Here is a 57671-nt window from a genome sequence, read left to right as displayed (position 1 = left end):
TTGGTGGCTACTCTGTCTTCGAAGCAGTCGGTAGCACAGGTGGCATAGATGGCCTTAAAGCCATTGCACCTGAAAACCCTATCGAATTCTCAACTGCTTTGGCATTGGTTGTTGGCTCCTTCGTTTCAGCAGGTACATTGACTGCCGATTTTGTCCGCTTTGGTAAAAAGCCAATGGGCGCAGTAATGGTCACCATGACGGCTTTCTTTATCGGTAATTCACTGATGTTTATCTTCGGTGCCGCTGGCGCTGCTGCAACAGGCCAATCAGACATTTCAGAAGTGATGATTGCTCAAGGGTTGCTGATCCCCGCCGTTATTGTGCTTGGCCTAAATATTTGGACCACCAACGATAATGCGCTTTACGCATCGGGCCTTGGGTTCTCAAACGTAACGGGCTTACCGAGTAAGTATCTTTCAATGGCTAACGGCCTAGTTGGTACTCTGTGCGCACTTTGGCTTTACAATAACTTTATTGGTTGGTTAACTTTCTTGTCGGCGGCTATTCCTCCTATTGGCGGGATTATCATTGCAGATTTCTTGAAAAGCCGTCATCGTTACAATGACTTTGCAAATACCGAATTCAAAGCAGTTAACTGGGCCGCAATTTTAGGTGTTGTTATTGGTGTCGCTGCTGGCCATTTCTTGCCAGGCGTAGTACCAATCAACGCGGTACTCGGTGGCGCTATCAGTTACCTTGTTCTCAACCCGGCGCTAAATCGTGAAACTAAAGCTTGTGCAAGCAACGCGTAAGGAAAACGAAGATGCAATCCTCAAATATGCTAATAAAAAACGTCACCATCAAAGGCAAGGAAGGCCTGCATCAGATTCTGATTAACGACGGTAATTTCCACTCAATCAAGCCAATGGATGAGCAGATTGACTTTACTGGCCCAGTCCTTGACGGTGAAGGTGGTATGGCTATTGCGCCGTTCTGTGAGCCTCATATCCATCTAGATACAACCCAAACAGCGGGTGAACCTAGCTGGAACATCTCAGGTACCTTGTTCGAGGGTATTGAGCGCTGGGCTGAACGTAAGTCTATGCTTTCTATCCAGGATGTAAAAACGCGTGCCAAACAGACACTAAAATGGCAAATTGCCAATGGTGTACAGCATGTACGTACTCATGTTGATGTATCAGATCCAACGCTTATCGCACTTAAAGCCATGTTGGAAGTGCGTGAAGAAATGAAAGAATGGGTTGATATTCAAATCGTAGCTTTTCCACAAGAAGGCATTTTGTCCTACCCAAACGGTAAGGAACTATTGGAAGAAGCGGTCAAACTGGGTGCCGATGTTATCGGCGCAATACCGCACTTCGAATTTACCCGTGAGTACGGCGTAGAGTCGCTACATTATGTGTTTGAGCTGGCACGTAAGTACGACCGTCTGATTGATGTTCACTGTGATGAAATCGATGATGAACAATCACGCTTTGTGGAAACCCTTGCCGCATTGGCCCATAAATTCAAAATGGGTGAGAAGGTAACTGCTAGCCACACCACGGCTATGCACTCTTACAACGGTGCTTATGCGTCACGACTGTTCCGCCTGTTGAAAATGTCAGGTATCAACTTTGTCGCAAACCCACTGGTAAACATTCACTTGCAGGGCCGCTTTGATGACTACCCGAAACGTCGCGGTGTGACCCGAGTAAAAGAAATGCTGGCATCAGATATTAACGTCTGCTTTGGTCATGATGATGTTTTTGACCCATGGTATCCACTGGGTACAGCTAACATGATGCAGGTCCTCCATATGGGGCTACACGTTTGCCAAGTCATGGGTTACGACCAAATAAACCAATCTCTGGATTTGATTAGCGCCAACTCTGCCACAACGCTGAATATCCAAAAACGCTACGGTATCGAATTGGGCAATCCGGGGAACTTACTTATCCTTCCTGCCGAAAATGGCTTTGATGCCGTGCGCCGTCAGGTACCTGTTCGTTACTCAGTCAGAGCAGGTAAAGTGATTGCTGAAACACAGCCAGCTATTACCCATATCGAATTAGCTGAAGGTAAAGAGTCTGTCTCATTCCGTCGCTAAGTTTCTAAGCCGCTAAAAGATTTCAGCCACCCTACTGGGTGGCTGATTTGTTTTAGGGTAAATGACTTGTTTTCACCTACTGATAACGTCGTCTAAAATACACAAGCCCTAGCAAGCAGGCTAACCCCAAAATATGTACCGTTCCCCCACCACCCGACGATTCCAGTGCACAGTTATTGGGGCTGATCCCTTCAACATTCGGATTGCAGTCTTTATTAACCTCGTCGTCTTTGCTAGAGCCGTCGGAGTCGGCATCGCCAATAAAGTCGGGGGTTGATACCGGCGTATCAGGTATGGTACCGACAGTTTGTGCTATCCAATCATAATATGTACCGACCCGCGCATAAAAACCCGGCCTTAGGTATGCCCCGCACAGCGGGCTGCCCAGAGGCCCTCCGCTCACCACACCAATTTGCACCCAACGGCCATCGGCACCTTTTGCCAATAACGGGCCTCCGCTATCTCCTTTACACGCGTCCGGTCCGTAACCTTGGGAATTACCATCTTGGTCAAATACAAGATCAGGCGGCAAAGCACAAACCTTAGTCTGGTTGGCAGGGCTGTCTAAGATATAATGAGTGTCGTTGCCTAGCTCTAATCGGTTAAAGCACTCTGTTGTTGGTAAAAAAGAAAGCTTAGCGGCCATCAACGTCTCAGCAATATCAGTTCCGTCTTTATTAGTCGAGCCCCAACCTGATACCAGTACATTTTCAGGTCTTATCGTATCATCCCATTGCTCATCAAGTAGATTCTGAATTTCGCTGGCCGTATCACTCGTTGCCAGCGTTACCGGTGAAATTGCATCACTTGGAAAACGCCCTTTTATCCGAAGCAATGCGATATCATTATCCAGCGCGAGACTAAGCACTTCTATCGAGGTTGAACCATCGCTTTCGATGGTGACTTTCACCTCTGGATCTGGCGAATATTTCGGGTAGACAACAACATGAGTTACCGGATAAAGATGAGCGAGTTCGGTGACCTCGGTGGTGAGACTGCCGACCATTACGGCCAACTGATTAGGAGGCACGACACCGTATTTGCCACTAGCCTGTGGCTGCACGACACAGTGTGCAGCGGTTAATACCCAATTTTCGTTAACAACGCTGCCACCGCAAAAATGAGAAGTATCCTGGGTCGTATTTCTCACCGAAGCCATCCATGAGTAATCCTCACTTGGCTTAACCGGTTTTCCACCGACAACATAACTTGATATATCAGATGCAAAACATCCCCCTGCGACAAACAAAGGAAGCAAAGCTAGTCCTTTAAACCATTGCTTTTTCATTTCAATCAACTCGTGATGTAATTTTATGCTTCTGATAACGCTAACAAAACTAATTCCACAACGTTGATATCAATCATCTCTTTTGCGATGCGTGTAAAGAAACTAATCCGTCATAATGCAACAGCAACATAATAATTTTAGCGATGTTAAAATATTAAAAGCGAGACCGGCTCGCTTTTAATATCACCACTAATAACACAGTAACGTATTCGGCCTACAGACCAATGCTTGAGCAATTTACGCGTTCTATATCAAAATCAGCATAAGTATCACCTAACAGCTCAGCTGCTAGTTTTGGATAAAAACCATTGTCATATGCTGCTTTGACTTCAGCCATATCAATGGTATATAGCTTGATCCCTAGCTTACTGACTTCATCAGGCACACAAACCGTATCACTTCCAGCCCCAAAGCAGACATCACCGCTTGTATCAATGACACCACAACCCGTATCTTCAATATTGATACCAAGTGAACCCAATTTATTGTCCAGATCATCTTCTGAACCCGCCGGAAACTCGTCTGGCAATGTAATCGGGTATTCGTTTTCAATACTATCAATACTGGTGTAACCTTCCGCTCCCCCAACGTCAGCACCTGTAACCGCAAAAACTTCCGCATTTCCCGACACGGTATTGACCACATCGTCATCATCACACCCAATAAGTGCAAAAGCTGAAAGTAAAAAAAGTACCTTCTTCATATATATTCCTATTTTTTCTCAATAACTGCTTGTTTAGGCACTTTAATATTAGTCACAAGCCAATATCACCTATACATTTTCGTTTCATTTTTTTTACATGAATTTTGAATAAGGCTGTTTTTTGAACGTAAGTAAATGAGAGTATTGTGATCTTGATCTTGATTCCTTTCCTTCTCAGAATTAGATGGCATAATAAACAGAATAGTTACCTGTATGGTAGCTAACACCATTACACTTCCTTGGAATATTCCTATGAGCATTGAATCGATCGTTAAAGAGCGCTCTGGCGCTAAATGTGAACTGTGTAGTTCAGAAGACAACCTGAGCGTTTATGAAGTACCTGCGTCTCCTGATCAAACAGCGGGTAGCTGTGTGATGGTATGTGGCACTTGCCGTACAGAAATCGAAGACGCTGAAACCCTGGACCAAAACCACTGGCGTTGTTTAAACGACAGCATGTGGAGCCAAGAGCCCGCTGTTCAGGTAATGGCTTACCGTTTACTGAAGCGCCTTTCTTCAGAGACTTGGGCACAGGATTTGCTCGATATGCTGTACATGGAAGAAGACATGATCGAATGGGCAGAGAAAGGTATCGCACTTGCTGAGCTTGATGCGATTAAAACTGTTGACGTGAACGGTACCGCTCTACAGGCCGGTGACAATGTAACAATCATCAAAGACCTGCCAGTAAAAGGCTCAAACCTTGTGATCAAGCAAGGTACAGCTGTACGTGGTATCCGCCTGACTGACAACCCTTTACATGTTTCAGGTAAAGCGGCGGGCACCAATATGGTTATTATTGCTGCATATTGTAAAAAAATGTAATTAAACTGGCAGCCACGCTGTGGCTGCCAGTTCATTCCTCTGCTGTATTTTCTTCATCCATCACCTCATTTTATTCCTAACATGTTTGCCCTATAGGAAAAAACATGTTTAGATTAGCCACATATTCAGGCATATAAGCCGAAAAGCAGTTTTTTAAAGGCCAATATTTCTCTTTAGGCCAACAAGTAAAATTTTGTTCGTTAGTCGGGGAGCGCCGAGCGCTGAGACCACGTAGTGGGACCCGTTGAACCTGATCCATTTAATAATGGCGTAGGGAACTAGCTGCACTGCCCCTTTTCGCACCCTTTCAGGTACGATGGCATTAGCTACCTTACGTCTTTGATAGAGGTAACTATGTCAATTCCATCAAATACCCCAATTACTCTTACCATTGCTGGTTCAGATAGCGGCGGCGGTGCTGGCATCCAAGCCGACATTAAAGCTATCTCTGCAACTGGCGGCTATGCCTGTTCGGTAATCACAGCCTTAACGGCACAAAATACCCAAGGTGTCACTGGCATTCTTGGTATTGATCCTAGTTTTGTCGAACAACAACTGGATACTGTATTTTCAGATCTTGACGTTAAAGCCGTTAAAATTGGTATGCTGAGCGATGCCAATATCATCCGCATGGTGGCAAAAAAGCTGCGTCAATACCAACCTAAGTTTTTGGTTATTGACCCAGTAATGGTGGCGACTAGTGGTGACCTGCTGCTTGAGCAAGACGCCATCTCAACACTCAAATCAGAGCTACTTCCCCTTGCAGAAGTGATTACACCAAACCTCCCTGAAGCAGCAGCTCTTATTGGCTCTGCGCTTCCGGAAACCGAGCAGCAAATGTCTGACATGATTTCAGCACTGCGAGCTATCGGTGCCCGCTCAACCCTTCTCAAAGGTGGCCACCTAGAAAAAGATGACTTCAGTACCGATTTACTCATCCTCGAAAATGACGTTATTCGCATGAGCACACCACGAATAGCAACCCGAAATACCCACGGTACTGGGTGTACACTCTCGGCGGCTACGGCTTCCTTCCTTGCCCAAAAATACCCGCTAGAAGACGCAGTTCGACATGCCAAGAGCTATATCACTAAGGCTATCAAGCATGCAGATGAGCTACAAATTGGTTCAGGACACGGACCGGTAAACCATTTCTTTGCAGGCCATTTCAAACCTGAATAAGCATGGAAGCTAAACAAATAATGAATAACACTCTCGCCACTGACAAAGCAGTAGGGATGACAGTCAATGTTGAGCGGCTAACGCTTCGCTATAACGATGCAGAGCACCCACTGTTCAAACAGCTCGATGTTACGCTACCAGCAGGAAAATGGACCTGCCTGCTTGGTAAAAGTGGCTGTGGTAAAACCACCCTGCTTCGCCACCTTGCTGGTTTACTAGAAGATAATGTGACTTGGAATGGCAGTATCACTACCAGCAATACATTGCCACTTGATGGTAATCTTGCCTACATGGCACAGCAAGACCTGCTCTTGCCTTGGCTAAATGTCATCGACAATGTGTGCTTAAGTACACGCTTTGGTTCGTCAAAAAAAACCGATAAACAAAAGGCGGCGACACTACTCGAGGCAGTCGGCCTCGCGGATAAGTTAGATGCTATGCCTAACCAACTGTCCGGGGGGATGCGTCAGCGTGTGGCTCTTGCTCGTACATTGATGCAAGACAAACCCTTGGTGCTAATGGATGAGCCTTTCTCAGCATTAGACGCAGTTACGCGCCATAAATTACAGTCATTATCTGCAACCCTGCTTGCAGATAAGACAGTCTTATTAATCACCCATGATCCCCAAGAGGCGCTTCGTCTTGGTCATCACATTTATATGATGACAGGTATTCCAGCATCAATTAAACCATTACCCGTTCCACTGAATACTCCACCTCGGCAATTCGATGGTGAGCTCGCAGCTCTCCAGCAAGGGATCATCAATGAACTGGAGAGTGATTATGTCTGATCAATCCATCTCGTCCAAGTTGCAGAACCCCTTACTGGAGCAACAAGCCGCGAGTCAAAAAGCGAGTAAAGGCATTCAGTCTCTTGTCGCGCAGCAAATATCACGCTTCATTATTAGCGTTGCGATCATCATGGGGTTATGGCAAACCAGCGTCGTCATTTTTGAGCTTCCCGCTTTTATCCTGCCGGGCCCTGTTGCCGTCTTCACCAAGCTCATCGAGCGTGCTGATGTTCTTTGGCACCATACGTTAGTTACAGGGACCGAAGTACTTTTTGGTCTTCTTTTGGGTCTAGCGATGGGATTATTTTTCGCCCTACAAATGCTTGTCTTCGAGCCTTTAAGACGCTGGCTATTACCGATATTGATCACCAGCCAAGCAATACCCGTTTTTGCCATTGCTCCTATTTTGATGCTTTGGCTAGGTTATGGCATAGCATCCAAAATTGTCATGGCCGCCCTGATCATCTTTTTTCCCGTCACCACATGTTGTTATGACGGCCTTCGTCACACACCTAAGGGCTACCTTGACTTGGCTACCACCATGGGGGCAACGCCTTGGCAACAGCTATGGCATGTTCGCCTGCCTGCCGCCTTACCCGCTTTAGCATCGGGAATACGCGTTGCTGTCGTTGTCGCACCTATCGGTGCGGTAATAGGTGAGTGGGTAGGATCTAGTGAAGGACTGGGATATTTGATGCTACAAGCCAATGCTCGAATGTTTGTTGATGAGATGTTCGCGGCTTTGTTTATCTTGGCATTTTTCTCAATCAGCCTGTACTTCATGACCGACCTTTTATTAAAAAAAGCCATTCCATGGCAAAACCAATAGTTAGCACCTACAAAAACGGAATGCTTTCTTCGTTCACCAACAAGGAAATAGAATGAAATCCAATTTGTTTAAAGCGGGTAAACCGCAACTTATTGCTGCTGCAGCGTTAATGATCGCATCTTTTAGCGCTTCTGCTGAAGAGAAAGTGACTCTAATGCTGGACTGGTTCGTTAACCCAAATCATGGCCCGATTATTCTTGCAAAAGAGAAAGGCTGGTTTGCTGAGCAAGGGCTGGAAGTGCAAATTCAAGAGCCCGCGGACCCAAGCGTCCCGGACAAGTTAGTTGCAGCTGGTCGTATCGATCTTGCTGTTTCATACCAAAGTACACTGATTTCCAGTATTGCGGCTGATCTACCTCTCGTCCGTTCAGCAACCTTAATTTCAGGTCCATTGAACTCATTGATTGTTCTAGATAAGTCAGGCATTAAATCAATGGCTGATCTGAAAGGAAAGAATATAGGAGTTGCTATTGGCGGGAATGAAGACGCGACTATCGGTACGATGCTGCGCTCTGAAGGCGTTGATATGAACAGCGTAAAGATTATCAACGTCGGCTGGGCGCTATCTTCTTCGCTGGCCTCTGGAAAAGTGGACGCCATTTGGGGTGGACTACGTAACTTTGAACTTAACCAACTGGCTATCGAAGGCTATGACGCAACAGCTTTCTACCCAGAAGAACATGGCGTGCCTCCTTATGATGAGCTTATTTTTGTTGCCAACAAGCATAATTACAACCCAGAAACCATTAACAAGTTCAACACTGCAATCGAAAAAGCCACGGTCTACCTAATCAACCACCCAGAGCGAGCGTGGGAAGAGTTCGCTGCCTACTCACCAGATACGTTAAATAACGAACTAAACCGCCGAGCTTGGGAAGATACATTAACCCGCTTTGCCCTACGCCCTGGTGCCGTAGAGCTAAAACGCTATGACGAATATGCTGAGTTTATGAAGCAGTATGACATCATTAAAACGCTGCCAAAAGCCCAAGACTACGTGCTGACATTTTAAGCATTACCTATTTAAGCTTTAAGGAAACATCATGAACTATCAAGATCTGATCAGCTACTGCCAGCAAGACTGGAATGATTATACCGAGCATGATTTCGTTAACCAATTGGCGATGTCATCGCTAAACAAGCATGCTTATTTGCACTACCTCAAGCAAGATTTTCTGTTCCTAAAACACTATGCCCGCGCTTATGCTTTAGCTATTTTTAAATCTACAACCCTTGAAGAAATGCGCGAGCCCTTGCCAAGCCTTACCGCACTTCTAGAAACTGAGATGTCACACCATGTTGAGTATTGCTCTACATGGGGGTTGACCGAAGCGGATATGGAGGGAGAGCCTGAGGATTTCGGTACTGTCAGCTATACACGCTATGTATTGGATACAGGGATGGCCGGTGACCGTACCGACTTATTCGTTGCACTGGCACCTTGTGCGATAGGTTATGCCGTAATAGGCAAGCGTCTTGCGAACTGGCAACAAACAGTCCTAGAAGGCAACCCATACCGAAGCTGGGTTGAGTTGTATAGTGGTGAGGATTACCAAAACAGCGTTGACGAAACTATTCGTCGGTTAAACAAGATGCTTAAAGAAGTCCCACTTCACAGCCAACGTGGGCAACGTTTGTGTGAAATATTCAAAACGGCTACTCGTATGGAGGTTGCCTTCTGGCAGCAAGGCATGAATGCCGCAAAATAAATAATATAATGATAAGCCCTGCTGTAGGCAGGGCTTGCACACCATTATTCAACGGTTATATTAAAAGCTTAAGCCAACAAATGGTCCTTAAAGCCTAGTTCGATTAACTGTTCAAAGGCTTGCCAGACCTCATCTGGGATTTCCTGCTCTACAGAATATCCATAGCTCGGGTAAACTTTTATCCGCTGTAAATCACCCAACATGACATTAATTATATCGCTGTACGACAATGCCTCGTTTGGGTATTCATCAAAATCAATATTCGGAGAAGATACTGCTACCTTTTTGCCCGGCCAGTTCTGCTGAAAAGTTGCATAGGCGCGTCTTTCCATAAATGGCTTTTGGACAAGAATCAGACTTTCTGGGTTTAAGCCCTTCATTTCAAGCAATTCACGAGTAAACTGAATATTCTCACCGGTATTTGTCGATTGAGGCTCAAGCAAGATCGCTTGCTCTGGTACACCCATATCCAACGCCAATTCAGCAAATGCTTCGGCTTCAGAACCTTTATACATGCCTCGCGTTAACTCACCTTCGCCGCCAGAAAATACGATGTATGGAGCGAAACCATCAAGAAACAATCTTGCCGCATGTTCTGCCACTCGAATATCGTTACTACACAACACAAAGATACAATCACTAGGGACGAGAGTGTGGTTTAAGTGATGATAGTTCCACACTGTTGTTGCTAAAGCATGCACACTTGATGGCATTCCAATACTCCTTATTGCTAAAAGGCGAAAAGCTGCCTGATAAACAAGCAGCAAGTAAGGATATCATGAAGAGGTTGGATGACTATTGAGTGACAATCAACGTTGCGAATCCATTGAGTTAGCGTAGCCACCACTCAGGAATAAGGGTACAGCTCTTATCACCCAGCATCAGCCATCCTTGATCAGCTTCGATCGTTAATTGAAGGTTCATTGAACGTTCAACCATAGACTCGAGTTCTGCGAGGGTCTCATCATTGAAGAAAACCACTGAGATATTGCCGTATTGGCTAATTTTTGCTTGATGCTGTTTCCACCACACAGGAGCAGCGTTATCACCGTATGCAACAATGATAACTTTATCCGACTTATGAGCGGCTTTCTTCAGTCGCTTCTCGTCGGGCAACCCCAGGTCAATCCAAAGCTCGATATCATCAGTCAGGCTTTTCTTCCATAATGCTGGCTCGTCCGCCTCACAGAGTCCTTTCGTATACTGCAAATCCTCATCAGCATTGAAGCCCCATGCAACCAGGCGAAGCATCAGGCGTTGCAGCGTTTCTGATGGATGGCACGCCAGTGTATGTTGTTTATCGATGTACACATGACGGTCAAGATCCGCAACGTTAAACTGAGCTTTGTAGATAGTGGCTTTAAGTGCCATAAGAATATCCTGGGAAAATATAAAAATAATACAAAATGATATGCGCAGTGTAGATTGAACAAAGAGAAGGTTCAATTTCAATTAACTAGCAAGCGCTAAAAAAACAATTTATAGGTAATTAAAAGATAAAATATAACAATTAATGAACATTTTTACGTTCTTTTAACTGCCTTGGTTCATTTTTCAACCAAATTAAATACACTAAAACAGCCTGCAACAATTTGTTCCTTGGTACGCTTAGGCAACCGTTTGATGCGATATTCAAGCTGCATTGCTAACCGTTTATCACCCACACATTCAGACCAAGATAATTGTAATGGTCCCTTCCCTTTTAAGAATTTGGCCCCCCGCTTGGAAGACTGGTGCTCATTAAACCGCCTTTCGACATCTGTTGTGACACCACAATACAATTGATTTGCTGCCGTCCTAATCAAATAGACCGACCATTTCCCAACTTTATTCGATTCAGTCTCGATCTCTTTTGGCTGATCGTGCTGAGTGCCAGTCATGTTTTTGTTTACCCTTACAAAAAAGCCCAGCGATTGCTGGGCTGAAGTTAAGCCGTTGCTATTGAACACTCATGATGTCAAAGATTCAAGCAGCTCTTTCAATTCTTGTAGTTCTTTTTTAAGCTCTACCACCTCACCTTCCAATGCCGCCAAACGCTCTGAGGTTGGCGAAGAAGGGGCTCCTGAAGCAAATGCCTGGCTTTGCTGCTGCAGAGCTTCGATATCGACCTCACCACTAAGCAAGTGCATATAACGAAAGTCGCGTTTCCCCGGCTCTTTCGGCAACTTCACAACAAATGGCCCTTTAGGGTGTTCTGACAGTTTATCGAGTACTGACTCAACTTCCTTCACATCAGAAAAGCTGCAAAGTCGATTAGTACGTGTACGTAGTTCGCCCGGCGACTGAGCACCGCGCAGCAACATTACACAAATAATCGCTTTTTCTTGTTGGCTAAACTGGAAAGTACTGAACTCTGTGTTACAGAAACGATGCTGGTATTTTGCAACCCGACTCCCCGTTCCTGCGGTAACTTCTTGAATAAATCGCTTGGCTTTTAATGCTTCTATCGTATCTTGCACCGTGGCGTCATCTAGCGACATCACTGGTTCACGGTTACTCTTTTGATTACAAGCTGTCGTCAATGCATTCAGTGTTAATGGGTACTGATCAGGTGTGGTCACCTCTTTTTCAAGCATGCAACCTAACACGCGTGCTTCTGTCTGCGAAAAGCAAATATCCATGATCTTCCCTCACCTTTTTCTTCTTTACAATACAAATTCCATTGAGCATAGACGATATCAAAGCGGTATCTGCACAAAGGATTCACTGCTACCCAAGAGAATATATACTGCTTAACAGCAGATTATCATTGCGGTTAGTTACAGCAAGCAGTGAAAAGGGTATTTGGCTGTAAAACAGCCAAATACCCCATGATAAAGTGCAAAGTGTTAAGTAGCTCAAAGAATAAGGGTGGACGAGGGTATCAAGCCCTAAGTAAATTCAGCAGCAACAAATCGGTTACGTCCTTGCTCCTTGGCTTTGTAAAGCACACGGTCAACTATTTGGTACATGTTCTCCACTGTCTCTAAACCAGTTGGTACCCAAGACACCATCCCTTGGCTGACGGTAACAATTTCAGCCGTAGTCGATTTGGAATGGGGAATTTCAAGTTTCTGTATACACTCTTTAAGTCGCTCGCACTCACGAACCGCACGTGTTTTGTCACAGTTACTTATGGCGATCACGAATTCTTCACCGCCGTAACGGGCCGCAAGTTCGCCGGCTCGACTGAAGTTCTTCTTAAGCTCAGATGAAACAGCTTGCAAGCATCGGTCACCTTCAAGGTGCCCATAATGATCATTAAATAGTTTAAAGTGATCGACATCCAACATGATTAGGGTAAACGGGAAGTTATTACGGCCATGCCAAGAGATAAACTCAGCAAGTTTTGTATCGAGGTAGCGACGGTTCGCCAGTTTTGTCAGGCCATCTTCATTCACCTGTTGTGAGAGCCTTTCATTGGCTTGCTCTAGGCTTTTTGTTGTATCTTTTAGTTGATGACGCATATGAGCAATTCGCTGCATCGCTTTTAGTTTTGCAGCCAGTACAATTTTATTTACCGGTTTCACAATGTAATCATCACCGCCCATGTCAATGGCCTTGGCAATCATCTCCGGCTCGTCGTGACCGCTAAGGAAGATAATCGGCACCCATTCAGGGTGCTGGATTCTTATTTGCTCAGCAACCTCAGTACCACTCATATCCGGCATACTGACATCGAGCAAAAGCAAATCAGGATCAAACAGCGGATATTTTTCGATGGCCTCATGACCGGAGGCGACGGCTTCGACTACGTGCCCCAATCGCTGTAGCCGCATAGCCAGTTGCATTCTTTCTAGATGCACATCATCAACCAGTAATATCCGCATCGCTTCCATTTAAGCATCCTATTGATATTTTGACTATTCCTTAAACTATTTATAGCACAGATTAACTCGCCTTTTCCCTATCTTCGATAACTTTGTACAACATGTTAGACAATCATCAGCGCCCTACAAGTTCAAACAAGCGCATATATCCTTTTATCCCTCTATAAGGCTGTTAGCAATAAACAGCCCAAAAAGGTTTAAACGTGAGCAATCTAACGTGACTACCGCGGTTATTGCGCTATCTTATACCCATGTTACTGCAAGTAGCTTAGGTATATATGTTGACTTTTAGATAGAGGGCTTTAGGATTCCCTCCCTTAAACAATTCATGCTTTAGGAATTAGCTATGTCTGACATCGAGAAAAAAGAAGATCAAACCATTGAAGAAGTGAAGTTCACTCTTGACGATTGCTCTCCAGAACTACGTCAAGTTGTTGAGTTTGAAGAAGTACCAGAAGAGCTTCTTGACATGCTAATTAACGTTTACAAAGCGTCTGAACCAAGTTCACGTGAAGCTTGGGATCAACTACCAGCAAGTGCACAAAATGTACTGGATAATTTCGAGCAGTTCCACGCGTTGGTAGCTCTTAGCCAAAGTTACTCAGGTGTAGACTTCCTTGGTGAAATGCAAGAAACAGAAAAGCCTTCAGATATGACTGAAGAAGAGTACACCGACTATAAAGCTGTAACGCTTGATAGAGTCCTTCACAACTGTGTGAAAGATATGGGTAAGCAACTGAAAAAAGCCCGTCGAAACCCGCCAATGAAGCGTGAGTTTCTGGAAATTTTCAAGAAATAAGTATTATACAATTACGTATTGTTTAATTATCGGGAGGGCCTTAGGCCCTCCCTGTTTTTATTGGGAGCAATCATACCAACCGACATAAATATTTGATCAACGACTTATCCAGATTGGTAGCATTCCCGTACCATTTGTTTTTTTTCATGATAAAATAAATGCCTTGAATTAATCAGGCGTCCCCCGAGTAACCTTAAACGCCAATCAACCACTACAATACCCTATAAGAGATGGTTTCTGAGGTACGAATGCCTGGTCAAAAGCAGTTCAAATTTACCAATGGGCTTAATTTCATTCCTGCGTTAGGAGTAATAAAATCTAATAGTACCAGTCAAAAACTCAACCTCTCTGAACAACACATCTTGCTCTATCTTATTGAGCATGCGACCCATCCGGTGACGAAAGACGATTTGCTCAAGGCTGGCTGGCCTGATCGTGTTGTATCTGAAGCATCGCTATTTCAAGCTATCCGTAGCCTGCGCGTAAAACTCCAGGAAAAGACTAAAGGCGAGATCATCGAAACCCTGCCCCGTGTTGGTTATCAAATTACCCAAGTCAGCACCGAAAAGTATTCGGACTTATCGACTTCAACGGTCATAAAGAAGACAGCCCCTTTTCTCCCCTACCTCTCAATCGGTTTACTTTGCGCTATTTTATTGATGGTTGGGGGTTACCTATGGCAAACAGGATACAAATACCCGGATAAAACCCAGTACATCATCCGTACTACCATGTTGCAAAATGGCACTGTAACATTGGTATCAACCAGTGAAGAAGGTGTTGTTGAGCTGCAAACGAAACTTAATGAAATGCATCAAGATTATCTCCAACTAGAGAACGCTCCGGACTTGAACAACATAAAGTTTTACGCCTATAAAGGCCCTGACTCCTATTCCCTTGCATGGTGTCGCATTGACGAAAACAAACTCTGTTTGCCCCAAACTGATTTTTCATATCAGATCAGCAAAGATGATTGGAAAATATTCTCCCGTGAAATGTTTAAGGAATTACCTCTTTCCCGGCCTTACCCAGTAATTCAAACAGATCTTGCCCGTAAACCGACATCGCAAGTCTACATGAACTATATTGACAGTTCAGGTATCGACTCAAAAGTGATATATCACTACATCACCAGAGATGAAGTAAACACATTTAATTTTTCCTACCTAAACTTTATTTCTGAAGAAAAAACCGGCTATCACCACGCGTTGTCTATCAGCTCAGCGACATTAACCGTGATAGAGAATGAGTCACCGTTTATTTCTACCATAGAGCTCAAGCCGATGATGTATCATTGGGCATACCAAGCAAGTGAATCCCTCACTGAACGCTTGTCGACGGCACTCGCATCTGAGCATAAACTCAAAGAGCACTTTCTCCGTAAAAAAGTTAGCTATAACTATCTAATTTATCATCAGGCTCATCTTGATTTGATTTTAAATGATCAGGTGGGTATTTTTTGGGTCCATAATAGTGAAAAAGATGCCAAAACCTTTAACTACAAACGACAAGCGGCGAGACAATGAGTTCGCCGCTCAAAAATCGACATACAGAAGCTTGTATACTCAAGTAACTTGGGTATACAAGCTAACTTAAAAAACCAATGTTCATTTTCTTTATTTGTGATATTTTCGACATAAGATAAGGCACCCTGTTTGAGCGCAGTATCATTCCAACGTAGGGATAGGTATTAAGGTACAACTATAACTGAAACAGAGCACGCCAATAACGAAATAAATGAAACGAATCTCGCTACCTAGCACTTTAGTTAGCCTAATTAACGGTGAGTGGTAAGATGCCAGTATAGCTTTTCCACGTTCTGCCAGTATTTTGATAGACTTAACTTAAACATTAGCGATAAGCGCACTGCAAATTGCCTGCGTAAATAATAAGATAGAATAATATGATATTTAAAAACAAACACTTTAAGCGAGCATGTTATTTTTTCCTGCTATTTTTCTTCTCCGGTTGCGCCGTCTATGCAGGGCTAAACTTAGATCAACTGTTTGGCAAACCTCAGCCTCAGGAAAGAATTGCCGCAGCATCGTCACCCATCGCAAACCACTATATTGATACCGTCAAACCAATCATCGAAAACCGATGTGTTGTTTGTCATGCTTGTTATGATGCGCCTTGTCAGTTAAAGATGTCATCATCCGAAGGCATCGATCGTGGTGCCAGCAAGGAGAAAGTCTATCAGGGTACTCGCCTGCTCGCGGCCAATACCACGCGTATGTTTATTGATGCCCAGTCAACCAGAGAATGGCGTGACAAAGGCTTCGCCCCCGTATTGAACGAGCGAGTCCAGACTGAAGAAGCCAATACCCAGGCCGGTGTCATGGCGCGCATGCTTAAGCTTAAACAGTCACATCCTCTTCCGGGGCAAGAAGTGCTTAATCCAGATGAATGGGACTTTTCACTGGACCGCGATCAGCAGTGCCCTACCATCGAAGAAATGACCAGCTATGAGCAAAACTACCCTGAGTGGGGGATGCCCTATGGTCTACCGCAAATAAGCGACAAAGAAAATCAGGTACTGATGAACTGGCTCGCCAATGGTGCCTTTATGGCAACCGCACCGCCGCCAAACGCGAAGACCTTGAAAAAGGTCGCTGACTGGGAAGCTTTTCTAAATGGAAGCAGCCTGAAACAGCAACTAACCAGTCGCTATATCTATGAGCACCTGTTTGTTTCTCATCTCTATTTTTCTGATGATTCGCAACCAATTTTTTTCAATCTAGTCCGCTCTCGAACTGCACCAGGGAAACCAATTGACCTTATTGCTACTCGACGTCCTTATGATGACCCCGGCGTTGATCGTGTCTACTATCGCTTCCAACCCGTTAGGGAAACTATTGTCGATAAAACCCATATGCCTTACGCGCTTAGCAGCGCCAAATTGGCTCGCTTCAATACATTGTTTATCCAGCCGAAGTATGAGGTAGCATCACTACCAAGCTATCATCCGGATGTCGCAGCCAACCCTCTGATCTCATTTAAACAGATACCGGTTGATAGCCGCTACCGCTTTATGATCGACAATGCCCAAAACACCATAATGGGCTTCATTAAGGGGCCGGTTTGCCGCGGGCAACTTGCACTTAATGTCATCAACGATCACTTTTGGGTATTCTTTGTCGACCCTGCCATGGCCAATACACCTTCTGTCGATGAGTTTTATGAATCACAGGCAGGGAATCTAAGGTTACCAGCGGAAAATGAAAGTAACACCCTACCGGTGGCCAATTGGATTTCTTATTCCAAACAACAAGGGCGCTTCCTTAAAGCAAAGAATGCGTTTCTTAATACTGCTTTTAAAAATGGCGAGCACCTAACCACTGAATTAATTTGGGATGGTGACAACTACAACGATAATGCCAGTCTCACAGTCTTTCGCCACTTTGACAGTGCGACGGTCACTAAAGGCCTGGTTGGCAGTCAACCGAAAACGGTTTGGGTTATTGATTATTCACTCTTGGAACGTATCCACTACCTGTTAGTCGCTGGCTTTGATGTTTATGGTAATTTTGGCCACCAACTTGTCACACGTATGTACATGGACTTTTTACGTATGGAAGGCGAATCGAATTTCCTCTCTTTACTGCCAACAGATGTACGTCACCAGCAACTCGCTTATTGGTATCAAGGGGCTAATAAACACCTGACAGAATACCTTCAAGGGAATATCAATGAATTTGATCAGCCGACAGGTATCAAATACCACACATCACACCCTAAAAATGAGCTTTTAGGTATGCTGCAGAAGAAGCTAAACGTTGTTTTGCCCGACCGATACGATTTCACTCAATCCAAATTAAACCAAAATGGCTCATTGGCTCTCTATAAATTAAACCGTATTAGTGGAAAGCAAGCTAGCTTGCTACCAGAAATTACTTTTATCATGGTCGAGCCCACTCAACCGGAGCAACAAACAGAGTTATTTACCCTGATCCGTAATAGCGCCCATAAAAATATATCCAGCCTGTTCGATGAGGAATCTAACCGGCTCCATGCGCAAGATAATGTCACTTTGGTTCGAGGTCTGCTAGGAAGCTACCCTCGAGCATTCTGGCATGTGAAAGAAGCGGATTTAGCATCAGCGGCAAATCAAATTAGTACGATTCAAACAGAAGAAGACTATCGCGCTTTCCTTGACAAATATGGCGTTCGCCGGACCGCCCCAGACTTTTGGTCGTTCAGTGATAAATTAAATGAGATAAACCAGCAAATGTTTCCGATTGAAGCAGGGCTGCTTGACTATAACCGGATAGAGAACCGGTAATCTAAAATCGATACTTAAATCGCGTTATAGCAATCTGGGTAAGAAATTGATCAAGTATTTATGTAGGCTGGTATAAATAAATGAAAATAAACAACACACAATGTAGCGAGTATGTATAAACCGGGTAAAATAGGTAAATTTAAATCACGACAAGGAAGGAGCCTGCCATGACCCAACCCCAGCAGTATGCTGTGTGGGATAGTTATATCCGCGGTTATCACTGGTTACAAGCTTTCACTATTGGCGGTTTATGGTACACCGGCACAGAAGGCCTAATGGACTGGCACTTTAGCCTAGCGTACTTATTACTGACTCTGTTAACCACTCGATTGATTTGGGGGGTAATTGGTAGTGAAACGGCGCAGTTCCGCCACTTCATCCGCTCTCCTAAAATAGCGATTCAATATTTAATCGCTACAGTGCGTGGCAACCACAATGATAAAAGCACATCATCACCAGGCCATAACCCAGCAGGTGCTTATATGGTTGTAGCTTTCATGCTTCTGCTTGTTACTCAGCTTTCTACCGGCTTATTTGCCAACGATGATATTATTTCAGAAGGGCCTTTTGCCCATCTGGTCAGTGGTGAAACCAGCAGCTTCCTGACTGATATTCATGCCCTAAACTTCAATGTGATCCTCGGAGCTATCTGTATACATTTAGCGGCGATCACTCTCTACTTTTTGCGTAAAGACAACCTCATTACCCCAATGTTGACCGGAAAGAAAGTTCTGGACGGCGATACCCTCCCGAAAGTGGTCAGTGGTATTTTAGCTTGGGTGATATTCCTTATTATTGGCACTATCGTCTATTTTACCCTCGCGCAAGACGTTGTAGCATATCTATTTTAATCAAAAATGCCAGGCTAACGTCTGGCATTTTTAGCTTTTCGAGTACTTTAAAAGCTAACGATATTTATAGTCACTATGGCAAGACTTACAGTTCTTAGCCGCCTCTCCAAATGCACGTTTGGTTGAACGCTCGTCACCCTCCAGCGATACTTTAGCCAAGTTAGCCATGTCACCTTGAAACTTATCTAACTTAGCACTGAAACCTTCCCAGTCTGACCAAATTTCAGGCTTCGCTTTTGTCTCGCCTTTATCAGTACCGGTTACTTTGAAGGCTTCTTCAGGCATATAAGTCAGCTGTGAAATAAATTGAGCACGCTGGCTGAATGTTTGCTGATCCCAATCTTTGCGGCCTTTTACCATTTCTGCCAAATCACCAAAATTAGTTGCGATCATTGTAAACGCGGCTTGACGATATTCTATTGCATCTTCAGGCTTCTCAAACGGCGACGCTGAAACACCGGCAGCAAACATTATACACCCAGCGATCATTACTTTTTTCATGACTTTCTTTCCCTTTGTTATTATTCCGTTTTTGGTAACACTGGTCATTAACCCCACCGTAAGGTAATGTGCTTAGTGTCATATGGAAATGATACAGAGGGATAAAAACATGTAAATACTTTGATTGTAAATATTACAAAGATTTACAATCAAAGTATTTGACCATTTCTCCTCTGGTCTCATCTATTGCAAATACAAAATCATGGTGTTTTTGATAAAACTCAATTAGCTGTGGCATTCTATACAATTGGATACTGAGCCCTCTCAATTTTCGGCGTTTTGCCTCTTGTTCCAAGATATGGATCAATTGTGAAGCTAGCCCCATATTACGGTATTTAATTGAGACCCAAAGCGTTCCAAAATACAGCGTTTCAGACTGCTCTGTCGGTTCCCGGTAACAAGCGCCTGCAAGGTATTCATCTTCATTTTTAATAAAAAGATAATGGTTACCCAGATCTGTCAGGCTCTGAATAAATTGCTCATATGAGTCAAATCTAACATAGGGTTTGCCAACAAACGCTTCATATTCAGCGAAAGCATCATTTATTGTTTCCCATATTTGTTTACGCTCACAATCAGATAACGAAACAACATCTGGCTGGATTACCCCTGGCGACATTCTTTGTACATTAGCCATAGCTTCACCTAGCAATACTCAAACAAGCACTTGTAACTAACAAATGTTATCATGGCCGAAAACATAACAAAGAGCAAAGTCATGCTAGGAACACTCAGTAAAATGAAATCTCAACTCGGTGACGTCGTTGAATATCAACTTCCCGTTGGCGATGAGTTACTACCTCTAAACCCACTAATTGGGAAACATCTTAAGCTGACTCACACGGGTAATATTTATTGTGATGCCTGTGGTAAAAAAACCAAAAAAAGCTATTCGCAAGGCCACTGCTTTCCATGTATGAAAAAGCTAGCCCGCTGTGACATGTGCATCATGAAACCGGAAAACTGCCACTATGCAAAAGGTACCTGCCGTGAACCAGAATGGGGTGAGGCCAACTGCATGGTTCCTCATTATGTATACCTTTCTAATACATCAGGACTAAAGGTGGGTATTACCCGCCATACCCAATTACCAACCCGCTGGATTGACCAAGGTGCTACCCAGGCATTGTCAATTCTGAAAGTAAAAACACGCCAAATTTCCGGATTGGCAGAAATCGCACTAGCTGAATTAGTGGCTGATAAAACGAATTGGCGTGCCATGTTAAAAGGCGATAATGTTGATATGCCTCTTCAAGACGAAGCACAGCGCCTGCTGCCTGAGATAGAACAACGTATTAACGAGTTGCTTGAGTTATACGGGGAAGGCGCTGTCGAGAAACTCGAAGAGGATATCGTTACTATCCACTATCCAGTTAATGTACACCCGAAAAAAATCACGTCGCACAACTTTGATAAAGAACCTGTTGTGGAAGGTACGCTAATGGGGATTAAAGGCCAGTATCTGATTTTCGATACCGGTGTGATCAACATTCGAAAGTTCACCAGTTATGAGGTCACGGTAGAAACAGCTGTAGACTAAAAGCTTAATACAATGCATCCAAAACGGCTGTTGTCACCTACATGTAGTGACAACAGCCGTTTATCTGTATGGCTAAATGGCTTGGCTAGAATGTCTATTTTGCTTTAGGTTGAACAAACTTCCTGTTGCTATCTACCACAGCAACATCCCGAATAAAATTCATACCCAATACGATTCCTTGCCCTGCGCCAAGAGCAAATTCGGTCAACTCATTGAGCTCACCTAGTTTTGCTCTAAGCTTAACAACCGCCTGTGGGTTTTCACTTTTTTTCGATTTGAGCCAACGCTCGACCGGTAACTCAACGTCTTTGCCACCAGCATTGAATTTCACCCAGTCTTTACCATCGCGCTCAAAAGCCTGTAAATTACTCACGCCAATAGATGAAAGCGTTTTTCCATCATCAACCTTGGCCCGAATATGCTGCTGAGCTTGGGCTATCCACAACCATTCTTCATTACCTAAAATCAACTTGCCATCGTCAGTTTTGGTCACCACCGGTTGAGGCTTAGGTTCTGGTTTCACTTCCGGTTCAGGTAACGGTTTAACTTCCGGCTCAGGTATAGGTTCTGGAGTAACAGGCGTCCCTGTATCGACAACCGGTGGGGTGACAGGCTGCTCGATGCCCCCTCCCCCAATATCCGGTTCAGGGGTTGTTTCTGTCTGCCGCCCAGATTGCTGAGCACAACCTGCAAGCAACAATAGCGCAACATATGTAACCACTCTTCTCATTAATCTCATCCCTACAACATCAAGGTTCGTAATATGATCAAACATTTTTTTATTTAGTTATATATACCATAGTACGCTCAACTAATGGCATCATCAAAATATCAGCGTCAAGCGTTACCCAAGATCACATTATAAAACATAGCCATACTCAACACTTAATGTTTGATCGAACTGAGACAGCTTGTTTTGAATCCAAGCCTCATCATACCACCCTATATTCCGACTATGCTTAGCATCGTCCCACAAACTAAAATACCAACGCCGCAACTCAAAACCCGGTGCTAATGGCATCTCTTGCTTATAGCGCTCAGCAAGCTGCATTTCTGGCCTCACATCCAATAAATGGAAGAGATCCATTTCACGGTGTTTAAAACCAACATCGCACGGGTCCAGGATAGCAGTAACTTCAAATGACTTTGGATCAACCAGAATATTACCAACGTGGCAATCATCATGGATCAGCGAAGATTCCGGTAACGCTTCAGATAAAATATTGTCTCTCATCTGCCATAAAGAGTGATACTTTTGCTTTTGCACTGGCGTGAAAGGAGAAGCAGCACTGGCAACATAGCGATAAACAGGCTCCATCCAGTGAGAGAAAGCCTTGCTTAAGCTTGGATCAAACCTTCCACTCTCCAATTCGAAGCCATTGGGTTCCGAGATACTGTGTAACGTATGTAGTAACTCAAGGTAGCTCTCTGCAAAACGCTGGACCGCATCCTTTTCATTGGGAATTTGATGTGCTGAAATCCCTTCTAACCACTCAAGCATAATAAAATCGTAGCCTTCTTCCCGGCCAAAAAATAATACTTCAGGAACTGGGCATGGTAATGCTTGACGCAAACGTTCCAGACCTTCAATTTCTTTTCTTAACCGCCCTATTTCGTGCGAAAACTTAACAACAACCTTACTATTGCCTGATGCCAAGAAAACAACACAACCATAAAATGTTTCTTGTATTTCAAACACTTGGGGAGTTTCACGAAACATTGTTTTAAAGCTAAGCTCTGCAATCCTTTTTAGTTGCAATCTATTCAATCTGACTTCCTTTTCACTCGTTAACTTTACTCGGTTAAAGCAATGATTTTATATGGATAATTTTAGCTTCACCTTGTAATACCATAACCTGTTAGAAGTCGTTTTGGATTCACCATGGTCAATAATGAGTTCAAGCTCTCACAAATAGTGCTTTTGACTGAAAGAAAACAACAGAAGGTTTACCAAAGTAGCTGTAAACGGTTTGATTTGGCAAGAATTGATGGGCGATAGCAACGCTCTGGCTTGCAGTATTACGACCAGAGCGATCATATTATTGAATGGCAATGCCAAGTACATCAGCTAACTCTTCAAGTTGCTGTGCGGAATCGAGTCGGAAGGACCAATTAACCCCCGACCCCATAGCCGTGATCACATTCGCTCCGTTACCAAGAAGAGTAATGTCATCGGCAGCAGCCTGTAATGATACGCGTGCAGTGCCGTCTAATCGAACGACAACTTCATGTTGGTTGGCAATGATCCGCCCTGCCGAGAAAACAATTGTCATTATTCCACCGTTTTTTTATGTTTCATAACTGCAATTGTTAGGCGGCTGGTACACACCATACGGCCCCGAGGATCTGTAATATCTATTTGCCATACTTGGGTTGTCGCCCCCAGATGTACTGGCGAAGCTTTACCAATAACATGGCCACTTCTCATTGCACGCAAGTGGTTGGCATTGATATCAAGACCGACACAATATTTTCCTTCATCAACACACATATTAGCGGCCAACGACCCCAAGGTTTCTGCCAATACGACAGAAGCACCACCGTGTAGCATCCCCAACGGCTGATGGGTCCTTGGTTCAACGGGCATCACCGCAGACAAGCTGTTGTCATCAAATGTCGAGTACTCAATACCGAGATGCTCAACTAGCGTATTTACCGATGTCTCATTTAAACTATCAAGAGTGAAGGATTTTTTCCAAATACTCATCACGTTATCCGAACAATCTTATTTGGAGAGAATGATACAGCAACTGTATAATTCCGCTATTGCGGTTTATATAAAAATGAAAGGAGTCTTGGATGAATCGCTTTCAACCTCTTGCTATTGCAGGCTTAATCACCGCTGCTCTAGCATTAACAGCTTGCAGCAGCTCGCCGACGGGTAGGCAGCAGGTATTGCTGTATTCTGAACAGGATATGTCCCAGTTAGGGGCACAGTCTTTTGACGCCTTAAAAGAGCAAGAAAAGATCTACACCGATACAAAAACCAATCAGTATGTTCAATGTGTTACGGATGCACTGACGACCCGTTTAGGAGGCCCTCAAACAACAGGGCAATGGGAGGTCGTCGTCTTTGACAGTGATCAGGTCAATGCCTTTGCTCTACCTGGAGGTAAGATCGGCGTCTATACAGGACTACTTAAGGTGGCAACAAATCAAGATCAGTTAGCTACAGTGATCGGTCACGAAATTGGCCATGTGCTTGCCCAGCACAGTAACGAAAGGCTTTCCCGCTCCCAGCTCGCTAACATGGGGATGCAAATTTCCAGTGCAGCCATCGGGGGAGCAGATTACCACGATGCGGCCATGGCGGGCTTGGGGCTTGGCGTCCAATATGGCGTGTTAATGCCTTATGGCCGTGCGCAAGAATCAGAGTCGGATATTATTGGCTTGAGGATGATGGCAGAAGCGGGGTTTGATCCTTTTGAGAGCATCAACCTATGGAAGAATATGGCGGAAGCATCTGGTGGTAGCCAGCCTCCTGAGCTGCTATCGACCCACCCTTCCCACTCAACCCGGATCGATGACTTACGCGCAGAAATCGCCAAGCTGCCGAATTTCAATACACCAAAGCCTCAATGTAAGATATAACTAGGAGCCCTCTTTTAGGGGGCTTTATACACAATCAGATTAGCCACTACAATAATGCAGCGTAAATGAACCTAGATAGTGACTACTCATCGGGCGATGGTTACGCCGATTTTGCTAAATGGCTCGAAGTGCAACCAGAAGACCAGTTTTTACGCTGGTATTTTTTATGTCAAAGGAAGCTTAAGAGTTGTTATTTTTTTAGCTCTTCGAACTTATCGCTTAGGTCACTAGCGGTATCCGATGCTTTACTAGACACATCTTCAAAAACATCCTGCACATCTTCAAATGAGCGAGAATCGGTAAGATCTTCAATTTGATCTTTGTAGGTCACACCGATGTAAATTCCAAAACCAACTAAAGCCAGTACGATATATTTCAACATCTCAACCTTCTCTTTTCAAACTGAGCATATGAGGCACTTCCCGCCTCTTTAAAAATAGTCTCTTTTATAACGAAAAACAGCTTCCGAAGAAGCTGTTTCAATCCTGAGCTTAATTAGCGAACCAGGCTAATTAGGGACTTACCCAGCAACCATTCAAGCTCTTTCTGGCTTTCTTCGCCAAAACGCTCAAGGCATAGAGTATAAAGTCTATCAATACCGCGCTTGGCAAACTCGCTAGTCGTTTCTGAGGAGGCGATATGATGAAATAACAAACGTAACGTAGCCTTAAACTCCTCATCATCCAATGCCGCAACCCAACTACTCGTAAACCCAGCCAGGCCATTATCGAGAGCAAGTTTTTCAACAAATATCCGGAAAATACGACCATCCAGAGCAGTAGCGAAATCGTGCTTCTTGGGGAAGTGATGACTAATACCCGTACGAGAGATCCCTGTCTGCTTGCTCAAGGTGGTATACGACATCTTGTCGTATCCCAACGTCAAAATTTGATCCACTACGGCATCCATAATCGTTTGGATGGTAATTTCAGTATCTTCTTTACTACGCTTCGGCATAATACTTTGACTCTATGATTCTATTTGATCACCCAAAGACCCGCCTAATTCCCAAACGGGTTACGTAACCATATAAGCAAATGTGTTGAAATCCGATTGATGCCACTTTGTCATACTAATAACGAGTCGCACAATACAGGATGTCATTCCGTTAATTGATAATATTACCGTTTAACCGTCAGTTTCAAGTCAAAAAATGTCATGAAATGAAAATTTAATTCAGTGTTCACTTACAGTAACCAACTGACGGGTGAAACCACCACGCTAAGCTCCATATATGGCTTATTTATACTTAAAGCTCAATTCTTGCAGTGCTTTGAACTAGCCGTAACTGATTTATCATCATGAACATCTTTATTCACTCCACGAAATTGGCACTATTGTAATAGAAACAGGAATTTATGAATAGGCCAGCAACATTAAAAAAATTGTACACCTGTTTGAATTTTGTTCTATTTTAATCTTTGAAAACTAATTATTTTTTATTGTTTTATGCGAGTAAGACGCTTTTAAATAATCTGAAGATAGTAAATAACTGCTTGACCAAACAGTGAAAATAGCATTAATTTAACAAAACAATAACACGGAAGGATCGAAGTATGACTCTACCTCTGCAATCGGATCGCTTAAGGGATACTCTGATGACTCAACCACTGCCAACTGAAATGATTCTAAAATGGGCAGAAGAACGCGCAGATGATGTGTACCTTCGCCAGATCATCAACCGACAATTTGTCGATTTCACCTATGCAGAGGTAGCTGACAAAGCGCTCAGGCTTGTCAGCGCCCTTCGTGCCCAAGGTTTCAAGCCTGGTGATCGTATAGCGTTGATGTCAAAGAACTGTGCCGAATGGTTCATCACCGACCTCGCGCTAATGCTGGGTAGCTATATCAGTGTCCCTGTTTTCCCAACGGCGGGTTTTGAAACTATTGAACACTGCTTAACACACAGTGAATCGAAAGCTGTCCTCATCGGTAAGTTGGACGACAGCAAAGCAGCACTTGCTGTAATGGAAAAATACCCAGATATTCTTTCTATTGCTTTTGATTATCCGTCTGCACCAAAATGCGATCACGACTTTAATACCTTACTTTCCCAATATGAGCCATCACAGGAACGTCCAAACCACCAGCAAGATGATTTGATGTCGATTGTCTATACCTCTGGTACATCCGGTCTCCCTAAAGGTGCGATGCTAAGCTATGGTTCATTTGCATGGTCTGCGCAACGTCTTGTGGATCATATTGGAATGCAAGAAGGTGAACGTCTGTTCTCCTACCTACCTCTAGCGCACATTACCGAGCGAGTCTATATCTTTGGCTCTTCAGTGATGTCTGGAATGCAAGTTGCTTTTCCTGAGTCTCTGGATACGTTTATCGACGATGTAAAAATGCATCGTCCAACGTTGTTTATTTCGGTTCCTCGACTATGGACTCTTTTCCAACAACGAATCTTGGAAAAACTTCCGCAAGGTAAGCTCAACTTATTACTGAAAATTCCATTCATTTCTGGTGTCATCAAGCGCAAACTTGCCGATGGCCTTGGTCTAAATAAAGCACGAGTACTCGGGTGCGGCTCTGCCCCTGTCTCACCAGCCCTACTTCGCTGGTACGAGAATATTGGTTTGAACATTACCGAAGCTTGGGGGATGACCGAAAGCTTTGCCTACAGTACCCTTAACCACCCATTCCGCAGTGACAAAATTGGTACAGTCGGTAACTCTGGCCCAGGGGTTGAAATCAAAGTTTCAGCCGATGAAGAAATCTTGGTACGCGGCATGGGGTTGTTTTCTGGTTACTACAAAAATGAAGATGCGACCAAAGAGATGTTCGACGAAGATGGTTGGCTCCATACCGGTGATATTGGTTTCATGGATGAAGAAGGTTACTTAACGATTCAAGGCCGCAAGAACGACACCTTCAAAACGGCCAAAGGGAAGTTTGTGTCACCAGTCCCTATTGAAAAACGTATCTTTGAAATTGCCAATATTGAAATGATGTGTGTGATTGGTTCTGGTATGCCAGCACCAATTTTGCTAGCCGTTCCGCATGACTTCCCTAACTTCGACCGTGAACGCTATGCCCGCACAGCCCAGCGTGTTATTGATACCATCAACCAAGAGCTAGAATCTCATGCCAAGATCAGAGGTGTGCTGATGATTAAAGACCCTTGGAGTGTAGAAAACAATATCTTGACGCCAACACTTAAGATAAAGCGTCACCTGCTTGAGAAGAAATACCATGATGTCGGTGCTAACTGGCCAAAAGATCAATTAGTGCAGTGGGAAGAATAACTCAGTCCTCTCCCCCCTTATACAACAAGCCCTCGCATTTGCGAGGGCTTTTATTTTCGCCTATATTTCAGAGCTTAAATCATAGCTTATAGCGCTGTACTTCCGTCTCGAGTTGTCCGGCTAGTTCCTTCAAAGAGCCCGCTTGACGGGCCGCTTCCATAGCTTCTTGAGCCATTTGGTTTGCCACTTCCTGAACACCTTCGGTATTACGACTAATTTCCGCCGTTACACTCGACTGTTCCTCGGCCGCCGACGCTATCTGAGTCGCCATATCACTGATCACATGTATCTCGCTCGCGATACTATTGATACTCTCACCCGCAGCATCGACATCTTGAACGCTGGTATCAGCTAGCTGGTGGCTATCATTCATCACAGTCACTGCATTATGAGTCGTCGACTGAAGTGTCTCGATCATATTTTGAATTTCTTCTGTCGAAGTATGTGTACGCTGAGAAAGCACCCTTACTTCATCGGCAACGACCGCAAAGCCACGGCCTTGCTCTCCTGCACGCGCTGCTTCAATGGCCGCATTGAGTGCCAATAAATTAGTTTGCTCGGCAATCTCTCGGATAGTTGAAAGAATGGAACTAATTTTCAAGGCATGCTCATTAAGATCTTCAATAATGGCTGCGGCATTGGTGACTTCACTGGCTAGGTTGCCAATTGATTGCTGACTTTGGCCGACTTGGCGATGACCATCACCGGCCAACGATACCGCCTGCTCTGCCGTCTTCGCTGTGTTCTCAGCATTACCGGCGATTTCCTGCGTCGCACTCGCCATTTCGGTCACAGCGGTTGCTACCATGGTAATTTCATCTTGCTGCTGGCGAATACTGTGGCTGCGCTGAGTTGAAGCCGTAGCAGAGTCGGCAGCATTGCGATTTAGCTCGATGGCAATATCACGCAGCTTAGTCGCCATTACATGTTGATGTGACACAAACTGGTTGAAATTTTCGGCTAACTGACCAACTTCATCCTGGCTGTTGACGGGAATACGAGCGGTTAAGTCTCCTTCACCATGGGCAATATCAGCTAAGGCTGCAGATACTTTTTTCAATTCACTCAGTTGCTTTGTCAATAACAAGCTGCTCAAACCGCAAACCACGACAAGGATCACAAGCCCGATAAGCAACTCATCAAATAGCATATCCCGAATCGGCGCTTCAAGTACCGACTTATCCATCACCATCACTAGCGCCCAACCAGAATTTGGCACATCGTGAATAGCAACCGCTCGCTCACGCCCGTCAAAGTCACTCAGAAAAAAGCCGCTGCCATTCATCTCGTTGCGAAGAGAATGTACATTTAAACCCAACTCTGAAATCGGCTTCAGCTGCATATCCGAATTCGGGTGAGCAACAACGACCTGATTTTCCATATCCAGCAACATAGCATAACCGTCACCCAGCACCGGAATATTCAGTACATCACGCATCAGATCGCCAAGAGCTAGATCTGCTCCAGCAACGCCCAGTAGCTGCCCACTTTGCATCACCGGCTCGGCTAAAGTCACCACCAATGTTTGCATGGTGTGGCTCATGTACGGTGCTGTTACAACCGGCATCCTCGCGGCAGCAGCTTCTTGGTACCACCCTCTTTCACGAGGATCATAACCGGCGCGGTTTAACGATGGATCCTGACGGTGCATGTCCCCTTGCTGGTTACCGTAAAAGCTCAGACCGAAATCACCCGATACATGCATCTGCTTAAGGTGCTCAACAATATCAGGCGCATCATTTGTTGCCATGGTTTTAACCACGGCATTTACTGCTGCTTGCTTACTTTCAAGCCAGTCACCAATACCCTTGGTCACCGCAACAGATGTATTTCGGCTTGCGCTTTCAATAGACTGCCACGCTTGATTTTTCATTGACAGGTAGGAAAAACCGCCAAGGACTATAGCGGTAATAGAAACGGCAACAAAACTCGATAACAACAGCTTTGCTTTTAAGGATAACTGCATAACTTCCCTTTATCTCGAAACAAAATGGGGGGGATTATAATGTGTGGCACGAATAAAATTCATGATCTATCGCCAAAAAAATCATTTTCATACCAATATAATCAACGACATATGCACTAAAACCCTTAAGGGGAATTTATGTTTATTAAACAATTTACATCGTCCGTTATTCACCTAGCACTTATCATTCTGCTGATAACTCTTGATATGGTGTAAAATCAATTAGCTATAAATTCAAGTGACTGGATATATTCATTTTCGGTTCACGTACAATCGTTTACAATTTAATGTATGAATAGAAAAAACAAATACATCCTGTCGCTGCTCTTTTTAACCTCTTCTGCACTGGCAAGCGTTGAATTGGAGATTGATGAAGACCATGACGATGTCATGCGAGCTGTTCAACAAGGACTGGTACAGCCGTTCTCATCTTTACAATCTAAGGTAAACGAACAACTCCATGGCCGCATTATTCGCGTCGAGTTGGAAGAAGATGACGACATTTGGATCTATGAGTTAAAACTTATCGGCCCCAACAATAATATTGTCAGGGTGGAATATGACGCTCAAACCCTGACAATTCTTGAAATAAAAGGCAGGGGTCTTGAAAACATAATCAAGGTAGACCAATGAAAATACTTGTCGTTGAAGATGAACAGGCCTTGGGTGAACAGATTGTTGAAGGTTTAGAGCAAAGTGGTTGGGTAGCCGAACTCGCCTCTGATGGTATTGATGCCTTGTACCGTGCCACTTCAGAACCTTGGGACGGAATTATCCTCGATTTGGGCTTACCCAAATTGGATGGCCTGACCGTGCTAAGAGGTATCCGAGATGAAAACGTCACTTGTCCGGTAATTATCCTTAGTGCTCGTAATGAACTCACACAGCGTGTTGACGGCCTCAATGCTGGCGCTGACGACTACCTAACAAAGCCATTCCAGATGATTGAGCTTGTTGCCCGTTTGCGAGCACAAGTACGCCGCTCAACTGGTAATGCCTCGCCGATCATTCAAATTGGAGGGCTAAGTCTCGATACCCGTACCTCTAAAGTCATGCACAACAGTGAGAGTATCGACCTTACCGCTCTCGAATTTAAAGTGCTTTCCTACATGATGCACAATGCCGATAAAGTCATTTCACGCACAGAGCTTGTTGAACACATATATAAGCAAGATTTTGACCGCGACTCTAACACCATAGAAGTGTTCATTGGTCGCATTCGCCGAAAAATCGGCGGTGATGTGATAAAAACGGTCAGAGGGCTTGGATATCGTATCAATGCCGATTAGAGCCCCACAAACACCTCTACCCAGCCTTCGCAGCCGCTTACTCATTGCCGCGGCTGTTTGGCTATTGGCTATAACCCTTGCGGCGGGTTATTTGATGCCATCATTCATCAAGACCTATTTGGTCGACCAGGAGAAACATCAACTATATATCTACCTGGATGAACTAACGGCCCAAATTGATGTAGACAATAATGGCAATTTACTTCCTCCCAACACATTATCCAACCCACGATTCCAGCAGCCATATAGCGGGTTATATTGGAGTGTTAATATTGATAACAAAGAGCTGCGTTCTCGTTCTTTATGGGATACTCGAATTTCAGGCAATAGAGAGTCAGGATATGTCGGCCCAGATAAGCAATCGCTACTGGTACTCAACCGGAATATCCTATTGCCCGAACTTGATGATCCTGTCACGCTCACTGTGGCGATCAACCAAGAGCGGTTACTGAAAACGCTGACCCAACTTACCAACGGTCTGTGGTTAATATTACTGATTATGGCTGGTGGTATCCTCTTTTTAATCTGGCTACAGGTTAGCTGGTCACTCTGGCCGCTACGCCACTTACAACAAAATTTAAAAGATGTACGTGAAGGGCAAACATCAGAACTTAGCGGGGTCTATCCCGCCGAAATCCGCCCTGTTGTTGACGACCTCAATGCCCTGCTGTTCCACTATCAGGAGCTCCTTGACCGGGCACGTAACCATGCCGGTAACCTATCGCACGCTCTCAAGACGCCGATTGCCGTACTCAATAATGAAATCGCCCACCTCAATGAACAGGAACAATCGCGGCTACAGCCCTCTTTGCAACAACTTCAACAGCATATTGACTATCACTTAGGACGAGCGAGAATGGCTGGTACGAGCAATATCTTGTCAGCCAAAACGGCTCCCTCCACTCGAGTTGATGCGATATCCATGGCGATGGACAAAGTCTATGCTGACCGTGGTGTTGTGCTTGTGAACGAATTAGACAGTGATTTGTTGGTGGCGATTGAAAAGCGGGATCTCGATGAAATCTTAGGGAATGTAATAGAGAACAGCTACAAATGGGCAAATAGCTTAATACGTGTCCACCAACCGGAACAAACAACTGAGAATGTTTTACTGGTAATAGAGGATGATGGGCCCGGTATTGACGATGATGCCTACCAGAATGCTGTAAAGCGAGGCGTTAGGCTTGATGAGACAACACCTGGCACAGGTCTCGGATTAAACATTGTCAGCGAGTTGGCTCATAGCTATCGCGGTGAATTGATACTAAGCCGAAGCCCGTTGGGAGGATTAAGGGCTTCAATTACCCTGCCTAAACCTAGAAAATGATATCAACCAGCCACAGCACTTATATAGCGGGCGTTTGTTCGCCAGTTTCCAACAACCCTAGGCTGGCCAAAGCGTGAGATTTACGATCCTAACAATCACGCCAAGTACCAAGGAAGCAACACCCAATCGGTACCATTTGAATTCTTCGACTGACAAACCAATACGGCTGTAAAACATCTTCAAGACCCCGGTCCAATCACTTGTTCGGCGTCCATATATAAAAATTCCGTTTGCGACCATGGCTAACCCTGCCAAAATTAGTAGATATTCGGCAACTGTCATTGATAACTGCAGCATGGTGTACTCCCTTTTTCATCATCTACACTCTGATTAAATGCCATTAACACAAATTGCTCAATTAGACCAAGGTAGAGGATCGCGTTTTCACCGGAAGGGTTATTTAAGAAAAAATCCCGTTAACAGTAAAGATTGTATGCTTATTCAAGGCGTTTAGTGTAGAATCCTGCCCCCTGAAATTCTAACGAAGTTATCGAGGCGACATGCAATTACTCGAAGCAAAATTACATAAAATTGACCGTCATAACTACCGCAGCTACTCTAGCTTACGCGGTGAATACCATTTCGTTGACTTCGATTTCTTCATTGATATCACTCAATCGGACCCATTTGCGCCAGCCTCTCGCGTACGTGCGCGCCGCAAATGGTCACTGACTGACCTTGAGTGGTTAAAAGAACAGTCTCCTGACTACCAACGCGCTGCACGTGATTTCATCGCTCGACAATTTGCCGAGCTGGCACAGCAAATTAATGATATTCAAATTGACCGTCCGGGACAAACGGTTCTAGACCGTACCGCCGTTGTCTTTGATGACGATGCACTGGAGTTGCGCTTTCGCGTCAACCTGCCTTCAGACGGCCGCACAATTATTGCTAAAAAAGCAGCTAACCTGCTGACGTTCACCATGCCAAAGATCATTCGCCGTGCCACGATTGCACGTGAGTTACCGATGGATGAGTTAAAGCGTCACTGTGAAACGGTAGAAGATCAGGTCGCTCTGCGTAAACAACTAGCAGATAAAGGCTTGATGGCCTTTGTTGCCGATGACAGCGTACTTCCTCGTTTGGCGGGTAACAGCGACTCACCGTTAGCCGATGCCATTCCGTTCGTTAGCCCAGAAAACCTTGCGATTGAGCTTGAAGCACCACATCGCGGAAAAATTCGCGGCATGGGTGTTCCGAAGGGCATCACCATGATTGTAGGTGGTGGTTTCCACGGTAAGTCTACCCTACTAAACGCAATCGAAAGCTCAGTTTACGATCACGTTCCGGGTGATGGTCGTGAATATATCGTTACTGAAGAATCGGCGTCCAAAATCCGCGCCGAAGACGGTCGCTGTGTACATAACGTCGATCTTACTCCATACATCAGCAACCTGCCGATGGGTAAAGACACCAGCATGTTCTCAACCCAGAATGCATCTGGTTCAACATCACAAGCGTCATGGTTGCAAGAATCCATTGAGTCTGGCTCTAATGCCCTGCTAATCGATGAAGATACCTCGGCATCAAACTTCATGATCCGCGATGAGCGCATGCAAGCCTTGATCGCTAAAAATGATGAGCCTATCACGCCGTTGGTTGACCGTATTTCACTGCTACGTGATCAACTGGATGTATCTGTGTTGCTTGTTATGGGTGGCTCTGGTGACTATTTGGACGTTGCAGACACAGTGATCCAAATGCACAACTACCAAGCGATCGATGTAACAGAAAAAGCGAAAGAAGTAGTTACCTCTCACCCGACTCGCCGTCAGCTTGAAGGTAGCACCGAAATCACCCGCCCGCGCACACGGAAACTAAACCGTGCGGGCCTAAAAGCACAATTAGAAGACGGTAAATTCCGTATTCAAGTCAAAGATAAAACGTCTATGCGTTTTGGCCGAGAGCAGATTGATCTTCAAGCACTTGAACAAGTTGCCGACTCAAGCCAGTTGCATGCAATCGGCTGGCTGTGGTTCCAAATAGCTCAGGGTAAAGGTTGGGAGAAAGCACCGAGCAAGGCTTTCGCTCAAATGCTTGCCAGTGACGAGTGGTTCCGCACCATGCCAAACTACGGTGATATCGCCAAACCTCGAGTTATCGAGGTAATGGCTGTACTGAACCGTATGCGTAAATCTGAATTCCAGTAGTCGTAAAATACGCTGAATAAAAAACGATGAGGCTTACCTCATCGTTTTTTTTGCCTAAAGCCCATGACTATTAATTAAAATCGGCGGCTTACTGCAAAGAACAGGGTTTCTCTGGGTCCGAACCCTGCTTCCATGAGCACTTCCCAGTCACGATTAAATGCATATTGAAAACCAGCAACACCATTCCATTTATCATCAGTACTTTGGCTAACTTCGAATTTACCATCTGGGGCAAGTTGGTCGATAATACTATCTAATGCCGGAGGTAAACCAAGACTCTTTAGGTCACCAGACAAATATTGCTGAACATCTTGATACATAGCACCAACAAATACCCGGAGCTCACGACCACCATCGTACTCCCAACGGTGGCCGACACGAGGTGCTGCAACAAATGTTTTAATATTGCCATCAATCGCTGAAATACTTGTATAAGTGTAATTCATATCAACCAAAGCAAACCAGCTTCCCACGCCACCCGCTATCGTGGTACCAACACCATAGGTTCCACCGTCCATATCCAGCTCAAACATTGCGTTGTCAGGCAAATCACCACCAGCAGCATCCAACAAACGACATAGTGCCTTATTTCCAAAGCCAGGAACCGAGGCATGATCACAGCTCACTGAGTTTATTTTCGCCTTACTAGTACCTTGGGTATAACCTAGAATCCCGTAAACATTCAGAAATGGAAAAACCCACACATCACCACGTAAAGTGATATTTGAGCCTTTAAAATCAGCATGATTGGCATCAACATCAAGTGCATCCAAGACTGGGTGCCCTGTTAAATTAATGCTATTAACCGTAATAGGATTGCTCATATCCATGTAAGACAAAGATAAGCCATACGGTTTTGGCAGTGTATAGCCTCGCTTCTCTGCTTCATCACCCCATATAGGGAAAAAGGAATCCTGACCAAAGGTCTGCGGTGCAACAAAAAGGCTCAATAGCAGTAAAGCTTGTGTTTTCAAATTTATATCTCTGTTAACAATAACAATACCTTCCATGGTCATTTCTTCGCGCGTTATGATGACATTTAAATACTTAACCAGCACTTAATTGAACGAAATTCAATTACATTTGTTTTATCCATTACCGCATTAGATTAAGTCCTGTGAAGTGCTACCTTACTTTTTTTCTTGTTTGTTCGGGTAAAAAAACCAATTGCACGCACAATTAAACATGCACAGATTACTTACGAGAAATAACATTTCATTTTCAGTAACATATGACATATTAGTGAAAATATCTCTAATGCATGAGTTTCCCAATGCACAAATAAGTTGGCATTTATTTAAGATTAATTAAACACTAGTCAATTGAAGTTCAGCATTAACAATATATTATAAACCGTTGGTCATAACTACATTGCAAAAACAGGTTTCATTTATGGTGTTACTCGCTTTAACTATCCTCTCAATAATAGGGGTTTTGGTTTTTCTAATAAAATTAGGCATTTTGGCCCAGCATCGGGTGCACATAAAGCGAGGACAGTATTCACGCGATGATTGGCCGAGCGTAACCATCGTGATCCCTGCGCGTAATGAAGAGCATAACCTTAAAATATCACTCGGCAGCATCCTCGAGCAAGATTATCCAGTAGACAAGCTTGAAGTCATTGTTGTCGATGATTTCTCTGAAGATCAAACTCGCCAAGTTGCTCAGCAGATGATGTCGCAAAGCCAGTTTAATGCGCAATGCATCAGTGGTCGCCCACTGCCAAAAGGGTGGATAGGTAAAAGCAATGCCTGCATGGCTGGTGCTCTGCAAGCCAATGGCGAGTATATATTCTTTATTGATGCTGATACTCAGTCAGATAAAAAGATGCTGAAAAGCATTATCGACTTTACGCTCAGCAAAGAGATCGATCTGCTCTCGTTTAACCCTCGCCAACTCATGTTATCGGCATCAGAGAAAACCCTTTTACCGGGGCTATTTTTATCGATCGCCTCTTTTATGAAATTTCATGAGTCAAACGATCCTGATAAAGAAGAAGCGATTGCCAATGGGCAAGCAATGCTGTTTAAAACCAGTGCATATAAAGCCGTAGAAGGGCACACAGTAGTAGCTTCCGAGATTTCAGAAGACCTTGCCTTTGCCAAAGCAATGAAAGAACGTAAATTTAATATCTTCTGGGCATTTGCAGATGATCTTATGAGTACGCGAATGTACACCAGTGCAGCAGAGATCTGGCACGGTTTTTCCAAAAATATGAATAGAATTGTTGAAGTCAATAATTTCGCAAGTGCTATTACCCTATTGAGTAAATCCTTTTTTATAGCCTGGTCTACCCCGTTGTTATTGCTTTTATCATGGCTATCTTATAATAGTGAACCGACTCAAATAGCGTTGTTCGTTGTTGGAATCAACTTACTTATGCAGTTGATTCTATTGATAACTTACGGCGTACTTGCAACCCAGCTCTTTGTTCCTATCATTTATGCCATCTTCGTACCCTTCGGCATTACTTTGCAGGGCTTGCTTGTTATTAACTCTTACCGGCTATCAAAACAGAAATCGATCTCTTGGAAAGGGCGAGTGGTAGAATAATGAAAAAAATATTGATGTCATTGGTTACCCTCATGTGTTTTCAAGGGGTATCAAGTCAAGCCTTCGCTCAGGAACCATGGAAAAATGTTCGGGACCGCAAGGATATACAAGTGTATAACCGGGCAATAGAAGGCAGCGACTTCAAAGAGTTTATGGCACAAACGACAATCAATGCCAGCCTCAGTACCATCATTGCCGTATTTAACGATACCAATGCCGGTATTGAGTGGGTTGAAAATGTCGATGAAATGCACACCGAGAAAGTAATCAGTGATTCAGAAACAATCACCGTGACTTATAGCAAAGCCCCCTGGCCCGTTGCCGATCGTGATGCCATCGTATTAAATAAAACCACTCAAGATCCAGATACTTTAGTTGTGACTATCCAGCAAGAAGGCACCCCCGACTACTTACCACTAAAAGACGGAGTCGTCAGAGTAAAAAGCCTAACAAGCCGCTGGATATTTACACCGGTAAGTGACTCAGTAACGCATGTACACTATCAAGTTCTGACAAACCCTGGGGGTAACCTGCCTGCGTGGTTAATCAACATGGTGTCAGTCTCTCAGCCTTACAACTCCTTACTTGGCTTGAAAAAAATGGTAAAACGAGAGAAATACCACAATCAACACCATCCACATATTGTTGATTTTCAATAGCGACTTACAGGATCCAAAGAATACTTGATCAACTACTTATCCAGATTGGTATAAAACAGATAGGGCTTAGTGGTAATTTGCCAAACAAAAAAAACCCGCAACAAATTGCGGGTTTTTAATCTAAATAGCTTGTCTATTACTTGAAGCGATAGAACACTGTTGCCAGAGGCGGCAAATCAATAGCAATCGATTGCTCTAGTCCGTGGCTAGCCACTTGCTGTGTCACGATAGATGCTTTCACTGGCGAGTTGCCACCCCAGTATTTTTCATCATCGGTATTGAGTAACAGCTCATATTCACCGGCAGCAGGTACACCCAGCAGATATCCTTCTCGAGGTACCGGGGTAAAGTTACTGACAATAAGAACTTTGTCGCCATTAAGCGCAAAACGCTCATGAGCCAAAATGCTGTTACCAGCATCATCCTGAACACGCCACTCAAAACCAGCAGGGTCGCAGTCTTGCTCGTACATTGCAGGCTCAGAGGTATACAGTGCGTTCAAGTCTTTAACGACTGCCTGCATGCCGCTATGACGCGGATACTGCAACCAGTGCCATTCTAGTTGACCATCGTGACACCACTCTGCACTCTGGGCAATTTCTGCCCCCATGAAGTTCAGCTTCTTACCCGGCTGGCCATACATGTACCCCATGAATGCGCGCAAGTTGGCCGTTTTCTGCCATTCGTCACCTGGCATTTTGTCAAGTAGCGAGCCTTTGCCGTAAACAACTTCATCATGTGATAGAGACAATACGTAGTTTTCACTGAATGCATACACCATTGGGAAAGTAATGGTGTTGTGATGGTAACTACGATGTATAGGCTCTTCCTGCATATAGGAAAGGCTATCGTGCATCCACCCCATGTTCCATTTGAAGCCGAACCCTAGACCGCCCATGTCAGTCGGTTTAGTTACACCTGGGTAGGCCGTTGATTCTTCAGCAATGGTCATGGCATTCGGATAATGGCGGTAAACTTCCTCGTTGACCCAACGCAGCAAAGTCACCGCATCGAAGTTAACATTGCCACCTTCATGGTTAGGGATCCACTGGTCATGCTCACGGGAATAATCCAGGTACAGCATTGATGCAACGGCATCTACACGCAATCCATCAATATGATAATGCTCGAACCAGAACAAGGCATTGGAGACTAGGAATCGGCGGACATGATCACGGCCGTAATCGTAGATGTAACTCTTCCAATCTTGGTGCCAGCCGCGACGAGGATCCGGATCGTTAAACAATGCGGTGCCATCGAAGTTCGCTAGGCCGTGGTCATCTGATGGGAAGTGGGCAGGAACCCAATCCAATACCACGCCGATGTTAGCCTGGTGGCACTGATCAACGAAGTATTTGAAGTCATCAGGTGAGCCAAAGCGACTCGTTGGTGCAAACAAACCAATCGGCTGATAGCCCCATGAGCCATAGAAAGGGTGCTCGGAAACAGGCATCAGTTCTATATGGGTGTAACCCATATCACTCAGGTAAGGGATCAGCTCTGCAGCAAGTTCGCGATAGTTAAGGAACTCGCCTTGATCGTTTTTACGCCATGAACCAGCATGCAATTCATAGAACGACAACGCTTGTTGATGCTTGGCAGTTACCGGACGGTTTTGCCATGTGTCATCTTGCCACTCGTAGTTGGCTTGGTCATAAACTTTGGACGCAAATGATGGATATTGCTCTGATTGATATCCCCATGGGTCCGCTTTGTGAGGTAGCCCCTCACCCGCACTGTCTTTCAACTCAAACTTATAAAGGGTGCCTTCCTCTAGTTCAGGAATAAACAGCCCCCATAAACCATCATCCAGACGCTGCATTGGATGACGACGGCCATCCCATGCATTGAAGTGGCCAACGACACTTACGGCTGAGGCATTCGGTGCAAAGACAAGAAAACGTACACCAGAGACAGATGAATTGCCTCGATTCAGTGTGACAAGCTGCGCCCCCATTTCACTGTGCATCAGTGATGGGTCTGTCAGCGCTTCGCCTGACTGAATCAAATTATGGAATTGGTAAGGGTCGTAAATCGTTTGTTCGCCTTGCGGCCATTTAACGACAAGTTTATATAGTGCAGTGGTAAAATCGAAATCACCCTCAAGCACAAAACCGCTATCAGCTTCGCGTACGAGGGTAAAACGTTCACCGTTTTCAGTTATTGCTTCAACAGAGTCAGCGCCTGGCACGTACACGCGAAGTGCGGTGTCATTCGACTGATATTGAGGGCCTAAAAATGAAAATGGATCTGAAAATGCAGCTCTCTCGAGCTGCAAATATTCCTTATCACTGCGGGTCACTGTAATTGTGTCCAACGCATTACTCCTGATATTACTTATTATTTCGATGCTTCTGCTCGTGTTTCGGTTAAACGACGAGTCAGGTCAACAATATTCTGGCGAGTGAAGATGTCGTCCAACGTTGTCGAAAGCTTTCGACGCCAGTTCGGATACTCATCAACGGTGCCCGGAATATTGACCGGCTTGTCCATTTCTAGCCAATCTTCCAGCTGTAGGCTCAACAGTGCACTAGAGCCGGCAGCTAGGTGGAGTTGCATGGCTTCGCTTAATTGCTGATCCATAGGCACATATGCAGCGTTATGCCCAACCCCTTCAGGAAGATAACCATGCCAAGCCAAACTATCAAGGATTTTTTGTTTGCTTTCAGCACGACTATCAAATAAACCAGCTAATTGTTCTTGGTTCGGGTATAAACCAAGCTCTTCACCCATCTTCAGGTCATCACAGTGCCAGAAGCCACGAAGTGTTGGCATATCATGCGTACAGAGCGCTGACATCGATTGGTCGGCATAGTGCTTCGGTGAGTAAAAACCACCGTCTTCTGCGGTTTCGAAAAAGAAAACTTTATATGAATGGATACCAGCCGTCGCCAATTTATCCACGATCTCGTCTGGCACAGTACCAAGGTCTTCACCAATCACCGTACACTGGTAGCGATGGCTTTCTAATGCCAGAATAGACATCATGTCTTCAACCGGGTAGTACATATATGCACCATCTTGTGCAGACTCACCCTTAGGTATCCACCAAAGGCGCAGCAAACCAAGTACGTGGTCAATACGAAGTGCACCACAACTACGCATGTTGGCACGCAATAGTTGAATGAACGGTTCATAAGCACGTTCTTTTAGTACTTCTGGGTTCAGCGGTGGTAAACCCCAGTTCTGGCCTAGAGGACCAAGAATATCTGGCGGTGCGCCCACGCTAACATCCTGACAAAGTGCACCGTGATCTGCCCAAGTTTCAGAACCAGAGTCACACACCCCTACCGCTAAATCACGGTACAGGCCAATGACCATACCTTTTTCTTCCGCGAGTTCATTGACTTCAGCCAATTGGGCATCAGCCAACCACTGTAGGTACATAAACAGCTGTACTTGCTCATAGTTTTTCTTGATAAACGTTTGAACAGCGGCGTTATCAAAGTGACGGTATTGTTCAGGGAAGACCGGCCAACCCCAAGCACTATCATATTCTTTTTTCAATTCAGCGTGCAACGCATCGAAAGCGGCTTGGTGAAGTAGGCTTTCCCCCCCATCTTCAACGAACTGAAGGAACTGCTGGGCACGTGCGGTGCTCTTTTCAAGATGGCGTTCACTGAATGTCTTAAACAGCAATGGTAAAACAGCCATTTTCAAGCATGACACTTCGCTGTAGTTTACCCAGTTGGTATTGCGCGCTTCATTGAGACGCTGTTGGAACTCAGGGCTGCCAACAAGCTGCTGTGCTTCATCGCACTGTGCAAACTCGGTGACAGAGCTGACATCAATATACATCAGGTTCAGCCAACGGCGGGAAGATGGGCTGTATGGACTCGCACCTTCAGGGTTAGCTGGAAATAAGGAGTGAATGGGGTTCAAGCCCACAAAGTCACCGCCGCGGGCAGCCACGTCAGCAACCAATTGTTTCAGGTCACCAAAGTCACCAATCCCCCAGTTGTGATTAGTACGAATTGAGTACAGTTGAACGCTGGTACCCCAAAGTTTCTTATTACTATTCAGGTCATCCTGCTTGTAACAAGACTCCGGAGCAACGATCAAAGTCATTTCAAATGGAGATTTACGACGCTTACGGAATACCTCTAGCTTGTGGTACCCCCATACCAAATCGTCAGGCAGAGCAAACACCAAGGTGCCACCTTCTGCACGCTCGTCTGACACAAGCTGAGACTGCAACCAACCTTCCAGTACTTCACCCTGTTCAGTTTCCAGGCGCCAGCTAAAATCGCTGATACGTGCGCTTTGACCCAAGTGCATTTCAATATGCATTGGTTCACCGCGGCGTACCACCTTAACCGGTGCTAACACATCTGGGCGTAGTTTCTTGTTTGCTGATTCGAGCAAAGCCTCATCGCTTTTGGTGTCGTAACCTAGCGCTGCCAACAGGCGACGGATTGTATCGCTGTCAACTTGCGCTTCATCCCCCCAAGCACTGACATAGTTATCGGCAATGCCTACCATGTCAGCAACTTGCTTTAATACTTGATCGTTTTTCATCGTTCTCTCCGTTAGCGGCCTCTCGGCCGCTACGATGTTAAAGTTTTGCTGATATCAATTCATACTTGTTACAGCCTAAAGCAGTTACAGTGAAACTGGCTCTAGTTTCCAGATGTTGTTAGCGTAGTCTCGAATACTACGATCTGAACTGAACTTGCTCATTAGTGCCGTGTTCAGAATGGCCTTGCGGGCCCATGTCTTCTGGTCACGGTATTCCGCATCGATTTTCTCTTGCGTCTTCACGTAATCGGCAAAGTCAGCCAGTACCAGGTATGGGTCACCACCTTCCAGCAAATTGTGGCGAATTGCCGCTAGCTGGCCTGGGTTACCTGGTGTGAATTCATCAGTTTCTAACAAATCCATTGCTGCGCGTAGAAGGCTATCAGCATGGTAGTAACGATAAGGGTCGTAACCCTCTTGTTTTAGTTTTTGTACTTCATCAACCAATAAGCCGAAGATGAAGATATTTTCGTCGCCCACTTCTTCGCGCATTTCTACGTTAGCACCGTCCATCGTACCGATAGTCAATGCACCGTTCATCGCGAACTTCATGTTACCCGTACCTGATGCTTCTTTACCTGCCGTTGAGATTTGCTCAGAAACATCAGCCGCTGGGAACAAGATTTCAGCCAAACTTACGCGGTAATCAGGAATGAATACCACTTTCAGCTTGCCGCCAAGGCGTGGGTCGTTGTTCACTTTCTCAGCCACTTTATTGATGGCAAAGATAATGTCTTTAGCCAGTGCGTAACCTGGTGCTGCTTTCGCGCCGAAGAAGAATACACGTGGGTGCATGTCGAACGTTGGATCGTTCAGCAAGCGGTGGTACAAGGCCAGAATATTGAGCAAGTTCAAATGCTGACGCTTGTATTCGTGCAGACGCTTAATTTGGATATCAAAGATGGCATCAGTATCTAGCTCGATACCCATGTTTTCTTCAACCCAGTTAGCCAAACGCTGCTTGTTTTCTTTCTTCACTGCCATGTAGCGCTTCTGGAAGGCTGCATCGTCAGCGAATTTTTCTAAACCAGCTATTTTTTCTAGGTTTGCCGGCCAGTCATTACCCACTTTCTCGCTGATCAGCGCAGAAAGACCAGGGTTACAGTATTTGATCCAACGACGCGGTGTCACACCGTTAGTCACGTTGGTCAAACGACCTGGGAACAGTTCGTTGAACTCAGGGAACAGGTCACGCTTAACCAGCTCAGAGTGCAGTGCCGCAACACCGTTCACTGCGTAAGTGCTGACAACACACAGGTTAGCCATGCGAACCATACGCTGTGGGCCTTCCTGAATGATTGAAAGCTTGCGCTTCACTTCGTTGTTGCCCGGCCAAGTTTGCTCAACCTGCTTCATGAAGCGGTGGTTGATTTCAAAAATGATTTCCATGTGACGAGGCAGCATTTGCTGGATCAGTGCTTCACTCCATGTTTCCAGTGCTTCTGGAAGTAATGTGTGGTTAGTGTAAGCAAATGTCTTTGAAGAAATTTCCCACGCACTCTCCCAGCCTAGCTTGTACTCATCCATAAGGATGCGCATTAGTTCTGGAATGGCGATAGTTGGGTGAGTGTCATTGAGCTGAATGGTTTCAAGCTCAGAAAGCGACTCAATAGAGTTACCTGCTGCTTCGTGGCGACGAAGGATATCTGCAACCGAACATGCACAATGGAAGTACTGCTGCATCAGGCGAAGTGCTTTACCCTGATCGTGGTTATCGTTCGGGTATAGCACTTTAGTCACGTTACCCGCTTCTAGCGCAGAGTACTGTGCACCAACGTAGTCACCATCATTAAAACGCGCTAGGCTAAATGGTGCGTTAGAGCGACATTCCCAAAGACGTAATGGGTAAACACTCTTGTTGTCGTAACCAACGATTGGTAGATCCCAAGCCACGCCTTCAACAGACATAGCCGGAACCCAACGACGGCACTCGACACCATTTTCATCAGTGTAGCCTTCAACGTGACCGTATAAGCTAACTTCTTGGCTTAGCTCAGGACGAAGAACTTCCCACGGGTAACCTTCGATACCACGCCATGCATCAGGAGCCTCTACCTGACGGCCATCAACGAATGACTGGCGGAATAGACCGTATTCGTAGTGTAGGCCGTAACCGACTGCTGGGTATTCCTGGGCTGCTAGTGAATCCATGAAACATGCAGCTAGACGACCAAGGCCACCGTTACCCAATGCAGGGTCACGCTCTTCTTCCAATAGGTCGGTTAGGTTCTGGCCCATCTCTTCCATTGCTTCAGCAACGTTTTCGTATAAGCCCATGCTGATTAGGTTGTTGCCTGTTAGGCGGCCGATCAGAAATTCCAGTGAAAGATAGTTCACACTGCGAGCTTTCTGCTCAGCAAGATTCTTTTCAGTGGCCAATAGGTTGCCAGTGCTGATTTCAGCCAGTGCTTTACCCATTGCCAAATACCAACTGCGAGCCGTCGCAGTTTCATCTGTTGATGCGTAAGTTGTTGTTAGGTGTTTTTCTACTGCCGCTTGGAAAGCTGCTTTATTAAATTGTTGTGTCTGACCATTCTTAGGCATGGTTCAATCTCGCTCTAGGATTATTTCCAACTGCTGACAATATTGCCTGTATTTATCAGCGCCAACATCCTCCCGAGTTGGGGAGGAGTAGGGATGAGTGGGAGGGGCGTAGTTATGAATCTCCCCCACTTTCTGTGACAAGATGCAACATTCTGGGGTGTAGAAAGACTAAAACGCCCTTCCATATGCATTTTAAGTCACAGATACAGACTACATTCCCATGTGCAATTGAATAGATATAAGTTGGTGGGAAATTAAAGATATGTGAACTGTGTCATAAATATAGGGATGAGTTGACAACTTTTGCTGAATTCAACTTAATGCGCTGTCAAAGTTATCAGCTAGATCAAGTGCCATACTGAAATTATTTGCAACTATTACCTAGATTACATGGCATAACAGCTCAGATAACATGATTAATTCAGAGCAACGCTCCTGAGCGACAATGGAACTGAAACCTTACAATAAGATAGCAAGACTATGTGGATACCATCTAAATTAACTCGTCCGGCACGCCTTCATAATGCGATACTGCGTCCCCGTTTGCTGGAAACGCTAGAGCAGGCCCCTTTTTACCGTCTTGTGCTGTTTCGATCACCAGCGGGCTATGGTAAAACCACCATGGCAGCCCAATGGTTGAACGAGCACCCACATACCGGTTGGTTTAATATCGACGAAAATGACAACGATACCTTCCGTTTTGTGAACTATTTACTACAAAACATCAACAAAGCGACTAACAACGCTTGCTTGAAGACTCAAGCGATGGCTGAACGCCGCCAGTTTGCATGTTTATCGACTCTATTCAGCGAGCTGTTTGGCGAACTGGCTGAGTACCATGAACAAACTTACATCGTGCTTGATGATTATCACCTCATCAATAATGACGATATTCATGACGGCTTACGATTCTTTCTCAAGCATATGCCAGACAACCTTACCTTAGTGGTTACGAGCCGCACTCTGCCGCCGCTAGGCACGGCAAACCTGCGCATTCGCGATCTGCTGATTGAGGTAGATAACGATCTGCTTGCCTTCGATGAAGAAGAAACAACCCGCTTTTTCGACAAACGTATCGGCGAAAACATCGAAGCCAATGTTTTAAAGTCACTCCACCAGCAAGTGGAAGGCTGGCCTTCCGCACTCCAACTAATCGCACTACACGCCCAGCAAAAACCTCACAACCTGGTTGAATCTGCCGAATCAATGGCGAGCTTTAACCGTGGCCACCTGTGGGATTACCTTGCGGAAGAAGTGTTTGATCTGTTAGACGATGAAACCCAGCAATTTTTGTTGCAATGTTCCGTACTTGATATGTTCAATGCGCAACTTGTGACCGATCTGACTGGGCGTAGTGACGCCTTGGCTGTTCTTGAGTCACTCAACCGGTTTGGCTTATTCCTCAACACACTTGAGGGTGATAACAACTGGTACCGCTTCCATAACCTATTTGCTGAGTTTCTCCGCCATCAGCGCTATTCCCAAATCCCTCAGCAAAGGGCTGAATTGCATGCGCTGGCGGCCAAGGCTTGGTTGAAGCAAAATTCACCACAGCAAGCACTGCTTCATGCACAAAAATGTGAAGATTCAGCGCTTGTTATCCATATTCTGTGTGATTTTGGCTGGGAGATGTTCCACCATGGTGAAATGAAGCTCCTTCAAGATGCCTTAGGAAATATCGACACCGAAGAACTCTACGCCCAGCCTCGCCTAAATCTACTTCATATGTGGCTGCTGCAAAGCCAGCACCTATACAATGATGTGGGCGATATGATCCAGGAAACGGAAAAAGAATTCGCTAAACGTGATATTGAGCTTGATGACGCCCTGCAAGGTGAATTTAATGCACTACGCGCTCAAGTTGCGATCAACCAAAGTAAGCCCGATGATGCCCTGATCCTTTCAGAGCAAGCACTAGGCCAATTGCCTTCGACAACCTATCGTAGCAGAATCGTTGCAACCTCGGTTGTCGGTGAAGTACACCATTGTTTGGGTAATCTAAGCCGCGCGTTGCCAATGATGCAGCAAACCGAAAAGATGGCTCGCCAATACCATGTCTATCATCAGGCGCTATGGGCTCTACTCCAACAGGCTGAAATCCTACTGGCTCAAGGTTATGTTCAGAATGCCTATGAATTGCTAGAGCAGGCCTTCAAACTGGTCAAAGAGCAACACCTACAACAAGTACCGTTGCACGAGTTCCTATTGCGCCTGCGCGCCCAAATTCTATGGTGTTGGAATCGCCTTGATGAAGCAGAAGAAGCTGCACTGAGGAGCCTTGAAGTACTTGCCCCTTATGACGAGACCAAGTCGTTACACGCCTATTCCATGCTCGCTCGAATCGCCATAACTCGTGGTGAGCAAGATAAAGCAAGTCGCTATCTTGATCTTTGCAACAGCCTAATGAGCCGCTCTGTCTATCACATCGACTGGCGTGCGAATACTGACTTAGCCAATTTGCTGTTTTGGCAAAATACGGGGGACATAGACAGCATACAACAATGGCTCGTTCATGCAGAGCAACCGGAAGCAGCATGTAACCACTTTCAACAGCTGCAATGGCGTAATATTGGTCGTGCTTGTGTCAATACCGGCGAATTTGAGCGTGCTGAAATCATCTTCAGCATGTTAGATGACAGCTGCAATAAACATAATCTGATCACAGACAAAAACCGTAACCTTGTGGTACAAGCAGTACTGAGTAAACGTCAAGAAAATAGAGAACTCGCCCTAACTCAAATTAAGCAAGCTCTTGAGTTAACGAACAGTACTGGCATGGTAGGCATTTTTCTTTGTGACGGAAGCGAGATCTGCGATCTGATCCAAGAATTGGTTGATACTAAAGCACTTAATGAGCTAGAACTACACCGTGCCCGTCAACTGCTTCGTGAGATGACGAGCAAAGAGCGTAACCGCTCTGTGCACTTTGACGAAAACTTCGTTGAAAAGCTGCTCAACTTACCTAATGTTCCAGAACTAATACGAACCAGTCCGCTTACTCAACGTGAATGGCAAGTACTGGGATTGATCTATACGGGCTACAGTAATGAGCAAATTGCTTCTGAGCTTGATGTCGCCTCTACGACAATCAAAACACACATACGGAACCTGTACCAAAAACTCAATATTGCTAACCGTCAACAAGCTATTGAAACAGCAGAAAATTTACTCAAATTAATGGGCTTCTAGCCACACCATTTGCTGGTTAAGGATAACCAATGAAAGAATGGAGTAAGGATCGACTCTGGTATCAAGATATGCCATTCAAATTGAATGGCATATCAGTTGGTGCAAGGATGACGGTATTACGGCTTGAAAATGATAAGCTACTTATTCACTCCCCCATCCAACTAACGACATCGCTACAGCTTGAGTTAAGCCAACTGGGCGCAATTCAGGCCATCGTGACCCCAAATATGAACCATCATTTATTCCTGTCTGAATGGTGGCTCGCCTATCCCGAAGCTTATTTCTTTGCTCCCCCGGGCCTGCAAAATAAACGAACCGACCTTGTCTTTGATGATGCCCTCAGTGCCAAAAGCCCTAAAATATGGCAGCACCAACTGTATCAAACTCTGTTAAGAGGAAGTGATCGGATGGAAGAAGTGATCTTCTGCGATCCCCTCTCAAACACATTAATCGTTGGTGATACTCTGGCTTGGTTTCGCCCAACCTCGAATCTGTTTACTATGGCTTTGGCACTGGCCAATGGCTGTTATCAGCACCCCGGCATGCCGCTTTACTGGCGTTGGACTTTTCAGAATAAAACCCGGTTAAGGCAGTCACTGCAGGAAATCCTAACCTGGCCATTTGACCGAATTATTCTCTCTCATGGCCACAACATCGAAACTAATGGCAAAGCGAGCTTTCATCGTGCTTTTAAGTGGGCATTGTAGATAAAAGAAATGCCGTCTTTTACCCATGATAATAAGGGGTACAATCAAAACGAATACTGCTCAATAAAATATTGAACACTGTTTTTATTATAGCAATAACTGAATTTGCCATAAATCAATCTATTCTCAACTTTCATTCAGCCTTGCCTTATACGTGATCAACATCACAACCAAGAGCAATAAGAAGCGTATATTTTTACCCATCATTTGTATGAGGAAATGGATATGGATGCGTATAAATTATACTTAAGGGACCTATTAGGCATCGGCTTAGTTATCTCCGCTGTTCTGGTTGTGCTTGGCTTCATCTTTTGCCTGCTGGCTGCGTTGAACTTTTTCACTCATGAAGAGGTACTCGCCAATACGTATTTACATGAAGCATTACCGTTGTTTGTTTTTTTACTGCCATCGATTGCTATCGCTCGGTTTATTAACCGCCCTAGATGGATTCATGATGTTGAAGAATATCAATTAGAATCAGCAAAGAAATTCAGCCAATCGCATTGATGCTTTCTCTCCACACCTCCAAGTTGGTGATAATACCAATCTGGATAAGTCGTTGATCAAGTATTTGCACTGGAAAAATCGTTGTCATCAAAGCAGATATTGCAGTAACTAGTGGCTCTAATTACAAAATATCTAACGCAGAGAACAGCGGTTTTAACCAGCAAGACTGATCAAATATTTATGTAGGTTGGTATAATGATCAATATGCTCTAGTTCGTTTCCTATAATGACATCTAGGTGTAAAACAGTGGGCGTAAAGTAATACCAAAGGCCAAGGAGTGCATAGCATTGAGCAAAGAAGGTATATACTGGCGATTACCCGAGCTCAGGCGGCTCGAAAACATCATTGATCATTCTATTCCAGCGTTAAAGCACATTGGTAACTCAACGGAAGTGACGAACTATGCGGAACTTGATAATTTTCCGCTGCCCATCTATAAAATCAGCCTTGGTGCTATTGAAAGCTACTCACCGTGTCTATTTTTCGTTGGCGGCGTACACGGCCTCGAGCGTATCGGTAGCCAAGTCGTTATATCTCTACTAGAAAGCCTATGCCATCGCCTTCATTGGGACGAAGCTTTACAACAGAAATTACGCCGAATTAAACTCATTTTTATTCCTCTGTTAAACCCTGTCGGTATGGCAAAGCGTTATCGCTCTAACGGTAACCATGTCGATTTAATGAGGAACGCACCGGTGGACAGTAAAGAGTCTACTGCGTGGCTTGTTGGCGGTCACCGGATATCAAAATTCATCCCTTGGTATCGTGGTAAAGCGGCTGACGGTATGGAAGTAGAATCCCAAACACTGATTAATGAGGTGCTTCTCGCGACCCAAACCAGCCCGTTGACCCTCGCTCTCGATTGCCATTCAGGATTTGGAACAAGAGATCGCCTATGGTTCCCCTATGCCAAAAGCAAACTTACGCCCATTGCTCAAATTGGGGCGCTGTACCACTTAAGGACGCTATTTTTAAATGCCTTTCCCTACCAGAATTATGTGTTTGAGCCCCAAACTAAGCATTACACTTGCCATGGCGACTTATGGGATTACTTGTATGACATCACCGAGAGTCGTCAGCAGCACCTACTCCCGATCACACTTGAGATGGGATCTTGGCGATGGGTTCGAAAAAACCCACTGCAGCTCCTCGACCGTATTGGACCTTTTCACCCAGTAAAACCACACAGGATCCAGCGTGTGATGCGAACTCACTTAACGTTAAACGAGTTTCTAATGAATGCGACCTATTCATACCAGCACTGGTACTTGAGCGAGCAAAATGATGCATTTTCCCAGCAAGCAAAATCGCTCTGGTATCCACACGATCTAACCAAGACAACCTAATCCAATAGCCAAGACGTTACTATGAGCCCATTTCCCAAAAATACTAATCGACCAATTTTGTTAATCAGGGGTCTATTACGAGAAGCTCGTCATTGGGGAATATTTACTGAGAAATTAAAAGCTGCTTTTCCTCAGCGAGAGATCATCGCCTTTGATATTGCGGGAAACGGCTCCCGACATAACGAGCAATCGGCCACTCACATCTCTGACATGGTAGACGACCTTCATACCCAATTGACTAACTACCAAGCTCAATCAGCACAAACAACTCGAGCTCAAATGGAAAAGGGAGACATTGATATCATTGCGATATCAATGGGAGGAATGATTGCGCTGGAATGGATGCAAAAGTTCCCGCAAAGTATCCATTCCGCCATACTAATAAACGCCAGTCTCAGTAACTACTCCCCTTTCACCAATAGGCTTAAATGGCAACAGTACAGCAATATACTGCGGTATTTTTTTCTGTCGGAAGCGAAACGCGAAGCACTGATCTTTAATATGACCACCCACCTATCATCCACCGAGATCATAGACAGTTGGGTAGACTGGCGTCACACCAACCCAGTCTCAGCGTCCAATGCGCTACGCCAACTCTATGCAGCCAGCCGCTATCAGTATCACGGCAATCCCGCCTCGCAAACCCTGCTTATTGGCAGCCAGAATGATGCCCTCGTCGATATCTCATGCAGTAAGGTGTTAACTAAAACCTGGCACATACCATTGTTGATCCACCCAACTGCCGGTCATGATCTACCAACCGATGACCCGGATTGGTTAATCGATAAAGTACGACTGTTTTATCAACGCCACTCCTAGCGATAACCTGAATATGAATACGCTATGAATATCGCCCTCAGAATTAATTCAACCAAAAGCTTGCAAACTATCTTCAGTTAATACGAATACCGGAGATAGTTATGACCCCTTTAAGTATTGTGATCATCACACTGAATGAAGAAAAACGCATTGGCCGCCTACTGGAAGACTTAAGCAAACAAAGCCACCAGCAGTACGAGGTTATCGTGGTCGATTCCAACAGCGACGATAACACTTGTGAAGTCGCCAGGGGGTTCGAACAGGCTTTACCCAGCTTGGCTGTTCATAAAATGAATCAACGAGGGACCAGCCTTGGCCGTAATACCGGTGCTCAACTCGCCAAATATGAAAGGCTATTATTCCTTGATGCCGATGTTCGGCTAAGCCCGACTTTCTTAACCAATGCACTGTATGAATTGGAAAGCCGAAAACTCGAAGTGGCCGGATCCTACATGGAAGCCAAAGATTTGTCGTTCAGTTACAAGGTGGGCTATGCGCTATTCAATGCAGGGCTGTTTAGCACTTCGTTTTTCTTCCCTACCGCTGTTGGTGCCTGCACGTTTTCGACCAAACGCGTTCACAACGAGATTGGCGGCTTTGACCCAAGCATCGCGCTTTGCGAAGACTGTGATTATGCCAACCGCGCGGCTAAAACATGGCGTTACCGAATGATCCCTGTTCGTTTCTGGTTTGACCCTCGTCGCCTTGAGCAAGACGGCTTCATTAAAATGGGGCTGACTTATATGAAAGCCAATGTTCGACGTTTTTTTATGGGCGAGATGCGTAACAAAAGAATGGATTGCAACTGTGACCATTACACGGATGCGAATTAAATCATGGATTAGTAGGACATATTTCTATCATCCGTTCAATATAGAAAGCCGCCATAATTGGCGGCTAAGTATATTGCTTATTCAACCATGACGTTAGCGCGGCTTAGCAAACACTTGAGTCCAGTAAATACCGTATGATGCGTCAGAGTTTTCAACAAAAGAGGCTCCCATTTCGGTTACACTGCCATTCATAATGTTTTTACAGTGACCCGAACTGTTCATCCAAGAAGTCATTACTGCATCAATATCTTTTTGTCCTGCAGCAACGTTTTCAGCCCATGTTGACCATGAATAACCGGTTGCATTGATACGATCTTCAGGTGAGCTATTGTCAGAACCCGTATGGCTCATAAAGTTATTGTTGGCCATATCACTGGAATGACGGTATGCCGCATCTTGCAAGTCAAGATCCCACTCCAACGCGTCTACCGCTGGCATAATTTCACCACCACAGTTCTGAGATTCTGAACGTACTTGGTTCACCGCATACAGCATCTGCTCTGCAAAAGTATCTCCAGGGCCTGGATCAGGATCAGTATTGCCTTCATCACCACCGGTATTGTTATCATCACCAGGGTTAGTGCCTGTATCACCACTATCCTCAGGCAGCTGGACTGTATTTTCAGTGTTATCGGTGCCTGATGAGGAACCACCACAACCAGACAATAACAATGCTGACAACGCTAATATGGGTACAACTTTCATAACACACCTTATTTGACATTTGGTGTATTTTATTAGGCTCAATAATATAATAGATGTAGTACTAATTTAGCCTAATAAAACACAATAAATAAATTTGCTTCACGCTTTTTACGAAGCACACTATACTTACTCCCCGCTTAATCATTCAATATGCAACGCTGATATTCTCAAGAACCTGACAAACAATTAACAAAGAAAAACTGCTCAATGAACGTCAATATCCAACTTAAGCCAATGAAATATAAGAACCATCCGCTAATAGAATAAGTAAACAATAATGCATGCATATGCTAACTCACATGTACAATTAAAGGTTCAACTTTGACACATCAAATAAATTATATTTTTCAAAATAAGCATCAACAACAAAAATATAAAAATAATTGAAATAAAAAATTATACTTATCAATTTTTTATGATTGACTAAGATCAATTAGAAACAAAAAAGTACCAACAATAGCTGGTACTTTCAAACGTTAATCCTAACTGAATATAGTTACATGGTTGCTAGATCTTCTTGAGTAACACTGACACCTTTGATTTGGGCAAAAACTTTATCACCAATAGACAAATCAAGTTCGTCGGCCGCCCACTTCGTGATATTGGCCCACAGTTGAGCTTCACCTACCTTTAAACGAACTTCAATCCGCTCTTGCTCATCTACCGAGTGAATTTTATCAACCTTAGCTGCCAGTATATTTCGGATACTCGTTTGCTCTGATTTCACCTTGGTCAGTGAAACATCGTTAGAGTGAACACGTACCCGAACCCACTCACCTCGCATACTCTGCAAGCGATTTACCCACAAATATGCATCGTGGGTGAGCATTATCTGTGTTAACGCATAGTGAGGGTGGTGATGATTGACACGAGCGCTAAGTAACGAGCTTTGTTCCTTAGCCGGTAGCCAAGGCCGCATCTCAGGCGATCCCCAAACACTGTTAATATGGCCCGAAGCCACCACCTTTCCTTGATGGATCATCGCCATATGATCCGCTAGGCGTAAAATTTCATCCAGACTGTGGGTAACGTAAACAATCGGGATTTTGACCTCTTTGGCAAGGCGTTCCAAGTACGGCATCAACTCTTGCTTGCGCGGTAGATCGAGTGACGCCAATGGCTCATCCATTAACAACATCGACGGGTTGGACAGTAATGCGCGACCTATTGCCACCCGCTGCTTTTCTCCGCCAGATAACGAAGCCGGATAACGGTTCAGCAGTCGCTCTACCCCCAACAGTTGAGTGACAGAATGAAATTGTTCCAAATTTTCACCCTTGCAGCCATACCGTAGATTACCCGCTACCGTATAGTGAGAAAACAACCTTGCATCCTGAAACACATAACCAATACGGCGTTTTTCTGGAGGTAGGTTTATGCCTAATTGCTGGTTATACAACACATGTTGACCCAGTGAAATAGCGCCAGAATCTGGCATCGTCAAACCACTAAGAACATTGATGAGCGATGTCTTACCCGCACCTGAGCGACCAAAAATAGCCGTAATTCCCTGCAGAGGTAATTCAAGCTGAACATCCAAATCAAGATCACCAAGTTTCTGCTGTACATCGATAGAAATCATCTGGCCTCCAATCGCTGCCGAGCGGCCCGAGAAAACCACTCAGAAGCAAGTATCGATACCAAAGCAATCACGATAGCAATTACGCATAACCGAGCAGCTTGATCTTCGGCACCTGGGGTTTCAATGAATGAATACATTGCCAAGGGTATAGTTTGAGTTTCTCCCGGGATGTTCGACACAAACGTAATGGTTGCACCAAACTCTCCCAGTGCACGGGCAAAGGCCAAAATAGCCCCAGTCAAAACCCCCGGTAATGTCAGTGGCAAGGTAATGGTAAAAAACACCTTTATCGGGCTGGCCCCGAGCGTTCGGGCTGCCTGTTCAAGTTTGTAATCAACACTTTCAAGCGCCAAACGGATTGAACGCACCATTAGCGGAAAGGAAACCACTGCAACAGCTAACACAGCACCGCGCCAGCTGAAACTGAATGTCAGGCCGAACCATTCATATAGCGCTTTACCAATAATGCCCTGACGCCCCATCACCACCAGTAACAAGTAACCGATAACAACGGGTGGGAGTACCAAAGGCAAATGCACCAGGCCATCAAGTAATGACTTCCCTACAAATTGACAGCGCGCCAGTAACCACGCACACAGAATACCGAAGGGTAAACTAACAACCACCGCAACACTGGCAATTTTTAAGCTAAGCAGTAACGCTTGAACCTCATATTCGGTTAACACTAATTGATACCCCTGATACGAATGTCGCCGAAGCCATACGCATTGAATATGGCAGCCGCCTGTTCCGAATTAAGGAAATCATAAAAACCTTTTGCACTTTGACTCTGACGCCCTTTCACCATGGCAACAGGGTATGTGATCGCGGTATGGCTCGCGGGTGGAAGCTCAGCAACAATCTTCACTTTTTTGGAAATCAGTGCATCCGTTTTATATACCACGCCGAGCAATGCTTCTTGTCTTTCTACCAGCAACAGTGCGCCACGTACATTGTTCGCTCTTGCCAATAGACGTTCTGCCTGTTGCCATAAACCGATATGCTCTAACGCTTCTTTCGTGTATATCCCTGCCGGCACATGGTTTGGATCACCAACGGCAAGGCGAGTTCCATCCAATGCTTTTGCCATATCCCATGAAGCATTCAACGCAATATTTTGTTGTGGGTAATCATTTGGTGCAACCATCACCAAGCTGTTATGCAGCAAAGGCTTCCTTGTGGAGGGGTCAATGACACCTTGTTCCGAGAGATAGTCCATCCACTTTTCATTGGCAGAAAGGTAAATATCAGCCGGAGCCCCTTGGGCTATTTGACGCGCAAGCGCTGAAGAGGATGCATAAGAAACCGTCGGTTTATCGCCCGTTTTTCGCTCGTAGGCTATCACAACCTCGTTCATCGCGTTGGTCAACGAAGACGCAGCAAATACGGTTACCTTCTCAACTGCAACACTTGAGAAAGACAACACTGACATAGCAACAGCGACTACTCGCCTCTTCCAGCACTTCATCTCAATACCCTCAAAGCAAAAATACCGTTATATACTAAAGTATATAACGGTAAAGCTAAATACCTCTATTGTGATAGATGTTGTTGGGAAAGAAGGTAATAAACCGGAAATGCCCAAAGAAAGCCGGAAGGACTTCCAGATGGCCACGCCACTTGCAAATGAAATAGTTTGATTATAATCAGCAACTTATAAACGAAAAAAAATAGCAACTCATCAATATTCCAAAAAGCCTTTTCCAAAATCCGTCAATTTATACCGTGTAGATAACATTTGTTAAAAATGAGAGATATGGCATTGTTACGCGGTCACTAAGGGATGTGGCTTACATAACGAAAGAACAGGCTCAGGGTCTGATAGTTGTCGCTAACTCAGTTTTGGACAAAGGCGTGTTTGCTGTGATCGGCTAAAAACACACCTCTGGACAAATGTATGGTACGTCCCGTTTTACAAGTGATAAACCCGATAAGGGAGTTGGTTTGCGCTAATCTATTAAGAGTCTTTATGAGATCGTCATTAGCCCCAGCTCGACGATGAGATCCGTGCCAGATTGTCCTCAAAAATGTGAAAGCATGCTATTACGGTTCTGTCCATCAGGTCTTCAATCTCGTGGTCTAACCGTTTTGTCATCAATGGCTATCATTGCAAACTCTGTATTAGCTTCTAATTTTAAATGTTTTTTTCTCAATCATCACTAACCAAGCTATACGTGCTACCTTATTAGCCAAAGCAACAACAGCAACATTAAATGGTTTTCTTCGTTTTAATTCGGTGAGCTAACTGCCGAAGTATTTCTCTGCTGATTCATCACGCCACATTACTGCCCTTGCGGCATTTTCCCCTGAGTTCTTTGTTCACTTCGTTAGCTACTAATATAACCGTCATTTAGTAAATTACAGAAGTAGTTTGTTAATTTTAATAATTGAATATATTCGCACTTATATAGATGATGATACCTGCTTGTTTGGATGACCTATCCAAACAAGCAATATGAATAGCCGTCATAGCTAATACCAGCCATAGCTATGGCGGCTTTTAATCTTACTTCTCTGCTTAGAGCTGCGCTTAAAGTCTAACAATCCCAAGTTCACGTCAGTTCGAGGTAGATTTAAGATAACCGCCATTTAGTAAATTACAGAAGTGATTTGTTATTTTTAATAATTGAATATATTCGAAATCGTGTAGATAATGGTTCTTGTTCATTGCAATATGACGTATCTAACCAGAGAATTTTACCCTTCCCTTCATGGGCCAGCCGCCATATGGCGGCTTTTTTTTACCTCGATAAAAAATATGTTCTGAAACTGTTCGTATCAGGCTAGAGTACATGATTTAAGGTTACAGTATTTCTCATTATGAATCGCTATGTTCCCTTAAGTTGTTGCTAAACTTAAAGTAGGCAGCAACTGGAGGGAATTTTTATGCTCCAAGCCCACTTTCGTAAATTTGTCACCCAACTGGCGGAACTCACCGATAGCCAATCTACTCATATTACAATGTTGCTCAAGGG

52 protein-coding genes, 1 pseudogene and 1 riboswitch (1 of these 54 running past the window's edge) are annotated in these 57671 nt (G+C 44.7%); of the genes and pseudogenes, 27 read left to right on the top strand and 26 right to left on the bottom strand.

What is annotated here, in order from left to right; genetic code table 11:
• A protein-coding gene (gene codB / locus NHN17_RS13995; protein ID WP_255043188.1) for a cytosine permease crosses the window boundary here: on the top strand, window positions 1-752 show its 3' portion. It extends 490 nt beyond the left edge of the window; only the last 752 of its 1242 coding nucleotides appear in the window; the start codon falls outside the window, past its left edge; its stop codon occupies window positions 750-752.
• Between the two features lie 11 nt (window positions 753-763).
• Window positions 764-2050: a cytosine deaminase gene (locus tag NHN17_RS13990; RefSeq protein ID WP_255043187.1), complete on the top strand. Its 1287-nt coding sequence runs from the start codon at window positions 764-766 to the stop codon at window positions 2048-2050.
• Window positions 2051-2126: 76 nt separating this feature from the next.
• On the opposite strand, the gene NHN17_RS13985 is transcribed toward NHN17_RS13990, so the two are convergent.
• Both NHN17_RS13985 and NHN17_RS13980 read right to left on the bottom strand, forming a co-directional pair.
• Entirely contained in the window at window positions 2127-3338 is a 1212-nt protein-coding gene (locus NHN17_RS13985) for a S1 family peptidase (protein WP_255043186.1), read from the bottom strand.
• A 214-nt stretch (window positions 3339-3552) separates the two neighbouring features.
• On the bottom strand, window positions 3553-4041 hold the full coding sequence (locus tag NHN17_RS13980) for a hypothetical protein (RefSeq protein ID WP_255043185.1): 489 nt from the start codon (window positions 4039-4041) through the stop codon (window positions 3553-3555).
• Window positions 4042-4293: 252 nt separating this feature from the next.
• On the opposite strand from NHN17_RS13980, the gene NHN17_RS13975 reads away from it, so the two are divergent.
• From NHN17_RS13975 to tenA, 6 genes are all read left to right on the top strand, one after another.
• Window positions 4294-4866 (top strand): PhnA domain-containing protein, encoded by a 573-nt coding sequence (locus NHN17_RS13975; protein ID WP_255043184.1) that lies wholly within the window; start codon window positions 4294-4296, stop codon window positions 4864-4866.
• Between the two features lie 195 nt (window positions 4867-5061).
• Window positions 5062-5160: riboswitch (TPP riboswitch) on the top strand.
• A 60-nt stretch (window positions 5161-5220) separates the two neighbouring features.
• Window positions 5221-6048 (top strand): bifunctional hydroxymethylpyrimidine kinase/phosphomethylpyrimidine kinase, encoded by an 828-nt coding sequence (gene thiD, locus NHN17_RS13970; RefSeq protein ID WP_255043183.1) that lies wholly within the window; start codon window positions 5221-5223, stop codon window positions 6046-6048.
• Between the two features lie 56 nt (window positions 6049-6104).
• Window positions 6105-6839, top strand: a complete 735-nt coding sequence (locus NHN17_RS13965; RefSeq protein WP_373689565.1) for an ABC transporter ATP-binding protein — start codon at window positions 6105-6107, stop codon at window positions 6837-6839.
• Window positions 6832-7668 carry an ABC transporter permease gene (locus NHN17_RS13960; RefSeq protein ID WP_373689564.1) on the top strand — a complete coding sequence of 279 codons (837 nt, stop codon included), beginning with the start codon at window positions 6832-6834 and terminating at the stop codon, window positions 7666-7668. Before NHN17_RS13965 ends, NHN17_RS13960 begins: the two co-directional genes overlap by 8 nt.
• A gap of 52 nt (window positions 7669-7720) precedes the next feature.
• Window positions 7721-8680, top strand: coding sequence for an ABC transporter substrate-binding protein (locus tag NHN17_RS13955; RefSeq protein ID WP_255043180.1), 960 nt, complete (start codon window positions 7721-7723; stop codon window positions 8678-8680).
• 31 nt (window positions 8681-8711) lie between these two features.
• Window positions 8712-9377 carry a thiaminase II gene (gene tenA / locus NHN17_RS13950; protein WP_255043179.1) on the top strand — a complete coding sequence of 222 codons (666 nt, stop codon included), beginning with the start codon at window positions 8712-8714 and terminating at the stop codon, window positions 9375-9377.
• A 68-nt stretch (window positions 9378-9445) separates the two neighbouring features.
• On the opposite strand, the gene NHN17_RS13945 is transcribed toward tenA, so the two are convergent.
• From NHN17_RS13945 to NHN17_RS13925, 5 genes are all read right to left on the bottom strand, one after another.
• A complete protein-coding gene (locus NHN17_RS13945) occupies window positions 9446-10090 on the bottom strand; it encodes a YdcF family protein (RefSeq protein ID WP_255043178.1) in 645 nt (214 codons plus the stop codon).
• A 118-nt stretch (window positions 10091-10208) separates the two neighbouring features.
• The gene (locus NHN17_RS13940) at window positions 10209-10748 is read right to left on the bottom strand and encodes a YaeQ family protein (protein ID WP_255043177.1); all 540 of its coding nucleotides are present in this window, start codon (window positions 10746-10748) and stop codon (window positions 10209-10211) included.
• Window positions 10749-10924: 176 nt separating this feature from the next.
• Window positions 10925-11257, bottom strand: a complete 333-nt coding sequence (locus NHN17_RS13935) for a GIY-YIG nuclease family protein (protein WP_255043176.1) — start codon at window positions 11255-11257, stop codon at window positions 10925-10927.
• 69 nt (window positions 11258-11326) lie between these two features.
• Entirely contained in the window at window positions 11327-11998 is a 672-nt protein-coding gene (locus NHN17_RS13930; RefSeq protein WP_255043175.1) for a YceH family protein, read from the bottom strand.
• 249 nt (window positions 11999-12247) lie between these two features.
• Window positions 12248-13195, bottom strand: a complete 948-nt coding sequence (locus NHN17_RS13925) for a GGDEF domain-containing response regulator (RefSeq protein ID WP_255043174.1) — start codon at window positions 13193-13195, stop codon at window positions 12248-12250.
• 337 nt (window positions 13196-13532) lie between these two features.
• Between NHN17_RS13925 and NHN17_RS13920 the strand changes: the two genes are divergently transcribed.
• From NHN17_RS13920 to NHN17_RS13905, 4 genes are all read left to right on the top strand, one after another.
• The gene (locus NHN17_RS13920; RefSeq protein ID WP_255043173.1) at window positions 13533-13985 is read left to right on the top strand and encodes a DUF3069 domain-containing protein; all 453 of its coding nucleotides are present in this window, start codon (window positions 13533-13535) and stop codon (window positions 13983-13985) included.
• Between the two features lie 248 nt (window positions 13986-14233).
• Window positions 14234-15511: a winged helix-turn-helix domain-containing protein gene (locus NHN17_RS13915; RefSeq protein ID WP_255043172.1), complete on the top strand. Its 1278-nt coding sequence runs from the start codon at window positions 14234-14236 to the stop codon at window positions 15509-15511.
• Window positions 15512-15888: 377 nt separating this feature from the next.
• Window positions 15889-18267 (top strand): fatty acid cis/trans isomerase, encoded by a 2379-nt coding sequence (locus NHN17_RS13910; RefSeq protein WP_255043171.1) that lies wholly within the window; start codon window positions 15889-15891, stop codon window positions 18265-18267.
• Between the two features lie 167 nt (window positions 18268-18434).
• Entirely contained in the window at window positions 18435-19118 is a 684-nt protein-coding gene (locus NHN17_RS13905) for a cytochrome b/b6 domain-containing protein (RefSeq protein ID WP_255043170.1), read from the top strand.
• Window positions 19119-19172: 54 nt separating this feature from the next.
• Here the strand turns inward: NHN17_RS13905 and NHN17_RS13900 are convergent, their stop codons facing one another.
• Both NHN17_RS13900 and NHN17_RS13895 read right to left on the bottom strand, forming a co-directional pair.
• A complete protein-coding gene (locus NHN17_RS13900) occupies window positions 19173-19619 on the bottom strand; it encodes a c-type cytochrome (RefSeq protein WP_255043168.1) in 447 nt (148 codons plus the stop codon).
• Window positions 19620-19752: 133 nt separating this feature from the next.
• Entirely contained in the window at window positions 19753-20256 is a 504-nt protein-coding gene (locus NHN17_RS13895) for a GNAT family N-acetyltransferase (RefSeq protein ID WP_255043167.1), read from the bottom strand.
• Between the two features lie 81 nt (window positions 20257-20337).
• Between NHN17_RS13895 and NHN17_RS13890 the strand changes: the two genes are divergently transcribed.
• Entirely contained in the window at window positions 20338-21159 is an 822-nt protein-coding gene (locus tag NHN17_RS13890; RefSeq protein WP_255043165.1) for a DUF2797 domain-containing protein, read from the top strand.
• Between the two features lie 94 nt (window positions 21160-21253).
• Here the strand turns inward: NHN17_RS13890 and NHN17_RS13885 are convergent, their stop codons facing one another.
• The 4 genes from NHN17_RS13885 to NHN17_RS13870 all read right to left on the bottom strand — a co-directional run bounded on the left by NHN17_RS13885 (window position 21254) and on the right by NHN17_RS13870 (window position 23866).
• A complete protein-coding gene (locus NHN17_RS13885; RefSeq protein ID WP_255043164.1) occupies window positions 21254-21889 on the bottom strand; it encodes a putative ATP-dependent zinc protease in 636 nt (211 codons plus the stop codon).
• Between the two features lie 129 nt (window positions 21890-22018).
• Window positions 22019-22927, bottom strand: coding sequence for a phosphotransferase (locus NHN17_RS13880; protein WP_255043163.1), 909 nt, complete (start codon window positions 22925-22927; stop codon window positions 22019-22021).
• A gap of 271 nt (window positions 22928-23198) precedes the next feature.
• The gene (locus NHN17_RS13875; protein WP_255043162.1) at window positions 23199-23432 is read right to left on the bottom strand and encodes a DUF3389 family protein; all 234 of its coding nucleotides are present in this window, start codon (window positions 23430-23432) and stop codon (window positions 23199-23201) included.
• Window positions 23432-23866 carry a hotdog fold thioesterase gene (locus tag NHN17_RS13870; RefSeq protein ID WP_255043161.1) on the bottom strand — a complete coding sequence of 145 codons (435 nt, stop codon included), beginning with the start codon at window positions 23864-23866 and terminating at the stop codon, window positions 23432-23434. Before NHN17_RS13870 ends, NHN17_RS13875 begins: the two co-directional genes overlap by 1 nt.
• A 92-nt stretch (window positions 23867-23958) precedes the next feature.
• Here NHN17_RS13870 and NHN17_RS13865 point away from each other — a divergent pair, with 92 nt between their 5' ends.
• The gene (locus NHN17_RS13865) at window positions 23959-24750 is read left to right on the top strand and encodes a M48 family metallopeptidase (RefSeq protein ID WP_255043160.1); all 792 of its coding nucleotides are present in this window, start codon (window positions 23959-23961) and stop codon (window positions 24748-24750) included.
• A gap of 190 nt (window positions 24751-24940) precedes the next feature.
• Here the strand turns inward: NHN17_RS13865 and NHN17_RS13860 are convergent, their stop codons facing one another.
• A complete protein-coding gene (locus NHN17_RS13860; RefSeq protein WP_255043159.1) occupies window positions 24941-25132 on the bottom strand; it encodes a YtxH domain-containing protein in 192 nt (63 codons plus the stop codon).
• Between the two features lie 113 nt (window positions 25133-25245).
• Window positions 25246-25707, bottom strand: coding sequence for a TetR/AcrR family transcriptional regulator (locus NHN17_RS13855; protein WP_255043158.1), 462 nt, complete (start codon window positions 25705-25707; stop codon window positions 25246-25248).
• Between the two features lie 665 nt (window positions 25708-26372).
• On the opposite strand from NHN17_RS13855, the gene NHN17_RS13850 reads away from it, so the two are divergent.
• A complete protein-coding gene (locus NHN17_RS13850) occupies window positions 26373-28001 on the top strand; it encodes an AMP-binding protein (RefSeq protein WP_255043193.1) in 1629 nt (542 codons plus the stop codon).
• Between the two features lie 79 nt (window positions 28002-28080).
• Here the strand turns inward: NHN17_RS13850 and NHN17_RS13845 are convergent, their stop codons facing one another.
• Window positions 28081-29967, bottom strand: coding sequence for a methyl-accepting chemotaxis protein (locus NHN17_RS13845; RefSeq protein ID WP_255043157.1), 1887 nt, complete (start codon window positions 29965-29967; stop codon window positions 28081-28083).
• A gap of 291 nt (window positions 29968-30258) precedes the next feature.
• On the opposite strand from NHN17_RS13845, the gene NHN17_RS13840 reads away from it, so the two are divergent.
• Genes NHN17_RS13840 through NHN17_RS13830 form a run of 3 tightly spaced genes read left to right on the top strand, consistent with a single transcriptional unit; the run spans window position 30259 to window position 32583 of the window.
• Window positions 30259-30600 carry a PepSY domain-containing protein gene (locus NHN17_RS13840; RefSeq protein ID WP_255043156.1) on the top strand — a complete coding sequence of 114 codons (342 nt, stop codon included), beginning with the start codon at window positions 30259-30261 and terminating at the stop codon, window positions 30598-30600.
• Window positions 30597-31256, top strand: coding sequence for a response regulator transcription factor (locus NHN17_RS13835; RefSeq protein ID WP_255043155.1), 660 nt, complete (start codon window positions 30597-30599; stop codon window positions 31254-31256). The genes NHN17_RS13840 and NHN17_RS13835 overlap by 4 nt, the downstream gene beginning before the upstream one ends.
• Window positions 31246-32583, top strand: coding sequence for an ATP-binding protein (locus NHN17_RS13830; RefSeq protein ID WP_255043154.1), 1338 nt, complete (start codon window positions 31246-31248; stop codon window positions 32581-32583). The genes NHN17_RS13835 and NHN17_RS13830 overlap by 11 nt, the downstream gene beginning before the upstream one ends.
• A 57-nt stretch (window positions 32584-32640) precedes the next feature.
• Here the strand turns inward: NHN17_RS13830 and NHN17_RS13825 are convergent, their stop codons facing one another.
• Window positions 32641-32880 carry a hypothetical protein gene (locus tag NHN17_RS13825; protein WP_255043153.1) on the bottom strand — a complete coding sequence of 80 codons (240 nt, stop codon included), beginning with the start codon at window positions 32878-32880 and terminating at the stop codon, window positions 32641-32643.
• 203 nt (window positions 32881-33083) lie between these two features.
• On the opposite strand from NHN17_RS13825, the gene NHN17_RS13820 reads away from it, so the two are divergent.
• Window positions 33084-34733 carry an ABC-ATPase domain-containing protein gene (locus NHN17_RS13820; protein WP_255043152.1) on the top strand — a complete coding sequence of 550 codons (1650 nt, stop codon included), beginning with the start codon at window positions 33084-33086 and terminating at the stop codon, window positions 34731-34733.
• 74 nt (window positions 34734-34807) lie between these two features.
• Here the strand turns inward: NHN17_RS13820 and NHN17_RS13815 are convergent, their stop codons facing one another.
• Window positions 34808-35743 (bottom strand): hypothetical protein, encoded by a 936-nt coding sequence (locus NHN17_RS13815; protein WP_255043151.1) that lies wholly within the window; start codon window positions 35741-35743, stop codon window positions 34808-34810.
• Between the two features lie 382 nt (window positions 35744-36125).
• Here NHN17_RS13815 and NHN17_RS13810 point away from each other — a divergent pair, with 382 nt between their 5' ends.
• On the top strand, window positions 36126-37286 hold the full coding sequence (locus NHN17_RS13810) for a glycosyltransferase family 2 protein (protein WP_255043150.1): 1161 nt from the start codon (window positions 36126-36128) through the stop codon (window positions 37284-37286).
• Complete coding sequence (locus tag NHN17_RS13805; protein WP_255043149.1) at window positions 37286-37945, top strand: START domain-containing protein; 660 nt, start codon at window positions 37286-37288, stop codon at window positions 37943-37945. Before NHN17_RS13810 ends, NHN17_RS13805 begins: the two co-directional genes overlap by 1 nt.
• A gap of 136 nt (window positions 37946-38081) precedes the next feature.
• Here NHN17_RS13805 and glgB read toward each other — a convergent pair whose 3' ends face one another.
• The 3 genes from glgB to NHN17_RS13790 form a co-directional block, all read right to left on the bottom strand.
• On the bottom strand, window positions 38082-40262 hold the full coding sequence (gene glgB / locus NHN17_RS13800; RefSeq protein ID WP_255043148.1) for a 1,4-alpha-glucan branching protein GlgB: 2181 nt from the start codon (window positions 40260-40262) through the stop codon (window positions 38082-38084).
• A 23-nt stretch (window positions 40263-40285) separates the two neighbouring features.
• The gene (gene malQ / locus NHN17_RS13795) at window positions 40286-42463 is read right to left on the bottom strand and encodes a 4-alpha-glucanotransferase (protein WP_255043147.1); all 2178 of its coding nucleotides are present in this window, start codon (window positions 42461-42463) and stop codon (window positions 40286-40288) included.
• A gap of 84 nt (window positions 42464-42547) precedes the next feature.
• Window positions 42548-45007 carry a glycogen/starch/alpha-glucan phosphorylase gene (locus NHN17_RS13790; RefSeq protein ID WP_255043146.1) on the bottom strand — a complete coding sequence of 820 codons (2460 nt, stop codon included), beginning with the start codon at window positions 45005-45007 and terminating at the stop codon, window positions 42548-42550.
• A 480-nt stretch (window positions 45008-45487) separates the two neighbouring features.
• On the opposite strand from NHN17_RS13790, the gene malT reads away from it, so the two are divergent.
• The 6 genes from malT to NHN17_RS13760 all read left to right on the top strand — a co-directional run bounded on the left by malT (window position 45488) and on the right by NHN17_RS13760 (window position 52409).
• Window positions 45488-48196, top strand: a complete 2709-nt coding sequence (gene malT / locus NHN17_RS13785) for an HTH-type transcriptional regulator MalT (protein ID WP_255043145.1) — start codon at window positions 45488-45490, stop codon at window positions 48194-48196.
• 29 nt (window positions 48197-48225) lie between these two features.
• Entirely contained in the window at window positions 48226-48903 is a 678-nt protein-coding gene (locus NHN17_RS13780) for a DUF4336 domain-containing protein (RefSeq protein WP_255043144.1), read from the top strand.
• Window positions 48904-49128: 225 nt separating this feature from the next.
• A complete protein-coding gene (locus tag NHN17_RS13775) occupies window positions 49129-49410 on the top strand; it encodes a D-fructose-6-phosphate amidotransferase (protein WP_255043142.1) in 282 nt (93 codons plus the stop codon).
• A gap of 288 nt (window positions 49411-49698) precedes the next feature.
• Window positions 49699-50757: a DUF2817 domain-containing protein gene (locus NHN17_RS13770; protein ID WP_255043141.1), complete on the top strand. Its 1059-nt coding sequence runs from the start codon at window positions 49699-49701 to the stop codon at window positions 50755-50757.
• A 21-nt stretch (window positions 50758-50778) separates the two neighbouring features.
• Window positions 50779-51576, top strand: coding sequence for an alpha/beta fold hydrolase (locus NHN17_RS13765; RefSeq protein ID WP_255043140.1), 798 nt, complete (start codon window positions 50779-50781; stop codon window positions 51574-51576).
• Between the two features lie 101 nt (window positions 51577-51677).
• Window positions 51678-52409, top strand: a complete 732-nt coding sequence (locus NHN17_RS13760) for a glycosyltransferase (RefSeq protein ID WP_255043139.1) — start codon at window positions 51678-51680, stop codon at window positions 52407-52409.
• Between the two features lie 93 nt (window positions 52410-52502).
• Here NHN17_RS13760 and NHN17_RS13755 read toward each other — a convergent pair whose 3' ends face one another.
• The 5 genes and pseudogenes from NHN17_RS13755 to NHN17_RS13735 all read right to left on the bottom strand — a co-directional run.
• On the bottom strand, window positions 52503-53114 hold the full coding sequence (locus tag NHN17_RS13755; RefSeq protein WP_255043138.1) for a CAP domain-containing protein: 612 nt from the start codon (window positions 53112-53114) through the stop codon (window positions 52503-52505).
• A 496-nt stretch (window positions 53115-53610) separates the two neighbouring features.
• The gene (gene modC / locus NHN17_RS13750; RefSeq protein ID WP_255043137.1) at window positions 53611-54696 is read right to left on the bottom strand and encodes a molybdenum ABC transporter ATP-binding protein ModC; all 1086 of its coding nucleotides are present in this window, start codon (window positions 54694-54696) and stop codon (window positions 53611-53613) included.
• Window positions 54693-55382, bottom strand: coding sequence for a molybdate ABC transporter permease subunit (gene modB, locus NHN17_RS13745; protein ID WP_255043136.1), 690 nt, complete (start codon window positions 55380-55382; stop codon window positions 54693-54695). The genes modC and modB overlap by 4 nt, the downstream gene beginning before the upstream one ends.
• A complete protein-coding gene (gene modA / locus NHN17_RS13740) occupies window positions 55382-56164 on the bottom strand; it encodes a molybdate ABC transporter substrate-binding protein (protein WP_255043135.1) in 783 nt (260 codons plus the stop codon). Before modA ends, modB begins: the two co-directional genes overlap by 1 nt.
• Window positions 56165-56817: 653 nt before the next feature.
• Window positions 56818-56997: pseudogene (locus NHN17_RS13735) on the bottom strand (IS110 family transposase); the annotation flags it as partial.
• Window positions 56998-57671 lie beyond the last annotated feature (674 nt).

This window comes from Photobacterium pectinilyticum (assembly GCF_024357955.1).
Taxonomy (GTDB): domain Bacteria; phylum Pseudomonadota; class Gammaproteobacteria; order Enterobacterales; family Vibrionaceae; genus Photobacterium; species Photobacterium pectinilyticum.
Note: the sequence above shows the minus strand (reverse complement) of the source record. Positions and strands in the feature narration are given on the sequence as shown.

Bases quoted from the DNA above. Each gene is read 5' to 3' on its own strand.
- NHN17_RS13805 (WP_255043149.1), top strand. From the start codon at position 37,286: ATGAAAAAAATATTGATGTCATTGGTTACCCTCATGTGTTTTCAAGGG.
- malQ (WP_255043147.1), bottom strand. From the start codon at position 42,463: ATGAAAAACGATCAAGTATTAAAGCAAGTTGCTGACATGGTAGGCATT.
- NHN17_RS13840 (WP_255043156.1), top strand. From the start codon at position 30,259: ATGAATAGAAAAAACAAATACATCCTGTCGCTGCTCTTTTTAACCTCT.
- NHN17_RS13955 (WP_255043180.1), top strand. From the start codon at position 7,721: ATGAAATCCAATTTGTTTAAAGCGGGTAAACCGCAACTTATTGCTGCT.
- NHN17_RS13925 (WP_255043174.1), bottom strand. From the start codon at position 13,195: ATGGAAGCGATGCGGATATTACTGGTTGATGATGTGCATCTAGAAAGA.
- NHN17_RS13965 (WP_373689565.1), top strand. From the start codon at position 6,105: ATGACAGTCAATGTTGAGCGGCTAACGCTTCGCTATAACGATGCAGAG.
- NHN17_RS13825 (WP_255043153.1), bottom strand. From the start codon at position 32,880: ATGCTGCAGTTATCAATGACAGTTGCCGAATATCTACTAATTTTGGCA.
- NHN17_RS13810 (WP_255043150.1), top strand. From the start codon at position 36,126: ATGGTGTTACTCGCTTTAACTATCCTCTCAATAATAGGGGTTTTGGTT.
- NHN17_RS13975 (WP_255043184.1), top strand. From the start codon at position 4,294: ATGAGCATTGAATCGATCGTTAAAGAGCGCTCTGGCGCTAAATGTGAA.
- NHN17_RS13905 (WP_255043170.1), top strand. From the start codon at position 18,435: ATGACCCAACCCCAGCAGTATGCTGTGTGGGATAGTTATATCCGCGGT.
- NHN17_RS13985 (WP_255043186.1), bottom strand. From the start codon at position 3,338: ATGAAAAAGCAATGGTTTAAAGGACTAGCTTTGCTTCCTTTGTTTGTC.
- NHN17_RS13890 (WP_255043165.1), top strand. From the start codon at position 20,338: ATGCTAGGAACACTCAGTAAAATGAAATCTCAACTCGGTGACGTCGTT.
- NHN17_RS13960 (WP_373689564.1), top strand. From the start codon at position 6,832: ATGTCTGATCAATCCATCTCGTCCAAGTTGCAGAACCCCTTACTGGAG.
- NHN17_RS13820 (WP_255043152.1), top strand. From the start codon at position 33,084: ATGCAATTACTCGAAGCAAAATTACATAAAATTGACCGTCATAACTAC.
- NHN17_RS13940 (WP_255043177.1), bottom strand. From the start codon at position 10,748: ATGGCACTTAAAGCCACTATCTACAAAGCTCAGTTTAACGTTGCGGAT.
- NHN17_RS13885 (WP_255043164.1), bottom strand. From the start codon at position 21,889: ATGAGAAGAGTGGTTACATATGTTGCGCTATTGTTGCTTGCAGGTTGT.
- NHN17_RS13815 (WP_255043151.1), bottom strand. From the start codon at position 35,743: ATGGAAGGTATTGTTATTGTTAACAGAGATATAAATTTGAAAACACAA.
- malT (WP_255043145.1), top strand. From the start codon at position 45,488: ATGTGGATACCATCTAAATTAACTCGTCCGGCACGCCTTCATAATGCG.
- NHN17_RS13860 (WP_255043159.1), bottom strand. From the start codon at position 25,132: ATGTTGAAATATATCGTACTGGCTTTAGTTGGTTTTGGAATTTACATC.
- NHN17_RS13790 (WP_255043146.1), bottom strand. From the start codon at position 45,007: ATGCCTAAGAATGGTCAGACACAACAATTTAATAAAGCAGCTTTCCAA.
- NHN17_RS13780 (WP_255043144.1), top strand. From the start codon at position 48,226: ATGAAAGAATGGAGTAAGGATCGACTCTGGTATCAAGATATGCCATTC.
- NHN17_RS13980 (WP_255043185.1), bottom strand. From the start codon at position 4,041: ATGAAGAAGGTACTTTTTTTACTTTCAGCTTTTGCACTTATTGGGTGT.
- NHN17_RS13910 (WP_255043171.1), top strand. From the start codon at position 15,889: ATGATATTTAAAAACAAACACTTTAAGCGAGCATGTTATTTTTTCCTG.
- modA (WP_255043135.1), bottom strand. From the start codon at position 56,164: ATGAAGTGCTGGAAGAGGCGAGTAGTCGCTGTTGCTATGTCAGTGTTG.
- NHN17_RS13875 (WP_255043162.1), bottom strand. From the start codon at position 23,432: ATGACAATTGTTTTCTCGGCAGGGCGGATCATTGCCAACCAACATGAA.
- NHN17_RS13915 (WP_255043172.1), top strand. From the start codon at position 14,234: ATGCCTGGTCAAAAGCAGTTCAAATTTACCAATGGGCTTAATTTCATT.
- NHN17_RS13855 (WP_255043158.1), bottom strand. From the start codon at position 25,707: ATGCCGAAGCGTAGTAAAGAAGATACTGAAATTACCATCCAAACGATT.
- tenA (WP_255043179.1), top strand. From the start codon at position 8,712: ATGAACTATCAAGATCTGATCAGCTACTGCCAGCAAGACTGGAATGAT.
- NHN17_RS13865 (WP_255043160.1), top strand. From the start codon at position 23,959: ATGAATCGCTTTCAACCTCTTGCTATTGCAGGCTTAATCACCGCTGCT.
- NHN17_RS13755 (WP_255043138.1), bottom strand. From the start codon at position 53,114: ATGAAAGTTGTACCCATATTAGCGTTGTCAGCATTGTTATTGTCTGGT.
- NHN17_RS13870 (WP_255043161.1), bottom strand. From the start codon at position 23,866: ATGAGTATTTGGAAAAAATCCTTCACTCTTGATAGTTTAAATGAGACA.
- NHN17_RS13930 (WP_255043175.1), bottom strand. From the start codon at position 11,998: ATGGATATTTGCTTTTCGCAGACAGAAGCACGCGTGTTAGGTTGCATG.
- modC (WP_255043137.1), bottom strand. From the start codon at position 54,696: ATGATTTCTATCGATGTACAGCAGAAACTTGGTGATCTTGATTTGGAT.
- NHN17_RS13845 (WP_255043157.1), bottom strand. From the start codon at position 29,967: ATGCAGTTATCCTTAAAAGCAAAGCTGTTGTTATCGAGTTTTGTTGCC.
- NHN17_RS13945 (WP_255043178.1), bottom strand. From the start codon at position 10,090: ATGCCATCAAGTGTGCATGCTTTAGCAACAACAGTGTGGAACTATCAT.
- thiD (WP_255043183.1), top strand. From the start codon at position 5,221: ATGTCAATTCCATCAAATACCCCAATTACTCTTACCATTGCTGGTTCA.
- NHN17_RS13900 (WP_255043168.1), bottom strand. From the start codon at position 19,619: ATGAAAAAAGTAATGATCGCTGGGTGTATAATGTTTGCTGCCGGTGTT.
- NHN17_RS13835 (WP_255043155.1), top strand. From the start codon at position 30,597: ATGAAAATACTTGTCGTTGAAGATGAACAGGCCTTGGGTGAACAGATT.
- NHN17_RS13895 (WP_255043167.1), bottom strand. From the start codon at position 20,256: ATGGCTAATGTACAAAGAATGTCGCCAGGGGTAATCCAGCCAGATGTT.
- NHN17_RS13765 (WP_255043140.1), top strand. From the start codon at position 50,779: ATGAGCCCATTTCCCAAAAATACTAATCGACCAATTTTGTTAATCAGG.
- NHN17_RS13990 (WP_255043187.1), top strand. From the start codon at position 764: ATGCAATCCTCAAATATGCTAATAAAAAACGTCACCATCAAAGGCAAG.
- NHN17_RS13920 (WP_255043173.1), top strand. From the start codon at position 13,533: ATGTCTGACATCGAGAAAAAAGAAGATCAAACCATTGAAGAAGTGAAG.
- NHN17_RS13850 (WP_255043193.1), top strand. From the start codon at position 26,373: ATGATTCTAAAATGGGCAGAAGAACGCGCAGATGATGTGTACCTTCGC.
- NHN17_RS13775 (WP_255043142.1), top strand. From the start codon at position 49,129: ATGGATGCGTATAAATTATACTTAAGGGACCTATTAGGCATCGGCTTA.
- NHN17_RS13935 (WP_255043176.1), bottom strand. From the start codon at position 11,257: ATGACTGGCACTCAGCACGATCAGCCAAAAGAGATCGAGACTGAATCG.
- NHN17_RS13830 (WP_255043154.1), top strand. From the start codon at position 31,246: ATGCCGATTAGAGCCCCACAAACACCTCTACCCAGCCTTCGCAGCCGC.
- NHN17_RS13760 (WP_255043139.1), top strand. From the start codon at position 51,678: ATGACCCCTTTAAGTATTGTGATCATCACACTGAATGAAGAAAAACGC.